The sequence below is a fragment of the Curvibacter sp. Hmag1.1 genome (assembly GCF_059769165.1).
Genome location: NZ_JBMBGX010000002.1, coordinates 1,060,405 through 1,116,161, shown reverse-complemented (window position 1 = coordinate 1,116,161; position 55,757 = coordinate 1,060,405). Strand labels below are relative to the sequence as shown.

The 55,757-nt window shown below is 61.3% G+C and carries 55 protein-coding genes and 1 riboswitch (2 of these 56 only partly in view); of the genes, 19 read left to right on the top strand and 36 right to left on the bottom strand.

The features are described from left to right. Positions 1-226, bottom strand: partial view of an SPFH domain-containing protein gene (locus tag ACOAP0_RS05830; RefSeq protein WP_498375206.1) — the beginning only. It extends 581 nt beyond the left edge of the window; 226 of the gene's 807 nt are visible here — the first part of the coding sequence; its start codon is at positions 224-226; its stop codon lies off the left edge, out of view. A gap of 11 nt (positions 227-237) precedes the next feature. Continuing rightward, positions 238-1,461, bottom strand: a complete 1,224-nt coding sequence (gene gspF, locus ACOAP0_RS05825) for a type II secretion system inner membrane protein GspF (RefSeq protein WP_087497257.1) — start codon at positions 1,459-1,461, stop codon at positions 238-240. A gap of 237 nt (positions 1,462-1,698) precedes the next feature. Here gspF and ACOAP0_RS05820 point away from each other — a divergent pair, with 237 nt between their 5' ends. Continuing rightward, positions 1,699-2,631 (top strand): lipase family alpha/beta hydrolase, encoded by a 933-nt coding sequence (locus tag ACOAP0_RS05820; protein ID WP_498375207.1) that lies wholly within the window; start codon positions 1,699-1,701, stop codon positions 2,629-2,631. Beyond that, on the top strand, positions 2,631-3,620 hold the full coding sequence (locus tag ACOAP0_RS05815; RefSeq protein ID WP_498376089.1) for a lipase secretion chaperone: 990 nt from the start codon (positions 2,631-2,633) through the stop codon (positions 3,618-3,620). Before ACOAP0_RS05820 ends, ACOAP0_RS05815 begins: the two co-directional genes overlap by 1 nt. Positions 3,621-3,678: 58 nt before the next feature. Here the strand turns inward: ACOAP0_RS05815 and ACOAP0_RS05810 are convergent, their stop codons facing one another. Continuing rightward, a complete protein-coding gene (locus ACOAP0_RS05810; RefSeq protein WP_498375208.1) occupies positions 3,679-4,182 on the bottom strand; it encodes a DUF4148 domain-containing protein in 504 nt (167 codons plus the stop codon). 214 nt (positions 4,183-4,396) lie between these two features. Here ACOAP0_RS05810 and ACOAP0_RS05805 point away from each other — a divergent pair, with 214 nt between their 5' ends. Then, a complete protein-coding gene (locus ACOAP0_RS05805) occupies positions 4,397-5,317 on the top strand; it encodes a LysR family transcriptional regulator (protein WP_498391340.1) in 921 nt (306 codons plus the stop codon). 15 nt (positions 5,318-5,332) lie between these two features. On the opposite strand, the gene ACOAP0_RS05800 is transcribed toward ACOAP0_RS05805, so the two are convergent. Genes ACOAP0_RS05800 through gspG form a run of 10 tightly spaced genes read right to left on the bottom strand, consistent with a single transcriptional unit; the run spans position 5,333 to position 14,427 of the window. Further along, positions 5,333-6,721: a GspE/PulE family protein gene (locus tag ACOAP0_RS05800; protein WP_498375210.1), complete on the bottom strand. Its 1,389-nt coding sequence runs from the start codon at positions 6,719-6,721 to the stop codon at positions 5,333-5,335. Positions 6,722-6,730: 9 nt separating this feature from the next. Beyond that, positions 6,731-8,866 carry a type II secretion system secretin GspD gene (gspD, locus tag ACOAP0_RS05795; protein WP_498375211.1) on the bottom strand — a complete coding sequence of 712 codons (2,136 nt, stop codon included), beginning with the start codon at positions 8,864-8,866 and terminating at the stop codon, positions 6,731-6,733. Positions 8,867-8,869: 3 nt separating this feature from the next. Then, positions 8,870-9,730, bottom strand: a complete 861-nt coding sequence (gspN, locus tag ACOAP0_RS05790) for a type II secretion system protein N (protein WP_498391339.1) — start codon at positions 9,728-9,730, stop codon at positions 8,870-8,872. Between the two features lie 4 nt (positions 9,731-9,734). Next, complete coding sequence (locus ACOAP0_RS05785) at positions 9,735-10,223, bottom strand: type II secretion system protein M (protein ID WP_498375213.1); 489 nt, start codon at positions 10,221-10,223, stop codon at positions 9,735-9,737. Beyond that, entirely contained in the window at positions 10,220-11,431 is a 1,212-nt protein-coding gene (gene gspL, locus ACOAP0_RS05780) for a type II secretion system protein GspL (protein ID WP_498375214.1), read from the bottom strand. Before gspL ends, ACOAP0_RS05785 begins: the two co-directional genes overlap by 4 nt. A 7-nt stretch (positions 11,432-11,438) precedes the next feature. After that, on the bottom strand, positions 11,439-12,470 hold the full coding sequence (gene gspK / locus ACOAP0_RS05775; protein ID WP_498375215.1) for a type II secretion system minor pseudopilin GspK: 1,032 nt from the start codon (positions 12,468-12,470) through the stop codon (positions 11,439-11,441). Next, positions 12,467-13,177 (bottom strand): prepilin-type N-terminal cleavage/methylation domain-containing protein, encoded by a 711-nt coding sequence (locus ACOAP0_RS05770; RefSeq protein ID WP_498375216.1) that lies wholly within the window; start codon positions 13,175-13,177, stop codon positions 12,467-12,469. Before ACOAP0_RS05770 ends, gspK begins: the two co-directional genes overlap by 4 nt. Further along, on the bottom strand, positions 13,177-13,551 hold the full coding sequence (gene gspI / locus ACOAP0_RS05765) for a type II secretion system minor pseudopilin GspI (protein ID WP_498375217.1): 375 nt from the start codon (positions 13,549-13,551) through the stop codon (positions 13,177-13,179). Before gspI ends, ACOAP0_RS05770 begins: the two co-directional genes overlap by 1 nt. After that, complete coding sequence (locus tag ACOAP0_RS05760; protein WP_087495043.1) at positions 13,548-14,015, bottom strand: pilus assembly FimT family protein; 468 nt, start codon at positions 14,013-14,015, stop codon at positions 13,548-13,550. Before ACOAP0_RS05760 ends, gspI begins: the two co-directional genes overlap by 4 nt. Further along, positions 13,993-14,427 carry a type II secretion system major pseudopilin GspG gene (gene gspG, locus ACOAP0_RS05755; protein ID WP_313867559.1) on the bottom strand — a complete coding sequence of 145 codons (435 nt, stop codon included), beginning with the start codon at positions 14,425-14,427 and terminating at the stop codon, positions 13,993-13,995. Before gspG ends, ACOAP0_RS05760 begins: the two co-directional genes overlap by 23 nt. Before the next feature lie 57 nt (positions 14,428-14,484). Here gspG and ACOAP0_RS05750 point away from each other — a divergent pair, with 57 nt between their 5' ends. Then, positions 14,485-14,955, top strand: a complete 471-nt coding sequence (locus tag ACOAP0_RS05750; RefSeq protein ID WP_498375218.1) for a type II secretion system protein N — start codon at positions 14,485-14,487, stop codon at positions 14,953-14,955. Between the two features lie 27 nt (positions 14,956-14,982). On the opposite strand, the gene ilvA is transcribed toward ACOAP0_RS05750, so the two are convergent. Continuing rightward, a complete protein-coding gene (gene ilvA / locus ACOAP0_RS05745; protein ID WP_498375219.1) occupies positions 14,983-16,617 on the bottom strand; it encodes a threonine ammonia-lyase, biosynthetic in 1,635 nt (544 codons plus the stop codon). 115 nt (positions 16,618-16,732) lie between these two features. Here ilvA and ACOAP0_RS05740 point away from each other — a divergent pair, with 115 nt between their 5' ends. Then, positions 16,733-17,182, top strand: a complete 450-nt coding sequence (locus tag ACOAP0_RS05740) for an OsmC family protein (protein ID WP_498375220.1) — start codon at positions 16,733-16,735, stop codon at positions 17,180-17,182. Positions 17,183-17,257: 75 nt separating this feature from the next. Continuing rightward, positions 17,258-18,820, top strand: a complete 1,563-nt coding sequence (pelA, locus tag ACOAP0_RS05735; RefSeq protein ID WP_498375221.1) for a pectate lyase — start codon at positions 17,258-17,260, stop codon at positions 18,818-18,820. A 9-nt stretch (positions 18,821-18,829) separates the two neighbouring features. Here the strand turns inward: pelA and coq7 are convergent, their stop codons facing one another. Next, a complete protein-coding gene (gene coq7, locus ACOAP0_RS05730) occupies positions 18,830-19,447 on the bottom strand; it encodes a 2-polyprenyl-3-methyl-6-methoxy-1,4-benzoquinone monooxygenase (protein ID WP_498375222.1) in 618 nt (205 codons plus the stop codon). A gap of 253 nt (positions 19,448-19,700) precedes the next feature. Here coq7 and ACOAP0_RS05725 point away from each other — a divergent pair, with 253 nt between their 5' ends. Both ACOAP0_RS05725 and ACOAP0_RS05720 read left to right on the top strand, forming a co-directional pair. Next, positions 19,701-20,705: a porin gene (locus ACOAP0_RS05725; RefSeq protein ID WP_498375223.1), complete on the top strand. Its 1,005-nt coding sequence runs from the start codon at positions 19,701-19,703 to the stop codon at positions 20,703-20,705. A gap of 284 nt (positions 20,706-20,989) precedes the next feature. Next, positions 20,990-22,141, top strand: a complete 1,152-nt coding sequence (locus ACOAP0_RS05720) for a porin (protein WP_498375224.1) — start codon at positions 20,990-20,992, stop codon at positions 22,139-22,141. A gap of 118 nt (positions 22,142-22,259) precedes the next feature. Here the strand turns inward: ACOAP0_RS05720 and ACOAP0_RS05715 are convergent, their stop codons facing one another. Together ACOAP0_RS05715 and zwf are read right to left on the bottom strand one after the other, a co-directional pair. After that, positions 22,260-23,108 carry a MurR/RpiR family transcriptional regulator gene (locus ACOAP0_RS05715; protein WP_498375225.1) on the bottom strand — a complete coding sequence of 283 codons (849 nt, stop codon included), beginning with the start codon at positions 23,106-23,108 and terminating at the stop codon, positions 22,260-22,262. A 60-nt stretch (positions 23,109-23,168) separates the two neighbouring features. Further along, positions 23,169-24,635 (bottom strand): glucose-6-phosphate dehydrogenase, encoded by a 1,467-nt coding sequence (zwf, locus tag ACOAP0_RS05710; protein WP_498375226.1) that lies wholly within the window; start codon positions 24,633-24,635, stop codon positions 23,169-23,171. Between the two features lie 141 nt (positions 24,636-24,776). On the opposite strand from zwf, the gene tal reads away from it, so the two are divergent. The 5 genes from tal to ACOAP0_RS05685 all read left to right on the top strand — a co-directional run bounded on the left by tal (position 24,777) and on the right by ACOAP0_RS05685 (position 30,506). After that, positions 24,777-25,724 (top strand): transaldolase, encoded by a 948-nt coding sequence (gene tal / locus ACOAP0_RS05705; protein WP_087495033.1) that lies wholly within the window; start codon positions 24,777-24,779, stop codon positions 25,722-25,724. 21 nt (positions 25,725-25,745) lie between these two features. Further along, a complete protein-coding gene (gene pgi / locus ACOAP0_RS05700) occupies positions 25,746-27,314 on the top strand; it encodes a glucose-6-phosphate isomerase (RefSeq protein WP_498375227.1) in 1,569 nt (522 codons plus the stop codon). 147 nt (positions 27,315-27,461) lie between these two features. After that, positions 27,462-28,700, top strand: coding sequence for a winged helix-turn-helix domain-containing protein (locus tag ACOAP0_RS05695; RefSeq protein WP_498375228.1), 1,239 nt, complete (start codon positions 27,462-27,464; stop codon positions 28,698-28,700). Positions 28,701-28,814: 114 nt separating this feature from the next. After that, positions 28,815-29,786, top strand: a complete 972-nt coding sequence (locus ACOAP0_RS05690) for an MBL fold metallo-hydrolase (RefSeq protein ID WP_498375229.1) — start codon at positions 28,815-28,817, stop codon at positions 29,784-29,786. 36 nt (positions 29,787-29,822) lie between these two features. Beyond that, positions 29,823-30,506: an HAD family hydrolase gene (locus ACOAP0_RS05685; protein ID WP_498375230.1), complete on the top strand. Its 684-nt coding sequence runs from the start codon at positions 29,823-29,825 to the stop codon at positions 30,504-30,506. Between the two features lie 226 nt (positions 30,507-30,732). On the opposite strand, the gene groL is transcribed toward ACOAP0_RS05685, so the two are convergent. Further along, positions 30,733-32,379 carry a chaperonin GroEL gene (groL, locus tag ACOAP0_RS05680; RefSeq protein WP_087495028.1) on the bottom strand — a complete coding sequence of 549 codons (1,647 nt, stop codon included), beginning with the start codon at positions 32,377-32,379 and terminating at the stop codon, positions 30,733-30,735. Positions 32,380-32,464: 85 nt separating this feature from the next. Next, positions 32,465-32,755: a co-chaperone GroES gene (locus ACOAP0_RS05675; RefSeq protein WP_087495027.1), complete on the bottom strand. Its 291-nt coding sequence runs from the start codon at positions 32,753-32,755 to the stop codon at positions 32,465-32,467. Positions 32,756-33,007: 252 nt separating this feature from the next. After that, positions 33,008-33,093: riboswitch (cyclic di-GMP riboswitch) on the top strand. 62 nt (positions 33,094-33,155) lie between these two features. Here ACOAP0_RS05675 and ACOAP0_RS05670 point away from each other — a divergent pair. Next, a complete protein-coding gene (locus ACOAP0_RS05670) occupies positions 33,156-33,611 on the top strand; it encodes a hypothetical protein (protein WP_498375231.1) in 456 nt (151 codons plus the stop codon). Between the two features lie 18 nt (positions 33,612-33,629). Here ACOAP0_RS05670 and ACOAP0_RS05665 read toward each other — a convergent pair whose 3' ends face one another. From ACOAP0_RS05665 to ACOAP0_RS05600, 14 genes are all read right to left on the bottom strand, one after another. Next, entirely contained in the window at positions 33,630-35,561 is a 1,932-nt protein-coding gene (locus ACOAP0_RS05665; RefSeq protein ID WP_498375232.1) for a YhgE/Pip family protein, read from the bottom strand. Beyond that, positions 35,558-37,219 (bottom strand): mechanosensitive ion channel family protein, encoded by a 1,662-nt coding sequence (locus ACOAP0_RS05660; RefSeq protein ID WP_498375233.1) that lies wholly within the window; start codon positions 37,217-37,219, stop codon positions 35,558-35,560. Before ACOAP0_RS05660 ends, ACOAP0_RS05665 begins: the two co-directional genes overlap by 4 nt. Before the next feature lie 70 nt (positions 37,220-37,289). Then, positions 37,290-38,417, bottom strand: coding sequence for an FAD-dependent oxidoreductase (locus tag ACOAP0_RS05655; protein ID WP_498375234.1), 1,128 nt, complete (start codon positions 38,415-38,417; stop codon positions 37,290-37,292). 121 nt (positions 38,418-38,538) lie between these two features. Further along, positions 38,539-39,279 (bottom strand): DUF3047 domain-containing protein, encoded by a 741-nt coding sequence (locus ACOAP0_RS05650; protein WP_498375235.1) that lies wholly within the window; start codon positions 39,277-39,279, stop codon positions 38,539-38,541. A gap of 26 nt (positions 39,280-39,305) precedes the next feature. Next, positions 39,306-41,621, bottom strand: coding sequence for a selenide, water dikinase SelD (selD, locus tag ACOAP0_RS05645; RefSeq protein WP_498375236.1), 2,316 nt, complete (start codon positions 41,619-41,621; stop codon positions 39,306-39,308). Between the two features lie 116 nt (positions 41,622-41,737). After that, on the bottom strand, positions 41,738-43,921 hold the full coding sequence (locus tag ACOAP0_RS05640) for a dihydrolipoyl dehydrogenase family protein (RefSeq protein ID WP_498375237.1): 2,184 nt from the start codon (positions 43,919-43,921) through the stop codon (positions 41,738-41,740). Between the two features lie 10 nt (positions 43,922-43,931). Beyond that, on the bottom strand, positions 43,932-44,537 hold the full coding sequence (locus tag ACOAP0_RS05635; protein ID WP_498375238.1) for a CDP-alcohol phosphatidyltransferase family protein: 606 nt from the start codon (positions 44,535-44,537) through the stop codon (positions 43,932-43,934). A gap of 57 nt (positions 44,538-44,594) precedes the next feature. After that, positions 44,595-45,224, bottom strand: coding sequence for an ATP-binding cassette domain-containing protein (locus ACOAP0_RS05630; protein ID WP_498375239.1), 630 nt, complete (start codon positions 45,222-45,224; stop codon positions 44,595-44,597). Continuing rightward, the gene (locus ACOAP0_RS05625; RefSeq protein ID WP_498375240.1) at positions 45,221-45,640 is read right to left on the bottom strand and encodes a Rieske (2Fe-2S) protein; all 420 of its coding nucleotides are present in this window, start codon (positions 45,638-45,640) and stop codon (positions 45,221-45,223) included. The genes ACOAP0_RS05630 and ACOAP0_RS05625 overlap by 4 nt, the downstream gene beginning before the upstream one ends. Then, complete coding sequence (locus tag ACOAP0_RS05620) at positions 45,637-46,632, bottom strand: ABC transporter permease family protein (protein WP_498375241.1); 996 nt, start codon at positions 46,630-46,632, stop codon at positions 45,637-45,639. The genes ACOAP0_RS05625 and ACOAP0_RS05620 overlap by 4 nt, the downstream gene beginning before the upstream one ends. Then, on the bottom strand, positions 46,538-47,356 hold the full coding sequence (locus ACOAP0_RS05615; RefSeq protein WP_498375242.1) for a hypothetical protein: 819 nt from the start codon (positions 47,354-47,356) through the stop codon (positions 46,538-46,540). The genes ACOAP0_RS05620 and ACOAP0_RS05615 overlap by 95 nt, the downstream gene beginning before the upstream one ends. An 86-nt stretch (positions 47,357-47,442) precedes the next feature. Continuing rightward, positions 47,443-47,805, bottom strand: a complete 363-nt coding sequence (locus tag ACOAP0_RS05610; RefSeq protein WP_498375243.1) for an NADH-quinone oxidoreductase subunit A — start codon at positions 47,803-47,805, stop codon at positions 47,443-47,445. Next, a complete protein-coding gene (locus ACOAP0_RS05605) occupies positions 47,802-48,728 on the bottom strand; it encodes a Tim44 domain-containing protein (protein ID WP_498375244.1) in 927 nt (308 codons plus the stop codon). Before ACOAP0_RS05605 ends, ACOAP0_RS05610 begins: the two co-directional genes overlap by 4 nt. Before the next feature lie 124 nt (positions 48,729-48,852). Further along, positions 48,853-49,737: a LysR family transcriptional regulator gene (locus tag ACOAP0_RS05600; protein WP_498375245.1), complete on the bottom strand. Its 885-nt coding sequence runs from the start codon at positions 49,735-49,737 to the stop codon at positions 48,853-48,855. A 98-nt stretch (positions 49,738-49,835) separates the two neighbouring features. Between ACOAP0_RS05600 and ACOAP0_RS05595 the strand changes: the two genes are divergently transcribed. Genes ACOAP0_RS05595 through ACOAP0_RS05585 form a run of 3 tightly spaced genes read left to right on the top strand, consistent with a single transcriptional unit; the run spans position 49,836 to position 50,639 of the window. Beyond that, positions 49,836-50,180, top strand: coding sequence for an HPF/RaiA family ribosome-associated protein (locus ACOAP0_RS05595; protein ID WP_313877242.1), 345 nt, complete (start codon positions 49,836-49,838; stop codon positions 50,178-50,180). Next, complete coding sequence (locus tag ACOAP0_RS05590; protein WP_313867515.1) at positions 50,180-50,347, top strand: hypothetical protein; 168 nt, start codon at positions 50,180-50,182, stop codon at positions 50,345-50,347. The genes ACOAP0_RS05595 and ACOAP0_RS05590 overlap by 1 nt, the downstream gene beginning before the upstream one ends. Positions 50,348-50,363: 16 nt before the next feature. Beyond that, complete coding sequence (locus ACOAP0_RS05585) at positions 50,364-50,639, top strand: TFIIB-type zinc ribbon-containing protein (protein WP_498375246.1); 276 nt, start codon at positions 50,364-50,366, stop codon at positions 50,637-50,639. Positions 50,640-50,680: 41 nt separating this feature from the next. On the opposite strand, the gene ACOAP0_RS05580 is transcribed toward ACOAP0_RS05585, so the two are convergent. Continuing rightward, entirely contained in the window at positions 50,681-50,926 is a 246-nt protein-coding gene (locus tag ACOAP0_RS05580; RefSeq protein WP_087495010.1) for a hypothetical protein, read from the bottom strand. A 21-nt stretch (positions 50,927-50,947) separates the two neighbouring features. Further along, a complete protein-coding gene (locus ACOAP0_RS05575; protein WP_498375247.1) occupies positions 50,948-51,889 on the bottom strand; it encodes a class I SAM-dependent methyltransferase in 942 nt (313 codons plus the stop codon). 159 nt (positions 51,890-52,048) lie between these two features. Here ACOAP0_RS05575 and katG point away from each other — a divergent pair, with 159 nt between their 5' ends. Next, positions 52,049-54,256 (top strand): catalase/peroxidase HPI, encoded by a 2,208-nt coding sequence (gene katG, locus ACOAP0_RS05570; protein ID WP_498375248.1) that lies wholly within the window; start codon positions 52,049-52,051, stop codon positions 54,254-54,256. Positions 54,257-54,348: 92 nt separating this feature from the next. On the opposite strand, the gene ACOAP0_RS05565 is transcribed toward katG, so the two are convergent. Then, positions 54,349-55,467: a patatin-like phospholipase family protein gene (locus tag ACOAP0_RS05565; RefSeq protein WP_498375249.1), complete on the bottom strand. Its 1,119-nt coding sequence runs from the start codon at positions 55,465-55,467 to the stop codon at positions 54,349-54,351. A 146-nt stretch (positions 55,468-55,613) separates the two neighbouring features. On the opposite strand from ACOAP0_RS05565, the gene ACOAP0_RS05560 reads away from it, so the two are divergent. Next, on the top strand, positions 55,614-55,757 hold the start of the coding sequence (locus ACOAP0_RS05560; protein ID WP_498375250.1) for a substrate-binding periplasmic protein. Its footprint extends 648 nt past the window's final position; 144 of the gene's 792 nt are visible here — the first part of the coding sequence; its start codon is at positions 55,614-55,616; its stop codon lies beyond the right edge, outside the window.

The following is a 55,757-nucleotide window of genomic DNA, read 5'->3' as shown; positions in this document are numbered from 1 at the left end:
GCGGCGTCATGTTGTCTACGCCGACTGCAACATCCTGAATCTTGAAGGTCAGGATTTCGCCGATGACGGTCTGGTTGAACGAGCCCGGTAGCCGCTCGGTCGGGTCCACGGTTTTGTCGAAGTTGATACGCAAACCCACTTCGCCGGATTCAATGCGGGTACAGCCGCTGAGGGTGATCAGACCGGCGACGAGCGCCAGAGAGAGAGTCAGAGAACGCAGTTGCACGAGACCTCCTTTTATTTGACGAGCTGATTGAGTTGGATGATGGGCATCAGCACTGCGAGCACGATCAGCATGACTACCAGACCCATGGCGACGATAAGCAATGGCTCCAGTAGCGTCGCCAGTTGCAGGGCACGGCGCTGCACCTCAGTGCGTAACTGCAGCGCTGCGCGGTCCAGCATATGGGGCAGGCGACCGGTTTGCTCACCCAGGCGGGCGAACATGCTCAACAGCGCCGGGAAGCGCTGGTTGCGCGCCAGGGCACTGGCCAGTGGCGCACCTTCACGTACCAGCGTCAGGGCCTCGAGAGCATCGTCGCGCATCGCTCGGTTGCTCAGGGTTTCGGCGGCAGCTTGCAGGGCTTTGAGGATGGGCACGCCCGCGGCTGCCAACATGGCAAGGGTGCTGGCAAAGCGCGCTGCGTTGTAGCTGCGGGACATGCGGCCCAATACCGGCAGGCGCAACCAAGCGGCATCCACTTTGGATCGGAAAGCGGCTCCCGCCCAAGCGATACGTGCGCAAGCAGCTCCTGAAATAATAGCAATCAGCGCGAGCAGTCCATAGCTGCGCACCGCGTCACTGATGGCCAGCATCACCCGCGTCAACCACGGCAAAGCTTGTTTGGAGCCGGCGAACACATTGGCGATTTGCGGCACCACATAGGCCAGCAAAAACAGCACGATGACCAGCGCCACCACGCTGACAATGGCCGGGTAGAGCGCCGCGCCCATGAGTTTGGAAGACAAGTTTTGCTGCTCTTCCAGATCGTCGGCCAGCCGCTCCAGCACCAGACCCAATTGGCCGCTTTGCTCACCGGCGCTGACCACGGCCACATAAATGTCAGAAAACTCTTTGGGGTGCTGGGCCAATGCCGTGCCCAATGGCTTGCCGCCATTCACCTCGGAGCGGATGGTGGCCACCACGTCGCGTTGAGCCGGAGTTTCGGCTTCCTCAGCCAGCGAGCTCAGGGCGCGTTCAAGGGGCAGGCCGGCAGATACCAGTCCTGCCAATTGGCGGGTCCATACGGTCCGTTGGTTGTTGCTGAAGGCGCGTTGGCCCCAGCTACTGCGGCTGGAAGTGCTGCCATCCAGCTTGTCGCCACTGAGTGCCTGCACCTGCAAAGGCACCAGCTGTTGGGCCCGCAACAGCGAGCGCGCTGACTTGGCGGCGTCAGCCTCCACCACGCCGGTGCGGGTCTTGCCATCGGCATCAAGGGCTTGGTAGGAGAAGGCGGGCATGGCGCAATGGTAGCGGGGTGCCGCATGCCACGGGTTTTCCACCATGACAAAAACATATCTTGCGCACATACTCCAATAAAAGCACGACCGTGCTATTTTGATGGTCGCCCTACGACACAAGCAGCAGGCAATCCATCACCCGCGACAGCGCCCCCACCCCAGAGGTCGCAACGGTTCTTCTATTCCATTGACATCCCTTCAACACCATCGACCCACAGAGGTCCCGAGGAGACAAACATGAAGCGAATCGTGATGGGCTGGCTTGCCGCATGCGCGCTGGCTATCGGCCTACTTCCATCGGCAGCGCAGGCGGCCGGCTATACCCAGACCAAGTACCCCATCGTGCTGGTGCACGGCTTGTTCGGATTTGACAACATCGGTCCCGTTGAATACTTCTACGGCATTCCCTCTGCACTGCGCGCCGACGGGGCGAAGGTGTATGTGGTGCAAGTGGCTGCAGCCAACAGCACGGAGGTGCGTGGCGAACAGTTGTTGAGCCAAGTGCGCCAGATTCTGGCTGCCACAGGTGCCGCCAAGGTCAACCTGATGGGCCACAGCCATGGCGGCCCGACCGCGCGCTATGTGGCTTCGGTGCGCCCTGATCTGGTGGCGTCTGTCACCAGCATCGGTGGGGTCAACAAAGGGTCTGCAGTGGCAGACGTGTTGTTGGGCGTGGCACCTCCCGGAAGTTTGCAAAACACCGCTTTGGTATCCGTCACCAACGGCTTGGCTTCCATTATCAACTTCTTGTCGGGCGGAAGCGGTTTGTCCCAGAACGCATTGGCCGCAGCACAATCCCTGAGTACTGCGGGCACTTTGAAATTCAATGCCAAGCATCCGCAAGGTGTGCCTACATCCGCGTGTGGTGAAGGTGCCTACAGCGTCAATGGCGTCGCCTATTACTCCTGGAGCGGAGCCCAGCCGTATTCCAACCTGCTGGATCCCGTGGACCCTGCGCTGGCGCTGACCTCCCTGGCTTTTTTGGGCGCAAAAAATGATGGACTGGTGAGCAGCTGCTCCTCCCGCCTGGGGCGCGTTATCCGTGATGACTATGCCTTCAATCACCTCGATGAGGTCAACCAGACCGTGGGCTTGACCAACTTGTTTGAAACCAATCCGGTCACCATCTTCCGCCAGCAGGCCAACCGCCTGCGCAACGCCGGTTTGTGATGACACTGCGCTGGAACAAGCGCACAGGCCTGGCAACCTTGGGGTTGCTGGGCTTGTTGGGTTTTGCCCTGTGGATAGGGTGGGGGCCAAGCGGAGCCGACGCCTCAAACCCGCCCTCCGTGGAATACAGGCAACCGGCGCTTTCTTTGGCGGGTACTGCACCGGATGGTTTGATGGCATTGCAAGCGAGCGCGTTGAATCCCCTGCCGGGTCAGTGCCGCGAGGCCGGCTGCAGCACACTGGCGTATGGGGAGCTCAAGCGATTGTTTGACTACTACCTCAGCACTGTCGGCGAGCAAACCATTCCAGAAATCACGCGCCAGATACAGCAGGTTCTGGCCGAGAACCTCAGACCCGTCCAGTTGCCTCAGGCCCAGCGCTTGTTGGACCGGTATATCACCTTCAAAGCTGCATTGCTCCGGCTGGAGCAGGATTACGCGAAAAAGCCTGAAGCCGAGCGCAGTTTGCGCGCCCGGTTCCTGGCCATGCAGAGGTTGCGTGACAACTACTTCAGTGCGGAAGAGACACAGGCCATGTTCGGCCTGGAAGACGCCAACGACATGGACGCGCTGGCCCGGCTGGAGATCGCCAATGATGCGACATTGAGCGCGTCAGACAAGCGTTCCCGGCTGGCAACGCTGGATCAGCAAATGCCGCGCATGCTGCGTGAAGACCGGGAAGCGCCTCGTGCAGTGATCCGGCTCGAAGCGCAAATTGCCGCTTTGCGTGCGCAGGGGGCGGGGGATGACGAGGTGTTTCGCGCCCGGGCCAAGACCTTGGACAATGCTGCCGCTGGCCGTTTGGCAGAGCTGGACCAGGAGGAGCGCCAATGGCGCCAAAGGATCGACAGCTATTTGAGTGATCGGGCTCGCGCTTTGCAGCGACTGGCTGATGCGCCGGACTCAGAAAAGCAAGCAGCCTTGACAGACTTGCAGCAGGCCCGGTTCAGTGAGCTGGAGCGCAAGCGCTTGGCGGCGTACGAGCCTTGAACGAAAAAGCCCTCCGGCCTTGTGGGCCGGAGGGCTTGAGGTTTCCCTATCGCGATGCTTAGTTCACGCGAGTGGTGGGATAAAAGGTCGGGAACTGTTCGTTCAGTTTGCTGACTTGTCCAGAGCCGTAAGACACGGCGATGTCACCCGTGCGCTGGGCTTCTGCCAATTCGGCGACCACTTGAGCGCGTGTTTTGCCTGCAGCATCGGACACCTTGGTGGCATAGAACGTAGGGAACTGTTCGTTCAGTTTGTTCACCTGTCCTGAGCCGTTGTTTACCAAGATGTCGCCGGTGCGTTGGGCCGCAGCAAGCTCAGACAGGACTTGTGCACGTGTCTTGCTGGTCTCGACGTTGGCTACGGGGTAGAAGCTTGCAAACTGCTCATTGAGCTTGAAAACCTGGCCGGAGCCGTTGTTCACGACGATGTTACCGGTGCGTTGGGCTTCAGCCAATTCAGCACGGACTTGCTCGCGGGTTTTGCCTGTGTTGTCAGCAGCTTGTGCATGGCCGGTCAGCAAGGCAGCAACGGCGATAGCGATAGAAGCGGTAGCGTATTTCATGATTCACATCCTTCATTCAAAGTTGATTCCGATCGACAGACACAGCGTCTGTCGTTACCGGTATCGAGGGGGCGTATCCAGTGCGTCTCATCGATGGGTTGAACTTTAGAGATCGAAGGCCATCTGAAAAATACCTCTGCAGACAGTGGACCATTACGCAGTTTGAAATAATCGTGTCCTTGAATAGTTTGAAAAGAGACCCATGGACCGATTGATGTCAATGCGGGTTTTCCAGAAAGTGGTGGATGAAGGCGGCTTCGCTGCCGCCGCCCGCGCGCTGGACATGTCTTCAGCCGCCGTGACCCGCCAGATTGCTGACTTGGAAGACTTTTTGGGAGCCCGTCTCCTGCACCGCACCACGCGAAAGGTCTCTCTGAGTCCGGCGGGTGAGACCTATCTGGGCCGGGTGCGCACTATCCTGCAAGACATTGACGAGGCGCACGACCTCACCAGTTCACAAACGCAGGAGCTTTCAGGCGAACTTCGCCTTTTGTCCCCTCCTGCACTGGCTTCCCATGTGATTGGGCCCATCATCGCGGGGTTTACGGCCAAGTATCCCGAGATTTCCTTGCACATGGATGTGGATACCTACACGGTGCCGCCCGTGGAGGACTACGACATCACCATGCTGCCAACGGATGGCAATTACGACGGTAACGTGATCGCGCGCCGCGTTTCGTCCACCCAGTCGATTCTGGTCGCATCGCCCGCGTATCTGAAGCGCATGGGGACGCCCACCACACCGGACGAACTGATTGGCCACCACGTACTGAGGCTCAAGACGCCCCATGTCAGCTTCGACCAATGGCGGCTCTTGAACACAGAGCGCAATGACGAGGCGGGGGTGTTCCCCGTCAAACCCAAGCTTTGGGTCAACCATGGCGACACCTTGCTGCGGGCCGCGGTGGATGGCGCAGGCATTACTTCGGCGGCAGTGACTTTGGTGGCCCCACTATTGACCGATGGCACGCTGGTGAGGGTGTTGTCGCCTTGGATAGGCGGTCATTTGGCCTTGTATGCGGCACTACCCAGTCGCAAATTCATGCCGGAACGCACGAGGGTGTTTTTGGAGTATTTGACGGAGCAAAGCCGCGCCCGCGCGGACGCCATGGTGAAGGCCTGTACCCGCTGCTGAAGACTCGCACCCTTGTCAGTCGCGCACCACGCGCATCAGCTCCTCGCGACTGGTCAGGCCGCTGCTGACCAGTCGTTCCCCATCGTCACGCAGCGGCACCATGCCTTGCTGGAGGGCGGCATGGCGGATGTCTGCCTCTGAAGCGTTATGATGAATCAGCTCGGCAATCGCGTCGTCTGCCACCAGTAGCTCAAACACCCCGGTGCGGCCCAGGTAGCCCGTTTGGCCGCACTGCTCGCAACCCTTGCCCGCGCAGGATTTGCAGAGTTTGCGTACCAGCCGCTGGGCCAGCACGCCGCGCAACGATGAACTCAGCAGGAATGGCTCCACCCCCATGTCGATCAAGCGCGTCACCGCGCTGGCGGAGTCGTTGGTGTGCAGAGTCGCCAGCACCAAGTGACCGGTGAGCGATGCCTGAATGGCGATTTGCGCCGTCTCGAAATCGCGGATTTCTCCGATCATGATCACGTCCGGGTCCTGGCGCAGGATGGCGCGCAAGGCTTTGGCAAACGTCAGATCGATTTTGGGGTTCACCTGCGTTTGGCCCACGCCGGGCAGCTCGTATTCGATAGGGTCTTCCACCGTCATGATGTTCTGGCGAGCGGCGTCCAACCGGCCCAGAGAGGCATACAGCGTGGTGGACTTGCCCGAACCTGTGGGGCCCGTTACGAGAATGATGCCGTGCGGCTGGGCAATCAGGCCCTCAAAGCGGCGCAGCACATCGCCCTGCATGCCCACGGCTTCCAGGCTGCGCTGGTCCTGACTTTTATCCAAGAGGCGCAGCACCGCGCGTTCGCCGTGGGCGCTGGGCAGGGTGCTAACACGCACATCCACGGCACGGGTCCCGATCCGCAAGGAAATGCGCCCGTCTTGCGGCAGGCGCTTTTCCGAGATATCCAGATCAGCCATGATTTTGAGACGCGAGATCAGGGCCGCATGCAGCGCTCGGTGGGCTTGCACCACTTCACGCAAGCTGCCATCCACCCGGAAGCGGACGGACGAATTGCGTTCGTAGGGCTCAATGTGGATGTCGCTCGCACCGTCACGGGCTGCTTGCGTCAGCAGCGCATTTAGCATGCGGATGATGGGCGCGTCATCCGCGGTTTCCAACAAGTCTTCGACGGCGGGCAACTCCTGCATCATGCGGCTCAGGTCCGCTTCGCCCTGCACCTCATTCATCACCGTGGCCGCGCTCGATTCGCCCTGGGCGTAGGCCACGCTAATGCGCTGGATCAGTTCCGCCGCATCCTGGGTTTGCAGGCTGTCGATACGGTATTTGCGCATCACCTCCGAGATGGCCGACGGCGGTGTCGCGCCATGGACCCACAAGCTCAGACGCTCGTTATCGTCTTCCAGCAGCAACTGCTGGGTGCGCGCAAAGGCGTAGGGCAGCGGGTAGCGCATGGGCCGGGCTTATTGCGCAGGCGCTACCGGCGGCACAGGCGCCGCAGCGACCGGCTTGGCGGGCAGCCCCGGCAACACTGGCGCTTCATTGACTGGCATCGTATTGCTGGGCTCCGGTTGGGCGCCCTGCTGAGAGCTGCGCATCTGCTCATAACGTTCGTTAGATAGTGCCTGAGTGGCCGTGGCATCTCGCACCACCACCGGGCGCAGAAACACCATCAGGTTGGTTTTCTTGCGGCTGCGGGATTCGCTCTTGAACAGGTTGCCGAACCACGGCACATCGGCAAGACCCGGCACTTTTTCCTGGTTGCCGGCGTACTCGTCTTGCAGCAGTCCACCCAGCACCACCACCGCGCCGTCTTCCACCAGCACGTTGGATTCGATGGTGCGTTTGTTGGTCGTCGGGCCATTGGCAGCGCCGGCGGTGGAGGCCAAGACACTGGAGACCTCCTGGTAAATCGCCAGCTTGATGGTGCCGTTCTCACTGATTTGCGGTTTGACCTTGAGCGTCAGGCCTACGTCCTTGCGTTCAATCGTCTGGAAGGGGTTCACGCTGCCACCGTTGCTGCCGGTGTTGGTGAACTGGCCAGTCACAAAGGGCACGTTCTGCCCGATGACGATCTTGGCCTCTTCGTTGTCCAGGGTCAGCAAATTGGGGGTGGAGAGCACATTGCCGCTACCTGTCGATTCCAGGAATCGGGCCAGAAATCCCAGCACATACACCCCATTCGTCCGGTTCGCCGCGCCTATGTTCAGCCCCTTGGCGGGTGACACGGTGCCGGATGCACCCGCGGCGGCCAGGCTGATGATGTTGCTGCCCGCGCTGCCGAAGTTGGTGCCCAGCACACCGATGGCGCTGTCGCCTGCATTGCCCAGCGCGCCTTGCCACTGAATGCCGAATTCCGCCGCCTTGTCGGCGCTCACCTCGGCAATCAGGCTTTCCACAAACACCTGCGCGCGGCGGGCATCGAGCTTGTCGATGACGGCGCGTAACTGCCGGTACTGCGGTTCGCTGGCAGTGATGATGAGGGAGTTGGTGGCCGGGTCGGCCTGGATCTGCCCGCCGGTGCTGGGTGCTGCGGCTGCGCCCAGGTTGGCGCCGCCAGCTCCCGGCGTGGCGGCAGCCGTTGGGGTAGCCGGTGAAGGCGAACTGCTGCTTGTCGAACCTGTCGCACTGATGGCCGCGCGCAGGGTGGTAGCCAGTTGGGTGGCGTTCGCGTTCTTCAGGTAGACCACATAAATATTGCCTGCAGCGCCATTGGCCCCCGCCATCGGCTGGTCTAGCTTGTCGATCAGGTTGCGTGCCAAAGCCAGGCGGGCTTGGTTGGCTGCACGCACGATCAAGGTGTTGCTACGGGGTTCAGCGACCACAGTCGTCTTGAAGCTCGCATCCGCGGTTCCACCAGCGGCGCCCGCACCGGAGCTTTCCATCAGCCGCAACACCAAGGGTGCGAGGTCCGTGGCACTGGCATTCTTAAGCGTTATGACTTCCACATCCGTGGCATTGGGCACATCCAGCGCTGCCACGATGCGGGCTAGGCGCCTCAGGTTGTCGGCGTAGTCGGTGATCACCAGCGAATTGGTCGCCGGGTTCACATTGATCGGGTTGTTGGGGTTGATCAGCGGGCGCAGCACCGCCACCAGGTTGTTCGCGTTTTCGAACTGCAGCTTGATGATTTGCGTCACCAGCTGGTTGCCCGGCGCGTTGGCCATGCCGCTGTCGGTGGAGGCTACGCTGCCGCCCAACAATTTGGCGTCTGCCTCAGGCACCACTTTGTCGAGACCGTCGGCCTGCACCACGGTGTAGCCCATGGTGCGCAACACGGCCAGAAAGTGGTTGTATGCGCGGGCGGGGGACATGGGGCTGTCCGACACCAGTGTCATGGTGCCTTTGACGCGGGGATCCACCACCACATTGCGCCCAGTGAGGGTGGCCATGGTGCGGGCCACGGCTTCGATCTCGGCGTTGCTGAAGTTCAGAGTAATCGGTTCGCCGCGCTTGGCTGCCGGAGTCCCTGCATTTGTCTGCGCCCAAGATTGGGTGCTAAATAGGCCACTGGCGCCCGTGCACAGTGCGCCAGCAGCTATCAATTGAATAGCAATGGTGGTGATGCGCCGTTGCGGGGGCTGATGTTGTTGTGGCATTCCTTAACCCAGGTGAATCAGAGACCTTGCGCCTTGGCGCTGCCCGATGATATTCAGCAAATTGGAAAGCGCATCTTCCCGGCCATCAGCGGCGGTCGCTTCTCCGTCAAAAACAACACGCCGGTTCTGGATGACACCGCTTCCACGCAACTGCAAAGCCCCTTCCAACGTGCTCAAGGTCAGATCCGGATGGGTGGCCCCGTGCAAGGCAAATCGGTAGCTCCCTATGGGCTTCAGGGTGGACAGGCTGGTGCTCACGCCCAGCGCATCGAGCTGCAGGGCGCCTTGTAGTTGCAAGCCCTCGGTACCTCCCCGAATGTCCAGTGCGCGTGTGCTGAGTTCCAGCCGGCCTTGGGGTTGCATGGTGTTCCAGGGCGTGCCGAGCCCGGTCAGCATAGATGCTGGCATCCGCAGAGGCTGGCTGGAAGGCAGGTCGTCGGTCTGGAGCTGTACGGTGTGCAGGTCGGTGCTGATACGCCAGATCCACGGCTGGCTCAGGCAGCAGTCGGCACGCCATTGCACCCGCAGGCCGGGTTGCTGGTGAATCCATGCCGGGCGCAAGGTCCATTCCAGCTGGCCCGGCAGGGCGGTACTGCCTTGGGCGTCGCTTTGGAATGTCAGCTGGCCGCTCCCATTCCAGAGCGTGCCTTGGGCGTTGTGCAGTTGCAAAGGCGAGCCCGCCCAATCCAGTCCCGCGGCTAGCCAACGCGCAGGTGCAAACACCAATGTTCCGGCCAGCAGGCCTAGGGTGATACCGCTGACGGCCCAGGCCCACGGTGCGCGATAGCGCGAGGTGCGCACGCTGCTCGCCCGCTCGGTGAGCACGGGCAGGGGGGTGCGGAGCAATAGCGGGTTTGCGGCCATGGTCTCAGCCTCCCGGCAAGTTGAATTGCACGGTGCCGCTCCAACTGCTGCCTTCGCGGCTCAGCTTGGCTTGTGCGGGTACCAGACGCGCCTCGCTGCGGGCGCGGGCCAGCCACTGTGCCAGCACGGCAGCGTCCAGGCCTCTGAAGGTGACGGTCGCTTGCTGCCCGATGACCAACAGGTTGGCCTTGGTGCCCAGGCTTGCCACAGTGCTTTGCAAGGCGGCTTGCGCGGCACGGCCATCGACGGCGGGCTGGCCTTTGAGGTTCTGCGCGCGCATCTGCAAGGCTTGCATGGACTGCAGCTGTGCATCCAGCGTGCCACGCTGGGCAGGGTAGGCTTTGACGGTGCGCAGGGCCGGTGCGATGCCCACGGTCCAGAGCAATGTACCCAGCACCAACACGGCGGCCAGGGTCAGCAAGCGCTGCTCACGGGCCGGGCGTTGTGCCCACCAGAATGCGGCGGCCGAGGGGGATGTGTCGCTGCGGCTCATGGGCTGACCACCAAGGCGTTGCCGTCCAGGCGGGTGCGGTAGCCGCGGGATTGCAGTCCGTCGCGCAGGCGCTGTGTGTCCTCGGCGTCTGCATTGAAAGCGCTCAAGCGCAGCTCTCCCGCTACAAATTCAATAGCTGCTGGCGCACCATTGGCGGGCGCCAGCGCGCCAAAAGCCTCCAAAATGCGCTCCAGGTCGCGCGATTGGGCCTGGCCACTGCTTTGGCCTAATGCGTCTACGGCGCGTTGCATTTGCAGCGGCGCATCCACCACTACCGTCGTGTTGGGAAAAGTGGTGAGCAGCACGTTCTGGATGGCGCTGCGCTGGCTGCTCAGGGCTTGGCGGGCTTGCCATGCTTGTGCGTTCAGGCCTGCGACCTGAACGGCACAGAGCAGCGCAAATGCCCAGCGGGCGGGCCGCCATGCGGGCGCCTGCCACAGCATCAGCGCAGCGTCACCCGCACGGCGTAGTGCGGCGTTGCGGGTGGCGAATTCCCCTTGGGCGAGGTTCCAGTCCGTATCGGTGCAGCTTTGCAGTCTTTGGGCGCGGTGCTGCACGGTGACTTCGCGGTGCAGCAGCTGCTCGGCCAAAGCAGCGCAGGCCGGCTCCGCATACACGGCAGCGTCTGTGGGCAAAGCGGCCGGCGCTGTACCGGAGCTTGTATTGCTGGGAGGCACGATGCGGCGATACACACCAGCGTGGTCTGCCCACACCAGCTCGGCGCCCTCGGCCTCTCCGGTGAGCCAGAGCGTGGTTGGGGAGTCCGAGAGGGTCGATGGCGCCCATTCTGGGGCTATGCGGCGTACGGTGTGCCCGGCACCCGTCAGCGCGCTTAACGTGTTCTTGAGCCACACCCTTTGGCAGGCGGCCACCCAGAGGGCGCCAGATTCGCCGGCGTTCGCTTGAACTGCCAGATGCAGCTGCGCGGGTTCATCGAGCAACTGGTCTTCCAGCAAGCCTTCCAAAACGGCACGCAGTTTGGCCGGGTTGCGGGCCTGTCCGTTACGCACCAACAAGCCGGGCGGCAGGCTCACCCGGTGCCAGGACAGGGCGGCTGCCGGGACGATCAGTATGGTCTCTGCGTTGCCGCTTGCGGCTGGGGTCGCGGCGCTTTGCTGTGTGGACTGTAGGATGTCGCTGCGCACGCAATCCCACATCGCACCATCTGGTGCGTGGGGGGCTGGGGGCATGACAAGGAGCGGGCGCATGGATCTTTCATTGTACGGAGGCATCCAGGGGCGCCTCGCGTTCTTTCCAGAGGGCTTTCGCCAGCAAACCTTCACGTTGCACTACGGTGCGCTCTTGGGTTGTCAAGGTACCCATGCGAAGCCGCACACGCACTTCGAAAAAGCGCGAGTTCACGCTGTGCAGGTTCTCACTGAAGGTACTTTCGGCTTGCCCGATGGCGCTGGCCGCATCGGCCAGATTGCGAAAAGGGGTCTTGGCCCGGGTGTCTATCAGTCGCTGGGCATTTCCGGCATCCAGTCCCTGCGTAATGGCTTGCAGCACCAGCGAGGGAGCGGTGTTGATGTTGACAGTCGTCCGGTCCGGGAGGACCACGACATAGGGTCGCAGCAGGGCGACGGAGCGTGCAGACAGCCCCAGCCATCGCATCTGATCCAGGCTTCGCGGAATGAGGGGAATCCCGTTGGCCAGGCGCGTCGCGGCAGTACTGGAGTTGCGGGTGGTGTTGGCTGCCGCGGCACTGCCTTCGGGGGGCTCCAGTCCAGCCCGCAAATTTGTTACCAGTAGTTGCAATTCCGCTGGGGGAATCTGTAGCGCTTCAAACAAGCGGCCGAATGCGCGCAGGGTCGGTCCGTGAGTCTGCTGGTCCAGCACGAGATTGGTCACATTCAGTCGCGACTGCAGGTCGGTGATGCTGCCGGAGAGGTAGGCGTTTTGCAGCGCATCGCTCGCCAGTGGCTCATCGCCCACGGCGCCATTGGCGAGGAATGTGCTGAGCTTGGCCTCCTGCAAGGTGATGGCCCAGGGCTCGCCGAGGTGGTCCACCGCGCCGGAGCGGGCGTCCTCCCGCAAGATGAGGCGGGCCCAGTCGGTGGTGCCGTGCAGTATCCAGTTGGCTTGCACCCGCGCACGCTCGGAGGCTTCGAGGTCGTAAGCACGCGCCTGCTGCCACAAGGCGGCGGTGCTGAGCGTGGCTACCAGCGCCATCAGCAGCAGGGCTGTCAGGATGGCTGCACCTTGAAGCCCCGCTTTGCGGAGTAGTTTGCGACCGGTACCCGTCATTGAGCGGCTCCGGTCAAGGTGCTGCGGGCCCAGTCGCGCACCACCGTGCCCGCCAGCGGATGGCGGGGGGGCAAGGTGAGTACCAAGCGTACGCCATCAGGGATGACGGAGCTGTCTTGCGCGTCAGTGCTGGAGAGCGGGTTGCTCCAAGCGCTTCCCCGGTAAAAGAACAGCTGCCAGCCATCGAGCGCCACCACCGACACCTCACGCTGACGCAAGCCGGGCTCGTTCCCAGAGGAGTTGTTGGCGCCCCTGATGCTGCCTTCCGCACCCTGGGCCCATGCAGCTGCGGCGGCCCACGCGGCTTGCCAAGCCTCGCGGGTCTGCACCGGGCCTGATTGCCAGCGCAGCCAGAGGGCTTGGCCCTCGCGCTCGGCGCGTGTCCATGCCACGACGATGGCGCCGTCCCCGTCCTGCACACTGCGGCGTGTGAGTCGCAGGGCGCGGCCATCCCATTCCAGGCTGCGGGTTTGGGGGAGTTCCAGCACGGCGTCCAGATCGGCGGTCCATTGGTTGAGGCCGGCTTCGGTGGTGAGCACCGCGTCGTTGTGGCTGCGGTTGACTTCCATGGCCTGTTGCATGCCGCCGAGCGCCTGCCAGCCCATGGTGGCCATCAAGGCCATGACGGCCAGCGCAACCAGCAGTTCGATGAGCGTGAAGCCCCGCATTCCGGAGCTGCGGTTACGGCGGAGGGCAGATGGGCGCATCAGTACCGGCCCACCACGGTGCTCAGTTGCAGCAGGGCGATGCCTGACTGGGCCACGCGCGCCTCCACCCGCCGGAAATTCGGGTTGGGCGTGGCCTGCACCAACAGGCGCAGCTCCAGGGTCTGTCCGCCTTGGGTGCACTCCTGGGTGTTGTCGCTCACGTCAGGCAATTGGCGGCTGAGGCGGATTTGCACCAGGGCGTTCTCGGCGCAGAGCTGGGCCAGCACCCGGCTGCTTTGGCGTTCGGTGCTGCGCGTCATGGTGGCGCTGGCTCGCAATCCGGCGATCAGGGTCACTGCCACGATGGCAAGCGCCACCAGCACTTCAATCAGGGTGAAGCCGCGACGGCGGTTTAAGGGTTTGCCCGTGTTCATGGCGGCGCGTTGCGGACCTCAAAAGCGCGCAGGCCGTCGGTGCTGATCCAGCGGCTGCGGTCCGGCGCCTCCCGGCTCCACAGGCGCAGGCTTTGCGGACCGATCACCGGCTCCGGGCCCAGTTGCAGCGGCGTGTCGCTTTGCGCTTGCATACCGGCTTGCTCCCAGCGCTGGGGTCGGGCGGTGAGACCGTTGGTGAACTCAAAACCCTCCGCCGTGGCGCGCCACTGCAGTGCGACGCCGCTGGCCCGGGATTCGGCTCGGGCGGATTCGAGCAAGGCGACCAGGCGCTGGGCTTCGCGGTCCAATTGGTTCTGGGCGCTGTCACGCAGTGCAAAGGCCACCATGGCCGATGCCATGCCCACGATGGCGACGACGATCATCAGCTCCAGCAGCGTGAAACCGTGCTGGCCTGCATTGCGCCAGAAAGATGCGGGCGATTTACCAGTTGCCGATATCGGCATCTTTGCCTTCGCCTCCGGCCTGACCGTCTGCGCCGAAGGACATCACATCCACCTCGCCTTTGAGGCCGGGGTTGATATAGAGGTAGGCACGGTTCCACGGGTCAGCCGGCAGCTTGTCGAGGTAGGGTCGCCAGTTGGCAGGCACGGGGCCCGCGGTGGGCTTGGCTACCAGTGCTTGCAGGCCTTGCTCGGCGGTGGGGAAGCGTTGGTTGTCCAGCTTGTAGAGCTTGAGCGCCTGACTCAGGTTGGCGATGTCGGTTTTGGCTGCAGTGACGCGGGCGTCGTCGGCACGGTCCAGCACATTGGGCACGATCAGGGCTGCCAGCACGCCGATGATGACCAGCACCACCATCAGTTCGATCAGGGTGAAGCCGTGCTGGGCAGCGCGCTGGAGACGGTGAAGCGGGTTCATGGGGTGTGCCGTTGGATCGGTCGGGTGGAGAAAAGTGCCTTCAATGATAATGCGGCCATGGTATCTGTTGCGTCTGTCTGGCCCCCGCGCATTGCTGCTCTGGTTGTATCCACCGCGGCTGCACTGAGCGTCGCGTATTGGGGCTTGCATTGGAAATTGCCGTCCAGCCCGGTGTTGGCCGCGACCTCTTCGAGTGCGGGCGACCAGCCGGTGGACAGCAGCGCGGTCGCCAAAGCCTTGGGCGCGACAGCCACCGCCAAGGACGTCACGCCCTTGGCGCCTCAGGCCACGGAGGCATCGCGCTTTGTGTTGCAGGGGGTGGTGGGTAATGCCAGCTCCGGCAGCGCGCTGATTGCGATTGACGGTAAACCGCCCAAGCCGGTGCGGGTGGGGGATGCAGTGATAGAGGGGTGGACTCTGCGTCTGGTTGAGGGCCGCCGCGCAGTGCTCAGCCGCGATGGTGCGGAATTGGAGCTTACCCTGCCCGCATTGTCCAAGCCCGCGACTTTAAGTAAAAAGGCGCCCTAGCGCCCGTCCGCTCTGCGCGGGCAGCTATCATTTTTGAAGAAACATCCGGTACACCGGGTTGTGGGTTTCTTCCACATACGGGTAGTTCAGGGTCTGCAAAAACTTCTCAAAGGCTTTGTCATCCGCAGCCGGCACTTGCAGGCCCACCAGAATGCGGCCGTAGTCGGCACCCTGGTTGCGGTAGTGGAAGAGGCTGATGTTCCAGCCCGGGCGCATGAGGCTCAGGAACTTCATCAGCGCGCCCGGCCGCTCGGGGAATACAAACCGCAGCAGCCGCTCGTCTTGCGCCAAACTGGATATGCCGCCCACCATGTGACGGATATGCTCTTTGGCCAGTTCGTCGTGCGTCAGGTCCAGGGTGTTGAATCCGTTTTTCTCAAAGTTCTTGGCCACCTTGGCAGACTCGCCCTTGCTTTGGGTGGTAAGGCCCACAAACACATGGGCGTTGGCCGCATCGCTGATGCGGTAGTTGAATTCGGTCACATTGCGGGTGCCACCAGGCAGCTCGCCGATCAGCTCGCAAAAGCGCTTGAAGCTACCGCGCTCTTCAGGGATGGTGACCGCGAACAGGGCTTCACGTTCTTCACCCACTTCGGCCCGCTCGGCCACGAAGCGCAGGCGGTCGAAGTTCATGTTGGCGCCGCACAAGATTGCAGCGTAGGTTTCACCCTTGGTTTTGTGTTCGGCCACGTACTGCTTGATCGCCGCTACCGCCAGTGCGCCAGCGGGCTCCACGATGCTGCGGGTGTCTACAAAGATGTCCTTGATGGCAGCGCACACAGCGTCCGTGTCCACCGTCACGTAGCCGTCGACCAGGTCGTGGGCGATGCGGAAGGTTTCTTCACCGACCAGCTTCACGGCGGTGCCGTCGGAGAACAGGCCCACGTCGGGCAGGGTGACGCGCTCGTGCGCGCCCACCGACTGGATCATGGCGTTGGAGTCGTTCATCTGCACCCCGATAACCTTGACGCCGGGCGCCACCGCCTTGATGTAGTTCGCCACCCCCGAGATCAGGCCGCCACCGCCAATGGCCACAAACACTGCATCAATGCCGGGACCGGTTTTGCTGCCGGTTTTGTGGCCGGACTTGGCGGCCTTGTCAGCACCCAGGGTCTGCACCTGCCGCATGATTTCCATGGCCACCGTGCCCTGGCCGGCGATGACGTCCGGGTCGTCAAAGGGGTGCACAAAGGTGAGTCCCTCTTTCTTTTGCAGAGCCAGTGCGTGGTCGTAGGCATCGGAATAGCTTTCGCCGAACAGCACCACTTCGCCGCCGAAGCCGCGTACGGCATCGACCTTGAGTTGGGGCGTGGTGGTGGGCATCACGATGATGGCACGCACGCCCATGCGGCTGGCGGACAAGGCCACGCCCTGGGCGTGGTTGCCGGCGGAGGCGCAAATGACGCCTTTGGCAATCTGCTCGGCAGGCATTTGGGCCATCTTGTTGTAGGCGCCACGCAGCTTGAAGCTGCGCACGGGCTGCTGGTCTTCGCGCTTGAACAACACCGTGTTGTGCAGGCGCCGGCTGAGCGCGCGGGCGGGCTCCAGCGCAGTTTCCACCGCCACGTCGTACACACGGGCGGTGAGAATCTTCTTCAGGTAGTCGGCCGGGGTGAGCGGGGCTGGGGTTTTCGGGGCGGGGGACGGGGTCTTGGTGCTCACAGGGCTACACTCCGGTGGGTGAGAAAAGCAGTCGTGGCGCTCCGCGCGGAGCGATTTACGGCATTGTAACGATGTATAGAGTTGCCCCGCGCGGGGCTTAGACAGGAAACACACCATGGAATGCACCGTAAGTTGGACCGGCGGCCTCAATACCCGCTCTGGCATGGGCTTTGTGGCCGAGACCGGCAGCGGCCATACGCTGATGATGGATGGCGCCCCTGACGCTGCCAAACCTGAAAACGGTGGCCAGAACCTTGCGCCCCGCCCGCTGGAAACCGTGCTGGCAGGCACGGGGGGGTGCACTGCCTATGACGTGGTGCTTATCCTCAAGCGCGGCCGCCATGACGTGCAGGGCTGCACCGTGAAGCTGACCGCTGAGCGTGCCGAAACAGACCCCAAGGTGTTCACCAAAATCCACATGCAGTTCACCGTGACAGGCAAAGGAATTCCGGCCACCGCGGTGGAGCGCGCCATTGCCATGAGCCACGACAAGTACTGCTCTGCCAGCATCATGTTGGGCAAGACAGCGGACATCACTACAGGGTTTGACCTTATAGAGGTCTGATGACTTTTGCAAAAAAGCGCTAGATAATCGGATTTTCTCAATAGTCGTCAGACGACTAAATGTGGAGTCCGGGATATGTCTAGAGGTATTTGGCTGGTTTCTTTGGTGTCTGCGGTCATGGGCTTGGCTGGGTTGACTGGATGTAGCTCTTTCGCATCCAACACCATGGCGGCTGCACCCGCTCGTTCACCGCAGGTTCTGAAAACGGTTGCCCTGATCATGGGCGAGCCCAACTTCTCGGTGGATGGCGCCTACCAGGAGCTCGAAGAGGGTCAATACACCCAGCCCGAACTGCGCAACGGCAGTCTGGTGATGGCCCCGCTGGGCGATATCGTTCCCTACCTTGGAGGGCAGTACAGCTTTACTGTTTCGGACGGACGCCTCCGACTTTCGCTCGGTGACAAGACGCTTGTGGCGAGCGTGGGGCAGCGCAAGGCCACAGTCAACGACGAACCGGTGGTTCTGGATGCGCTAGTCGAAGAACGCGGCGGGAGCGCCTGGGTGCCGGTGAGCTCCGTGTGGGAAGCCTTGGGCGGTTTTGTGAAATGGGACAAAGCCCGTCAGCGCCTCACAGGCGCGTTTGTCCTGCCCGCTGGTGCGAAACTGGCCGATTTTGCGCGTGGTGGGCCGGTGACGGAAGAGACTTTGTTGTCCCAAAATGCGGCGTTTTATGGATCTGCGGACGGAGTGCGCATGGCTGACGTCATCGTGGGATACCAGAATGCGGACGGTGGTTGGCCCAAACTGGAGAAAACCGTCAGTCTCTTGACCCCGGTGAATAAGGAAGCAATGACCGGGTTCCGCAGCAAGTCCACCATTGACAATGACTCCACGACCAAGCAGTTGGTCGCGTTGGCCAAAGTGCATGCGGTCAGCGGCAAGTCCAGCCACAAAGCATCTTTTTTGCGCGGCCTGGACTACCTGTTGGCGGCCCAGCACGCGAGTGGTGGTTGGCAACAATTCTGGCCCCAGCCACAGGGTTACAAGGCGCGCATCACTTTCAATGATGACGCGATCGCAAACGTATTGGAAATACTGCGTGACGTTGCCAACAGAGAGCCAGAGATGGCATTTGTGGATGCTGCAAGGGTCGAAAAAGCCCGCAATGCCTATGAAAAAGGACTGAAGCTGATCCTGGCAAGTCAAATACGGATCGATGGTAAAAAAGCCGGATGGGCCGCCCAATACGATGAGGTCACCCTGAAACCAGCGATGGGGCGTGCTTTTGAGCTGCCGTCGGTGAGCGGAGATGAAAGCGTCAATGTGCTTCGCTTCCTGATGTCTGTACCGAGTCCGCAGCCCGAGGTCGTGGACGCTATCCAAAGCGGTGTCGCTTGGTTTGAGGCTGCAAAAATTTCCGGCATGCGCTTGGTCCAGGTGAACGACAAGACACTGGAGTTTGGCTTTGATCGGCGGGTGCTTGCAGACGCCAGTGCGCCACCTGTGTGGGCCAGGTTTTATGACCTGGAGACCGGCCGCCCGCTATTCACCTCCAGGGATGGGGTCAAAAAAACGAGCTATGCCGATGTGAGTTACGAGAGGCGTGTGAAATACAACTGGTACACCAGCGCGGCTCTGGAACTGCTGACCAAAGACTATCCGGCATGGTTGGCTCGGAACAAGGTAGGTGGCCGTTAGGGCGCGGTATCAAATCCGCTCCGCCACGGTGGTCATGACCTTGGCAGCAGCGCGCATCAGTTCTTTGACGGGCTGGGGGAGTTCGGTGGCGCCCGCAGCCGCTGCGTCATCTGCATGACGCAGCTCATCGCTTTGCATTTGTGCGACGATGGCTCGCGACTCATGATCGCCCTCCGGAAGCATGGAGAGGTGACTCTCCAAGTGGGCTCCGACTTGGCGCTCTGTTTCCACTACAAAGCCCAAACTCAGGGCATCGCCCATGCGGCCTGCGAGCAGGCCAAGCCCAAAAGCTCCGGCATACCAAAGCGGATTGAATATGGAAGGGCGGGAGCCCAAGGCGTCGAGTCTTTGCGCTGTCCACGCCAGGTGGTCTGTTTCTTCGGTGCAAGCTTTGGTGAAGTGTTCACGCAGCGCCTTGTTGGGGGTGGCCAAAGCTTGCGCTGTATATAAAGCCTGTGCACAGACTTCCCCCACATGATTTACACGCATCAGGCCAGCTGCCTTCCTTTTGTCTGCATCACTCAGCTTGGTTTCTCCTTCCGGCAATGTGGGGCAAGCCTGAGAGGGGCGCGGGGTGGCAAACAAGGTCCGCAAAGCGGTATCGGCAGCGTTTAAAAGGGAATCCATACAAATGCTCTGGTTTTCGCGTCAAATCAGGTAAGAAGTCTATCGAGAGTGTGAAAAACTGCACTTGACGTGGGTTAAAGGCCTTGTTGCACGTCCACAACGGTAACCCGTAGGAACCCTGATTTTTCATCCGTTTTCTTTGCCAAAGCTTCACCGCTCTGTTGCAATAGCTCCAACTTCCTGAACAAGGAGGTTGGCCCGGAGTTCCGAACAATCGGTCCGGAGCTCTATGTTTAACCTTGGAGTATTTCTAATGAAAAAGACTTTGATCGCTTTGGCCGTTCTGGCTGCTTCCGGCGCTTCTTTCGCACAAGTGTCCATCACTGGTGGCGTTGCTTACGGTTACCGCGTTTCTACTGGTGTTGACGCTTCGACAACTTCCACTGGTACCGACCAAGGCGGCTTGGGTAACGACACCAGCGTTGTTACATTCACTGCCTCCGAAGACCTCGGCGGTGGCTTGACTGCCAAGGCAGTGATGACTATCGACGGTCTGACACGCGCTGGCGTGGGCTCTGGCGATTCCAGCTTGGACTTGGCTGGTTCTTTCGGTAAGGTTTCTTTGGCTACCGGCCGTGGCTCTGACTACCTCTCCGGCGGTACCGCTGGCGTGGGTGGCGTTGGCTTGGACGGTAAAGTGTTCTCCGACCTGACCGCGGCTGACAGCATTTCTTACACTTCCCCTTCTTTCGGTGGCTTCACAGTGGGTCTGAGCCACTCTGAAAGCGCTATCGACCAAGCTGGCGAAAAAGCATCTCCCATCGGTTTGGGTGTTGGCGCTGCAGGCACACCCGCAGGTGCTAAGTACCAGCGTTCTTCCGGTCTGACTTTGGGCTACGCTGCTGGCCCATTGGCTGTGAACGGTAACTACACAGTGTGGGACCAGCAAGGTACTGCCGCTACTACTAACGGCAAGAGCCGTGTGAGCATCCGCGGTGCTTACGACTTCGGCGTTGCCAAGCTGGGTGCAGGCGTTCGCAACACTCAATTCGTGACCGGTACACGTACTGACACTTTCTTGGCTGTTGGAGCTCCTTTGGGTGCATTGACTCTGGGTGCTGACTGGGGTTCCCGCGTTCAAAACGACACAGCCGCTGGCGGCAGCGCTGAAGGTACACGTACAGGTTACGGCCTGAAGGCTGAATATGCTCTGTCTAAGCGTACTTCCATCGTTGCTTCCTACGCTCGTTGGGACAAAGTGGTTAACGCTGCTGGCGCATCTACAGAAACCAACCTGTTGTTGTCCCACTCCTTCTAATTCACAGCTGGCCTAAGCCAGTTGGATTTAAAAGTTAAAGCCGCCTTCGGGCGGCTTTTTTATTCCGAAACGAATTCGTATTGTGAAAAAAATGGCGTAGTTGGTGCTATTACAACAAAAAGCGAAAAACGAACGGTCGCTCTATATTTTGAGCCTCAACTTACATGACGGCAGTGTGAATTTTTGTTTCAATAGCATTTACTTCTTTAATTGGGAAGTAAGTAGCTCACTGGTTTGCCTCTGGTGACCCATGAGACCTCTAACTTTTTTGAGTGAGACAAACGATGAAAAAATCTCTTATTGCGTTGGCCGTCGTGGCTATCAGCGGTGCAGCAAGCGCCCAAGTCACAATCACTGGCACGCTTGCGTCCGGATATAAGCAATCTTCGGTTTCAGGTGCAGCCGGAACTGGAAATGAGTTGACAAAAAACAAGCTTTTGGCCGGAGTCGCAGATTCTTTTGTTGGTGGTAGCGGTGGCAATGCAACCGGGGACAGCTCTGGTCTTGGATTGGACACTTCAACTATCACATTCGCAGCCACCGAAGATTTGGGTGGCGGCATGAAGATCGTCGCCTCGATGAATATCGATGCTTTGAACCGTAAAGAAGTCGCGGGTGGAGATTCCTCATTGAAATTGACTACCGGTATTGGTCGTTTCACTTTGCAAACATACCGCCCCGTAGACTATCTTTCGGGTGGTATCTCTGGAGTAGGTGGTGCGGGTTTGGACGACCGCGTGTTTTCCGCGCGGGTGAATCGTGATGCCTTTGGTTTTGACACGAAGCTGGGTCCAGTATTTGTCGGCGTGTCTTTTTTGGAGGCAGGTAAGAGCAAGACAAGCACAACAACCGATGTCGGTTTGGGTGTGGGTGCTGCAGGTGCTGCAGGAACTACCGGTCAACGCATCAATTCTTACTCGGTCACCTATGTTGGTGGACCGTTGATCGCCAACCTGAATTACCTGACATATGACAGCATGGGTACTACTGATGCTGGCTACAAAGATGTCATCCGTACAGCAGGTTCTTACGACCTTGGATTCATGAAGATGGGAGCAGGGTATTCATTAACCACAACAGCTGCAGGGGGCAAAGTCGCAGATGCTTTGGTAGCTGCATCTGTACCCGCTGGCAATTGGACCTTCGGTGCTAACTACGGTGTAGGTACTGTAGACGGCACGACAATCGCTCGTAGTGCGGCCGGCCAAGCTCTAATAGCAAACGGTACGGCAGAAGCCGCTGTGCCAGCGACCTTGAATGCTTTGGGTATCAATGCAGACTCTTTGAATGGAACGCGATCTGGCTACAGCTTGACCGCAGGTTATGCTCTGTCCAAGCGCACATCCTTGACTGCTTCTTATGTGAACTGGCTGTCTAGCCCCTTCGCTGCAACTCGCAATACAGAAGCAAGCCTTTTGTTGTCCCACTCTTTCTAATCTGACGCTGGCCTAGGCCAGTGGCTGACGAAGAAAAAAGCCCCGCTGCAGCAATGCAGTGGGGCTTTTTACTGGGTGACGAGGAGAGTGAGCGCTGGGAGGCGTGTCAGCTTTCAAATCAAGCGTAGCGCTTGTTTCGCAAATTGTGCTTCATCTCACTCAGCAAAGGTTGCAGCTTCCCACCGCCGATGCGCAAGGCTACGCAGGTAGCCAGAATGTCGATGATCATCAGGTGCAAGAGTCGGGAGACCATGGGGCTGTATTTGTCAAAGCCTTCCGGGTGGTCCGCACTCAGGTGAATGTGCCCTGCACTGGCCAAGGGAGAGCCACTGGCGGTAATGACGATAGCGGTAGCACCGTTCTTGCGCGCAATGTCGCAGGCATCCATCAGGTCGCGGGTACGGCCTGAGTTGCTGATCACCACCACGCAATCGCCTGGCCCCAAGATGGAGGCGCTCATCACCTGCATATGGCCATCGCTGTAGGCGGTGGTGTTGATGCCCAACCGGAAGAACTTGTGTTGCGCATCCTGCGCGACGATGCCTGAGTTACCCACGCCAAAGAACTGGATCTGGCGACCCGCGCCGTAGGCTTCGACCAAGGCGACCACCGCCTTTTCAATGGCCATGGTGGAAGCATCATTCCGGTAGCGCAAAAAGGCGGCTACGGTGTTGTCGATCACCTTGACCATCACGTCACCGGTCTTGTCATCGGCGTCCACACTTCGGTGAATGAAGGGAACACCTTCATTCACAGTGCCAGCCAGTTTGAGCTTGAAGTCGGACAGGCCGTCGTAGCCCACGCTTCGACAAAACCGTACAACCGTGGGTTTGCTGACGTGGGCACGGTCGGCCAACTCACTGACGGGCAGCTTTGCGAAAGCGCGAGGATCTGCCAAACAGAGCTTGCCGACGCGCTGCTCGGCTGGAGCCAAAGATGGCAGGGATGCTTTGATTCGATCCAACATGGTCGGTACTTCCAGGTGGACGTAGCGGTCGCCTCAGGCGGCCCCTACGTCATCAGCACATCAAGACTCTTCTGACCAGCAGAAGCCGTCGCGGGCGATCATGGCGCTGGAGGCACTGGGGCCCCAGGTGCCGGCGGCGTAGAGTCGCGGGCCGGAGGTGTCTGCCGCCCAGTGCTCCAGCATCGGCTCGACCCAGCGCCATGCCTCTTCCTGCTCGTCGCTGCGGACAAACAGGTTCAAGCGACCGTCGATCACGTCCAGCAGCAAGCGTTCATACGCGCCCACACGCTCAGAACCGAAGCGTTTGTCGAAGTCCAGGTCCAACTGCACTGGTGCGAGGCTCTGGGATGCAGAGGCACGGCTCTGGCGATTGTCCTGGCCTTGGGCCAGCAAGTGCAGCTCCAAGCCGTCTTTGGGCTGGAGGTTGATCACCAAGCGGTTGCCCACACCTTCGTTGGAATTGAAGATCGCGTGCGGCGTGGGACGGAAGTTGATCACGATGCGTGCATCGCGACCGGACAAGCGCTTGCCGGTACGGATGTAGAAGGGCACGCCGGCCCAACGCCAGTTCGCAATCTCGGTGCGCAAGGCCACAAAGGTTTCGGTGTTGCTTTGTGGGTTGACGCCGGTTTCTTCCCGGTAGCCGGGAACCTTGGCGCCACCTCTAGTTCCGGCAGAGTACTGGCCGCGCACCACGTCCTGCTTCAAAGTCTCTTGTGTCCAGGGCTTCAGGGAGCGCAGCACTTTGAGCTTCTCATCACGAATGGCGTCGGCACCCGCGTTGATGGGCGGTTCCATGGCAATGGCACACAGCAATTGCAGCGCGTGGTTCTGAACCATGTCACGCAAGGCGCCAGTGGTTTCGTAAAACGCGCCACGGCTTTCCACGCCCAGATCCTCGGCGATCGTGATCTGGATGTTGGCAATGTGCTCGCGGCGCCAGAGTGGCTCAAACAGAGCGTTGCCGAAGCGCATGGCAAACAGGTTTTGCACCGAAGGCTTGCCCAGATAGTGGTCGATGCGGTACACCTGCTCTTCTGCAAAGAAGCGGCTCACCGTCTGGTTGATGGCGCGGTTGGATGCCAGATCGTGACCCAGGGGCTTTTCCAACACGATGCGCACCTTGGGGCTGTTCAGCCCCGAGGCGGCCAACTGCTCGCACACATTCGTAAACAGGCTGGGCGCAGTGGCTACGTACATGACGATGCCGTCGGCGTTGCGGGCGTTCAGGGTTTCTGCCAGACGGGCGTAGTCTTCGGACTTGGACAAGTCCATGCGCACGAATTCGAGGATCGCGGCAAAACGGGCAAACTCTTCTGCGCTGGGGCGCTTGGCAAGTTCGACTTTTTCAAAGCGGGACTGGATCAGCGCGCGGTACTGGTCATGGCTCAGGTCATCGCGGCCCACGCCGATGATGCGGCCGCCCTCAGGCAAAGTGCCATGGCGGAAGGCCTGAAACAGGGCGGGCATGAGTTTGCGCCAGGCCAAATCGCCGGTGCCGCCGAACATGACTAAATCAAAGCTCATAAGACTGGGTGTACGTTTAAGAGTTACATGAAAGCTGACGTTGTAATGTAACTTTGTTTCATTGATAATTCAAGGGGACAAATCGCAACTCTTTGCGCGTTTTCCCCTAGTTTTAAACCCCGGCCTCGCGGCCCGTGCCCCATGAACCAACTCGACGCACTCAAACAATTCACCACCGTGGTTGCCGACACCGGCGACTTCAAACAGCTGGACGCATTCAAGCCTCAGGACGCGACCACCAACCCGTCGCTGATATTGAAAGCAGTGCAAAAGGCCGACTACGCGCCTTTGGTGAAAGACACCGTGAACCAATTCCGTGGCCGCGCCATGGACGAAATCGTGGATCGTTTGTTGGTGCGTTTCGGCTGCGAAATCCTGTCCATCATTCCAGGCCGCGTGTCGACTGAAGTGGACGCCCGCCTGAGCTTTGACACCGCTGCTACTGTGGCCCGCGGTGAGCGTCTGATTGAGCTGTACCAAGCCCAAGGCATTCACTCCGATCGCGTCTTGATCAAGGTAGCCTCTACCTGGGAAGGCATCAAGGCTGCCGAGCAGTTGGAGCGCAAGGGCATCCACACCAACCTGACCTTGTTGTTCGCGTTCTGCCAAGCCGTTGCCTGTGGACAGGCCAAGGTGCAGCTGATTTCTCCCTTCGTCGGCCGCATTTACGACTGGTACAAAAAGAACGCTGGCGCTGCGTGGGTGGAAGCCGATAACGCTGAACTGAACGACCCCGGCGTGAAGTCCGTGGCGCAGATCTACAACTACTACAAGAAGTTCGGCATCGCCACCGAGGTAATGGGTGCGAGTTTCCGCAACGTGGGTCAAATCACTGCGCTCGCCGGCTGCGACCTGCTGACCATCAGCCCCGACCTATTGGCGCAGATGGCCGCCACAGACACGCCCGTTACCCAACATCTGAAAGCTGACGCCGCCAAGGCTGCCGACATCGAACACGTCAGTTACGACGAAGCCGGTTTCCGTTTGGCGCTGAACAATGACGCCATGGCGACCGAAAAGCTGGCCGAGGGTATCCGCGCGTTTTGCGTGGACGCCGTCAAGCTCGAACAGCTGCTGCTAGCAGCCTGATCCAAGGAGAAAGCTGCGACCATGGCACGTACCCGATGTGACCGCACGCCCGCCTGGGCCCAACTGCAAGCCGCGTATCAGGCCACCGGCCAGGCGCTCGACATTCGAGATGCCTTCAAGGCCGATGCGCAGCGCTTCAGCCGCTTCAGCCAGGAGGCGCCCTATGTGTTTGCGGACTTGTCCAAAAACCGTATTGACGCTGCGACCGAAGCCCTACTGATGGACTTGGCGCGCCAGAGCGGCGTGTTGGAACACCGCGACGCCATGTTCGCCGGCCAGAAGATCAACAACACCGAGCAGCGCGAGGTGTGGCACGTTTTGTTGCGCAATCCGCCTTTAGCGCCCGTAGAATATGCGGGAGCAGCTCCTGAATTCATAGCGAGTGAGCAGGCCAAAGTGCACATCACGCTGGACGCCATGCTGGCCTACGCCGAGCAACTGCGTGCAGATGCAGCCATCACCGATGTGGTGAACATCGGCATAGGCGGTTCGGACCTCGGCCCGCAGATGGCGGTGCTTGCGCTGGACGCATTCGCAAACAGTGGCAAGCGCCTTCACTTTGTGAGCAATGTGGACGGCCACGAACTGGCCGCCAAGCTGCCGCATTTGAAGCCGGAAAGCACGGTCTTCCTGATTGCCAGCAAGACCTTCACCACGATTGAGACCATGACCAACGCGGCCTCCGCCAAGGCCTGGTTTCTGGCAGAAGGCGGCACTGACATTGCGCGCCACTTCGCGGCATTGACCACCAACGTGGCTGCGGCAAACGCGTTCGGCATCACCACCACCTTCGGGTTTTGGGACTGGGTGGGCGGGCGCTACTCCATGTGGTCGGCCATCGGCCTACCCATTGCCATTGCCATCGGCGCCCAAGGCTTCCGCGAATTCCTCGCAGGTGCCCACGCTATGGACGAGCACTTCCGCACCGCGCCGCTGGAAAGCAATTTGCCGGTGCGCCTGGGCCTGTTGGACGTGTGGTACCGCAACTTCCATGGCTTCACCAGCCGCAGCATTGCGCCATATCACAGCGCCCTGCGCCGGGTGCCCGCCTATTTGCAACAGCTCGAGATGGAAAGCAATGGCAAGCGCGTAGATGCGGCCGGCGAAGCTTTGCCTTTTGACACGTGTCCGGTGCTATGGGGCGAGCCAGGCACCAATGGCCAGCATGCATATTTCCAGATGTTGCACCAGGGTACCGACGTGGTGCCGGTGGAGTTCATCGCCGTCAAGAAAGCGCGACATCACCTGAAGGGCCACCACCCCATGTTGCTGGCCAACGTGCTGGCGCAGGCGCAGGCACTCATGCAGGGCAAAGTGGATGCGGGCGGCCACAAGCATTTCACTGGCAATCGCCCCAGCACCTTCTTGTTGCTGGACGACTTGACGCCAGCTTCGCTGGGCGCGCTGATTGCGCTGCAGGAGCATCGCGTGTTTGTGAGCGGCAGTCTGTGGGGCATCAACAGCTTTGACCAGTGGGGCGTGGAGCTGGGCAAGGTTTTGGCCAAGGACATTGAGCCGCGCTTGGCGTCGGGGGATGTCTCCGGGTTGGATGGCTCTACGGCGGGGCTGTTGGCGCGGTTGCGGGCTTAAGTTGCGTGCCTGTGCGATGGCGATGCCTGGCGCTCGCGCAGCACACCGGGGTACAGCGGCGGGCTCATGCTGCCAAACGCGCAGAAATCGCCCGCCACTGCACCCCGGCATGCTGCGGGGGCTGGGTGGCATGGGGCGCAGACGACTATGAGTACTTCCCTCCAGCTTGTACAAGCCCGCAATCTGCACCTCGCAGCGCAGGGCTTGCTGCAAGCGCCCACGCGCACGGCCAAGCCCGCAGACATAGCCGTCTGCATTCAGCGCATGGCGCTGTTGCAGATCGACACCATCCACGTTGTCTCGCGCAGCCCGTATCTGGTGCTGCATTCCCGCTTGGGCGACTACCCACGCGAATGGCTGGAGGAAACACTGGCCTCAGGCCGGATATTTGAGACCTGGGCGCATGAGGCCTGCTTTGCGTCCATGGCTGATTTGCATTTGCACCGTGCCTACAACCGCCTCACCCGCCGCCACTGGGGGCTGGCCAAAGCCGACAAGACTCACGTGGCGCAGCGCCCCCATCTCGACAAGCTGCTGGAGCACATACGCACCCATGGACCTGTGAAGTCGTCGGACTTTGAAAGGCCCGAGGGCAAGGGCGGCGCCTGGTGGGGCTGGAAGGACGAGAAGCGCTGGCTGGAGGCACTGTTCGGGTTGGGTGAGCTGATGATTGCGCGGCGCGAGAACTTTCACCGTGTCTATGACCTCAGCGAGCGCGTCGCACCACAGTTGTTGCAACCCGCGCCGGAATTGGCCCCTGCGGAACTCGACACTGCGCTGACTGAAAAAGCGATTGCGGCGTTGGGCATCACCCAGGCGCGCTGGGTGCACGACTACTTCCGCACCAAGCCCCGCCTCAAGGACACAGACCTCGACACCCTGGTGGAGCAGGGCAGGGTAATGCGTGTGGAAGTACAAGGCTGGGATGCGGCGGGCTATGTGCATGCCAGCCACGCCGCACTGCTTAAAAAGGCCATTGCCGGCCGGCTGGAAGCCACGCACACCACTGTGTTGTCGCCCTTTGACCCGGTGGTGTGGGACCGTGAGCGAGCCTCTGTCTTTTTTGATTTCGATTATCGGCTGGAGTGCTACACGCCCGAAGAAAAGCGTGTCTATGGCTATTTTGTGTTGCCCATCCTGAGTCGCGGAGAACTTATAGGCCGGCTGGATGCCAAGGCGCACCGCGCAGAAGGCGTATTCGAGGTGCGGGCGCTCCATGTGCAACCCGGCACGGTGTGGACCGCTGCACAGGTGGCCGATGTGGCGCAGGCTCTCCAGCGCAGTGCCGATTGGCACGGCACCCCCAAAGTGCGCATTACCCGCACACAACCGGCCAATGTCGCGGCTGCACTTCGACGTGCGCTCAAAGAGGCAGTTGCAAGCTGATCCAAGCGGGCGACTGCGATAACCCCGAAAGTTTTCCGGATTTTCCTTGCCGCTCTGCACGATGTAGTTGTGTTTGAGACTATCCAGTCTTTATTCAAACTCAGGAGATTGCACATGGTGACTCGGCGCGACTTTTTTGTGGGCGGTGGAGCCGCATTGGCTGCGTATGCTGCGGGTTCGTTCATGCCCTTGGGCGCCCAATCGGCGCCGAACTTCGGGGCGCCCAGCGTGGTGCAGGTGGGATTTCGCAAGCAAAAAATCGGCGATTTCGAGGTTATCGCCCTGAACGACGGCGTGACACGCCGCCCGCTGGCTGCCGAGTTTGTGCGCAATGCCCCCTTGGGCGAAGTGCAGGAACTGCTGCGTTCGCAAAACCTGCCGACCGAGTACCTGGATGTGCCCTACACCGCCTTCCTCGTGGTTTCGGGCAACCGCAAGGTCCTGATGGACACCGGCTTTTCGGACAACGGTGGCCCCACCACCGGGCGCTTGCTGGCTAACCTGAATGCAGCAGGCTACAAGGCCGAGGACATCGATACCGTGATCCTGAGCCACTTCCATGGCGACCACATTTTGGGTGTGCGCAACAAGGCAGGCCAATTGGTGTACCCCAACGCCAAGATCATGGTCCCGTCCGTTGAGCACGCGTTCTGGATGGACGATGCCCGTATGGCCGCAGCACCTGACGCCATGAAAGGCGCCTTCCAGACCGTGCGCCGCATGCTGGGCGGATTGAATGACAGCCAACTGGTCAAATTTGAAGCAGGTACCGAGATTGTTCCCGGCATCAAGAGCATCGCGGCCTACGGCCACACACCGGGCCACACACTGTTCATGGTGGAAAGCAAGGGCGAAAAGTTTGCCTACTTGGCTGACATCACCAACGTGCCGCAACTCTTTGCCCGCAACCCGGATTGGGCGGTGCAGTTTGACATGAACGCCGAAGACGCGCGCGTGGCCCGTCGCAAGGTATTTGACATGATCGTGGCGGACAAGGTCATGGCGGGCGGCTTCCACTTCCCCTTCCCGGCATTCGGCCGCGTGGAAAAGCTGGGTAACGGCTTCGAGTTCAAGCCTGTCGCCTGATTCCCCGGTAACCCGAAGTCGAGCCCTGCTGGCGCTATGCTGGCGGGGCTTTTTTACGGGGATAACAAGATGAATGTGGTGTTTGATTTCGGCGCGGTGTTGTTCACCTGGCGCCCGGTGGATTTGATGATGGAGTGCTTTCCACAGCGTGCAGCTACCCGCGCTGAGGCAGGCCACCTCGCCCATGAGGTGTTCGGCCACGCCGAATGGCAGGCCTTTGACCGGGGCACCGTCTCCATGCCCGACGTCATTGCGCAGGTTGGCCGGCGCGTGGGCCTGGACGCCACAGTGTTGGGCACGCTGGTAGAAAGCATTGGCGACCGTCTTTCGCCCATGCCCGAGTCGGTGGCGCTGTTCCATCAGTTGGTGGCCTTGCGTGCGCAGCGCGCAGCAACCGGAGGCGAGCCCTTGCGCCTGTATTACCTCTCCAACATGCCTGTGCCCTATGCCCGAACACTGGAGCGCATGAACCCGTTCCTGAAAGAATTCGACGGCGGCATTTTTTCAGGCGACGAGCTGCTCATCAAACCCGAGCCGGCGATCTACCAGTGCCTGCAAACGCGCTACGCCCTGGAGCCCGCCAAGACGGTTTTTCTGGACGACCTGCTCCCCAACATCCAGGCGGCGCAGGCCGAGGGCTGGCACGGCATCCACTTCCACAACGCGCAGCAAGCCACCCAAGAGCTGCAAGCCCTGGGTTTAAGCGAAATCAGCCTCTAGCGCCTATGGAGTAAGCGCGAGCAGCTATCAAAAGCATAGTAAGAAAGATGTAAAAAAGCCCCGCAAGGCAAAACCGAGCGGGGCTTTTTTATTGGGTTTGCAGTCGAAAGCAATAACGCCACATCGACGCAGCATGAGGTGCCAGGCCAAGGAGCAAGGGCGCAGACAGTACCTAAGGTACGGCAAGCCCTTGCAACGCCGGCATGGCGCCTCAGGCAAGGAGCAATTACATGCCCATGCCGCCCATGCCGCCCATGCCACCCATATCAGGCATACCGCCGCCAGCAGCTTCTTCCTTAGGAGCTTCAGACACCATGCACTCGGTAGTCAGCATCAGGGAAGCCACGGAAGCAGCGTTCTGCAGAGCAGTACGTGTCACCTTGGTGGGGTCCAGAATACCCATTTCGATCATGTCGCCGTAGGTGTCGTTGGCAGCGTTGAAGCCGTAGTTGCCCTTGCCGGCCAACACAGCGTTCACCACCACAGAGGCTTCGCCACCTGCGTTGAACACGATCTCGCGCAGAGGCGCTTCGATGGCCTTCAACACCAGCTTGATACCGGCGTCCTGGTCGGCGTTGTCACCGGTGATGGTGCCGGCAGCTTGTTTGGCGCGCAGCAGAGCCACGCCACCACCAGCCACAATGCCTTCTTCCACAGCAGCGCGGGTAGCGTGCAGGGCGTCTTCCACGCGGGCCTTCTTTTCCTTCATTTCGACTTCGGTAGCAGCGCCCACCTTGATCACGGCCACACCGCCAGCCAACTTGGCCACGCGCTCTTGCAGCTTTTCACGGTCGTAGTCGGAAGTGGCTTCTTCGATCTGGATGCGCACTTGCTTCACGCGGGCTTCGATGTCAGCAGCAGCGCCAGCACCGTCAATGATGATGGTGTTTTCCTTGCCCACTTCGATGCGCTTGGCAGAACCCAGGTCAGCCAAAGTCACTTTTTCCAGGGACAGGCCGATTTCTTCTGCAATCACCTTGCCGCCGGTCAGGATGGCGATGTCTTCCAACATGGCCTTGCGACGGTCGCCGAAGCCGGGAGCCTTCACAGCCACCACCTTCAGGATGCCGCGGATAGTGTTCACCACCAAAGTTGCCAGGGCTTCGCCATCGACATCTTCAGCAATGATCAACAAAGGACGGCCAGCCTTGGCGACTTGTTCCAGGGTGGGAAGGAGGTCACGGATGTTGCTGATCTTCTTGTCGAACAACAGCACGAAGGGGTTGTCCAGCAAGGCAGCTTGCTTTTCGGGGTTGTTGATGAAGTAGGGGGACAGGTAGCCGCGGTCGAACTGCATGCCTTCAACGACATCGAGTTCGTTCTGCAGGGACTTGCCGTCTTCCACAGTGATCACGCCTTCTTTGCCCACTTTGTCCATCGCGTTGGCGATGATTTCGCCGATGCTGTGGTCGCTGTTGGCAGAGATGGAGCCGACTTGGGCGATTTCTTTGGAAGTGGTGGTGGCCTTGGAAGCCTTCTTCAGCTCGGCGATCAAAGCAGTCACTGCCTTGTCGATACCGCGCTTCAGGTCCATGGGGTTCATGCCGGCGGCAACGTACTTCATGCCTTCGCGCACGATAGCTTGAGCCAGCACGGTAGCGGTAGTCGTACCGTCACCCGCATTGTCAGAAGTCTTGGAAGCGACTTCCTTGACCATCTGCGCACCCATGTTTTGCAGCTTGTCTTTGAGTTCGATTTCCTTGGCCACGGACACACCGTCCTTGGTCACGGTAGGGGCGCCGAAAGAACGCTCCAACACCACGTTACGGCCCTTGGGGCCCAAAGTCACTTTGACCGCGTTGGCCAAAATGTTCACGCCTTCAACCATGCGTGCGCGGGCTTCGCCGCCGAAAATTACGTCTTTTGCTGCCATGTTTGGCTCCTAAGATTTAAGTAAAAAGGACTGCCAGCGCGCATCAGATATGCGCAACCAGCTATGAATTCAGTAGCGGATCAGCTTAGGCTTCGACGACTGCGAACAGGTCGTCTTCCTTCATGACCAGCAGCTCGTCGCCGTCGACCTTGACGGTTTGGCCGGAGTACTTGCCGAACAACACGCGGTCGCCGACTTTCACGGTCAGGGCCTTGGTTTCGCCCTTGTCATTGGTCTTGCCGGGGCCGACAGCCAACACTTCACCTTGATCTGGCTTTTCAGCAGCGGCATCAGGAATGTAGATACCGGAAGCGGTGCGGGTTTCGTTTTCAACGCGCTTCACAATCACGCGGTCTGCCAAAGGGCGCAGTTTCATGAAAAATCTCCTAAATAGGGAAACAAGGAACACCAGGCGCTGCCAAAAAGCAGCAGCGTCCTGAGAACTAACCCGGCGGTGCTGTTAGCACTCGATGCCAGTGAGTGCTAATGATAAGGGGTTTTCCGCCCGTTTCAAGAGCAGCCGGTGGTTCTCAAGGGCTATTTCTCCCGATGTTTGCCTGACGTGAGCGACTTGAAATCCCGGTTTGTTGGATTCCTTGGCTTCCTCTATAGTCTGGTTTTCGCGCGTTGAGCGCATGGGCAAACCTGCCGAGAGGCAGGGACGCAAAGCCTCCGGTCCTCCCTGCAAAGCAGGCGGATAGCGGGGTTGCTTTCAACAGCCTTGGCTGTGGAAACGGCGTCATGCCCTCCGGATGCAAAGTACTGGAGTCCACACCATGAAGCAAACCAAGCCCTTTGGACGGGCTTACATCCCCGCAACAGAAGCCACGGCGGCCCGGAATGCCGAGACGCAAGCGCCCGAGCCCCCGGCGGATCGAGAGGATGGTGGAGCAGCACCCACCGGCAGTGCCGATTTGTTCAGTCTGAGCGGCGGCGCCCTTCCCATGGACTCGCCCGAAGTCGCAAGCCCTTGGCAACAAAAAATCCGGGAGTGGTGTTCCTTGGCGGCCACCGTCATCGCATTGCTCACGGTGTATGTGCTGCTGCGGGACAGCATGGCCTTGGCCAACTTGCTGCAGCAGGTCACGACCGAAGAAACGGTGATGATCTGCAAGGACGGCAAGATGGTCTACCCCGACTACAGCATCCTTGACCGGCTGATGAACAACGGACGCTTCTTGTGCACCGAGTGGAGCGTGCAACGCGGCTTTCTCACGCTGCCGCGTCACTGATCGCAGTTCAACGCCAGTTCACAAGCCGACAGCGGGCTGCATCTGGGCCGGGTGCAGATAGCGCCAGCGCCCTATCCAGCAGGCCAGCAGCATGGAGATCAATCCGCAAGCGGTGACCAGCAGCATGGGCGATTGCCAGGCGCCCCCATAGGCTCCGAACATGGCCGCCTTTACCGCCCGCACCACCCAGGTCATGGGCAGCCAGGGGCTGATGATTTCATACAAGCCACCACTCAGTTCCACCGGCAAAACGCCACCCGATGCCGACAGCTGCACCGCCAGAAACACCATGGCGAATACCTTGCCCGCATCGCCCAATGCGCGCGTGAGCAGCATCACGATCATCAAGAAAGACAGCCCTGCCACTGTCAGGCACAAGGCAAAGGCAGCGGGATCAAAAATACGCACCTTCAAGCCCCACAGCACTGTCAGCCCCAGCACCAGCGCCTGTAACAGCACTACCGTGGCCGGCATGGCAATCTTGCCGATGAACTTGGCCGGCGGTGAAAAGCGCTTGGCATGCCGCGGCATCACGCGGATGTGGATCAGGAAAGCCGCCACACCGGCACCCAGCCAGAGTGCCGCGGGAATCACGTTGGGCGCAAAGCCGCTGCCGCTGTTGCCGACCACGGCATCGACTTCAATAATGGGTTTGACCGAGTTGGCCAGACCTTCCGGGCTGCCTTCCGGTGTCTCAATGGAAGCCGGCAGCGAATGGGCCAGCAAATCCAATCCACCTGAAAGTGCTTGCGTGCCTGTTTTGAGTTTTTGCAAGCCTTCAGACAAGGCACCGGCACCATTGCTGAGCTGATTGCTCCCGGCATCCAGCTCGTCGAGCTGGCTGTCTTCGGGCAGCTTGGTCACGGCTTGGCGAATGGCGCCGGTCATGGAGCGCATGCCGTTGGTCAAGGTGCCTACTCCGGCGGCCACCCGGTTGGCCCCGTCAGCCAGTTTCTTTTGTCCTTCGGAGGCATCGCGGATGCCATCGTCCAGCTGATTCATGCCGCCCGCGAGTTGCCCCACGCCTTCCTTGACACGGGTGGACACCAGCAGGCTGTCGTCCGCCTCTGTCTTGAAGGCCATCACGCCTTCCAGCAACTTGTGGCTACCACCCTGCAGCTCGTCCATGCCTTTGCCAAGGTCCACATGGCCCGCCGCCAGCGCGTCGGCGCCGGATTTCAGTGCATTGAGGTCAGAGTTGCGTGGGCGTTTGGAATCCAAGGTGCGCAGTCCCCCGCTCAGTTGTTTGAACCCATCGGTGAACTGCCCGACACCGCTGTGCAGTTTGACGGAGCCATTGGACAAGGCACGCCCGGCATTGGCGGCTTGCAGCGCGCCGGTGTTGAGTTCCATGGCACCTTCGCGCAGGCTGTTCACGCCGGCTCTGAGCTGGTCCACGCTGCGCTGCGAACCGGCCGCATTCGTGAGCACCATGGCCCAGCGTCGCTCGTTCAGGCTCTCGTTCACCTCATGGCCCAGCTCATTGGCAAACTGTTTGGCAATAACGGCGGTCTGGTAGTTGTTGCCCTCAGAGGCGTAAATCACCAACTTGCCACCGCCCGGCATGGCCCCGGGAATGGCGTTGGAGCTGAAGTCCTTGGGAACTATCAATGCGAACGCCACTTTGCCCATGCGCACGTCCTGGCGGGCATCCTCCGCGTGCTCGTACGTGACGTAGCCAAATCGTGCGCTGCGCTCCAGGCGCGTGATCACCTGGGAGCCGATGTTGAACATGTGGTCTTTGTATTCCACGCCATCGTCCAGGTTCACCACCGCCACGCGCAAGGCATTGGTGTGGGAGGTCGGGTCCCAGACGCTGGTGAGGTAGATCGATGCGTAGACCGATGGCAATATGGCTACCACCAACACCGCCAAAAGCATCTTGGGGTGCCGCAGGATGACCTTCAGCTCCTGCCGGGCTACGTACGCAATTTCGTTGAAAAAGGTCATGGCGTTGGCGTGTTGTCCGGGGCTGCCGGCGTGTCAGGTCTGGCCGGCGCCGGTGTCCACGCATGCGGCGGTACCGTTTTGGGGTGCGCAGGGTCCGCAATGTACTGTGGCGACATGATTTGCACCCCGAAGGTGTTGAACACATCCTGAATATTGGCGTGCAGGGCGCTGAGCACCATGGCGCGCGGGCGGGGTTCTTCCGGCACGGCCTGACACACCAGCCGATAAACGGGATACCAGTCCGACAGGGCGGTCTGGAAGACTTGCGGCGGCGGGTCCACCAGAATGCCTTCTGTGCGTACCGCCGCGTCGATCAGCATCGCGTGCACCTGGCGCCACGGCGTGTCATAGCCTATGGTGACGGTGGTGTCCACCACATAGCCAGCACCTTGGACCGCGCGCGAGTAGTTTTTGGTGGTGCCGGCCAGGATGCTGGTGTTGGATATCGTGAGTTCCTCACCCAAGCCGGTGCGAATGCGGGTGGCAAACATGCCCATCTCTGTCACGGTGCCCTCTTGCTCCGCCAGCCGCACGTACTCGCCCTTGCGATACACCCGGCCGTAGGTCAGTATCAGACCGCTTGCAGCCTGACCGACCAGGTTGGACGCACCGAGTGAAATCATCAGGCCCACCAACACCGACAGGCCCTTGAAGGCTTCGGTACCGGCTCCCGGCAGATAGGGGTAGGCCATTGCGAGTGCGAACAGCCACACCAGCACTTTGGCGATGCGGCGTGTGGGCACGGCGACATCGGCATCCAGCCAAGCGAGTGTGTGCTCGCCTTCGAGCACGCGCTCGAAAAAGTTGTCCAGCCCACGTGTCAGCATGCGCGCCAGGTAGAAGATCACCACCGCCGTGAAGAGGCCGGGCACCGCACCCACCATGGCATTGCCCGCTGTGGCTGCAAAGTCCATCAGATAACCGTTGAGTGCTTCGCCCCATGCGCGGGTGAAGGGAAAGCGCCTCAGCACAAAGCTCAGCCATTCGTACACCACGAGGAACAGCATGATCCGCAGCACCAGGGTGATGGCCCCCCGCACCACAGCGACCACCCAGTTGCGGTTCACCAGGGTGATGCCGCCCACTTGCAGCTTGGTGGCGTGCTCAGCAGACAGCTGCATCAGCTTGCGGCTGATGGCAGTGCCCAACTGGCGCAGGGCCAGCCATACGGCCGCAGCAATGGCAGACGCGGCCACTGACCATGCCACCGCTTTCAGCACCGCATCCAGATTCCGGCTTTCCTTGCTTTGGGAGATCACGGTTTCCAACGCAATTTGGGCCTTGGCGGCCGTCGTCTCCAAGGTGTCCTGTTGGCTCTGGTCGACCTCCGCTTCGGTGACCACAAAGGTCGTGGCACCGTCAATCTGCACCAGCACTCCCATGGCATCCGCTTTGCGCGAGACGCGGTGCGGCCCGTCTTTGTCCAGCTGGTCTTTGAGCCGGGCGTGTGCGCGCTGGGCGCGGTCAGGGGCGGAGACGCCGCCCAGCTCTCCGCGGAAAGTGATCAGGGGGCGGTTGAAAAAGCTCAACGTCGCTGATGTGGCGCCGGCGTTGGCTACCTGGTTGGCCGTGGGGTTTGCCGGCAATGCGCTGGGTGCCTGCGCCGTCGCGGACAGGCAGTGCATCAAGGCAAAACAAAAAGCCAGGAAAAATTTCATGGGGAGATGTGAACAAAGTCACACCCACTATACCCATTAGATCGTCCGAAAAGCGCCGGAAGCTGTGGCTTTAGGATGTAACTTGCAGGTAACGCGCCACATGCCGGCGGTCGGTCCAGTCTTTGAGCCAGTTCAGGGTGCGGCCGGTGGCGCTGTAGCTGCCCCAGCTGGCTACCGCTTGCTGGCTGCCACCGAACAAAAAGTGCAGCGCGTGGGACGTATCCCGCACCGCATGCAGGCTGGCACCGGTGGTGGCGGCCGGCAGGTTGTGCACCAGGGCCTCGCTCTCATCTTGGACGGAGAACACTTGGCTGTGGCTGGTACTGCGCTGGTAGGCATCGATGGCGACTTGACCCTGGCCATCCAAGGCCAAGCCGCTGTCGGCCAACCACGCGGGAGACTGGGATTCGAGCGCGATCAGGGGCACATCGCAGGCCAGGTGAGCGCCGCAGCCCAGGTGCACGGACTCTGCGCTCATGCCCACTGCCACATCCTGCAGCACCGTGATGCGCTGGGCCTTCATGGCGGCCACCAGCCGGGCGTGCACCGGGCTGTCCAAATCCACGCCGCCGTCACCGGGCTTGATCACCAGGGTCACGGCGCTGGAGGGCAGGCGCTGGCGCACGGCCAAGGCAAGTTCCAGGGCGGCTGTGTGGTCGCCGATCACAGTCACCCGCAGCGCCTTGCTGTTGGCGAGCTCACACACCCGCGGCCATAGCAGGGCAAATGTCTCCAGCGGATGGGCAAACAGGCCGAACTCGCGGGCGCCGGGAATGTCGCGCTCGATCTGCTCGCGGTTTTGCACCGGCCCGGTGTTGATGGACAACCAGTCGTAATGCTGGCTGCTGCCGTCATCGAGTTGCAGCGTCTGGCTGCCGGCATCCAGCGATTTGACGCTGCGCTGCAGCCAGCGGATGCCGGCGCGCCGCACCAGCGGCTCCAGCGGAATGGCGCATTCGTCCTGGCTGTAGCGGCCGGCCACAAAGCCGGGCAGCATGCCGGGATAAATGGTGCGGGGGAAGGGGGCGACCAGAATGATGCGCATCTCCGGCAGCGGCTTTGCCGCCAGTGCCGAGAGCACCTGCAGGTTGGCCATGCCGCCACCCAGTAACACCAGCTGGCGGGGCTGGTAGCCACGCGCGTCTGCCGCGTGGGCGGAGTCCACATCCTGCTTGATATGCGCAGCCAGAGCTTTCATGCCGCTATTGTTCCACGATTGGGGCGGGTTTGACAAATAAATCAGCCTCCAGCGCCCACCGAATATGCGCGAGCAGCTATGGAAAGCATAGCGTTTTCCCTGCTTGTGCCTGCAACTGTGGCTAGGGTTTCACAAGGGCAAGCCCTTTGACAAAGGCCAGACTGCTCCCACCGGTGTTGTCACTGTCCGCCCCGACGACCACGGCCAACAAGGGCGGTACGGTCGCGCTTTCATCTCCGAAGGCGCGCACAAAGTCGGCGTTCAAGTCCCGTGCATGGCTGACCCAGGTTCCGGGCCGCGCCGGGCCCTGGTCCAGCACGATAAAGCGCAGGCGTTTGCTGTACACATTGTTCACCACTGTGCCCGGCGGCTGCAGGCGGTCCCAGACGTAGCACAGCGTGGCACCCGGCAGGTTTTCGCCGCTAAGCGTACGTGCTAGGCGAAGCAGGTTGCGCTCCACGAAAGGAATGTTGGCAAGAGGCAGGTCGAACATGGCGCAGACCTTGAGCGCCACGTCGTCCCCTTCCTTGCGCTGCAGGTCCGCCTGGGCCAGACCTTCGTCCAGCCGCCACTGCCATTGCAAACGGTTCTCGCGGGTGCCGGCAGGCAGCGCGTGGCTCAGTGTGCTGTAGCTCTTGTCGCTGCGCAGGCGCAGCACAGGCTCTGCGCCTTGCAGCACGATGTCGGGCGCCATCAGCGGCACCTTGCCTCCGGGCAAGCCCACCGCCCGCCATGGCGCGGGTGGCGTGCCGGGGCCTGTCGCCTCCAGCGGTGAGAGCGGTGTTGCGCCTAGGGCCTGCGCCCACACCATGGACAAGCTGCACCACGCCGATACAGCAAGAAAAGTGACTCTGGCGCTCATGGAACTTGCGCGAGCAGCTACTCTTTTCATAGCGGTCGCAGGTCGATGGTGATAGGCAGTTCGCGGGCAGGTAATGCACGCACACGGCCTATGGCGCAAGCTTCTGGGTAGCCCTGCGCTCGCAGTGCTCGCAAGCAGCCATCTACCGCCGGGGCGGGCACGGACGCCAAGAGTCCACCGGCGGTTTGGGGGTCCACCAGCAACGGCCACAGCGGGTGGCCCATGGCCTGTGCGGTGTTTTGCACCACATGCTGCTGGCGGGCATTGGCGCCGTGCAGGGAGCTCAGCAGGCCCTGCTGCACACACTCCAGCGCGCCATCCAGCAGGGGCAGGGCGGCGGCATCCAGCACGACTTGCACGCCACTGGGGCGGGCCATTTCCACGGTGTGGCCGATGAGGCCGAAGCCGGTCAGGTCGGTGCAAGCGGTGGCGCCAAAGGTGTGCAGGGTCTGCGCGGCAGTCTTGTTGCTCTGCGCCATGCTCTGCAGCGCAGCTTGTACCCAGCGGCCTTTGGCGGCTGCATGGCCATGCGCGGCAAACAAGGCACCAGTGCCTATCGGCTTGGTCAGCAGCACCACATCGCCGACTTGCATGCCGCCTTTGCGCAGCACGCCGGTCATTTGGCCATGGCTATCGACGTCCACCAGGCCGTTCACTGCAAAGCCCAGTGCCAGCTCGGCACCCTCGCCGCTATGACCGCCGATCAGCGTGCATCCCGCCGCATTGAGCACCTCGACCGCGCCCTGCATCATCTGGCGCAGGGTGGCTTCAACCTGCCGGTCCACGCCCGGCGGCACGGTGGCGATCGCTGTGGCAGTGTGGGGCTGGGCGCCCATGGCAAACAAGTCGCCCAGTGCATGGTTGGCGGCGATGCGGCCGAACACATAGGGGTCGTCTACAAAGGCGCGGAAGAAGTCCACGCTGTGCACCAGCGCTTTGCCGGGCGGCACGCGCACCACGGCAGCGTCGTCCGGGCTGTCCAGGCCCAGCAACACATCGGGGTTGGGTTGCACCCACAGGTTTTGCAGTGCACGGGAGAGCACGCTGGCCCCCACCTTGGCGCCACAGCCTCCGCAGCGCATGGCGACTGCAGCTTGCGCCTGTTGGGCTTCATCAGCGCTGAGTTGAATGGATGAGTTGGCGGAAGTCTTGGCCGGAGTCATGTTTGAGAGGCCGGCGAGTCCATCCACGCCTTGCACGCTGAAGCGCTGCATGAAACGGCGGTCTATCCAGTCTTTCCAACGCCAGACCCAGGCACCCGCAAAGCCGAGCGCGCCGCGTGAGGCCACGGCAAATTTGTCACCGGTGCTGATTAGCGCCAGCCAGTGGCGCTGCGGGCGGTAGAGCTGCAGGGGCAGGCCCTGGACCGCACGCTGCAGGTTGATGGCCAGCGGCATGCCCATGCGCACGGCAAACACACCGGCCTTTTCCAACGCAAAGTTCTCCATCGCTGCCAAGTCGCCCGCCGCAAATACGCGCGGGTCGGTGATGCTTTGCAAAGTGTCGTACAAGCGAATGCAGCGGTTGTCAGTCAGGGCCAAGCCGGTGCCTTGCAGCCAGGCGCCACCGCCGGCTTGGGTAACCCAGAGTACCTCGTCGGCGTCAAACCATTCGTCTTGCGCGCTGCGCAAGCGGCCCGCCTGCACTTCCGCCACGGGTGTTTGCAAGTGCACCTGCACGCCGCGCTCGGCTAGCACTTTGGCAAAGCGCCTCTGTATACCCGCGTTGTGGGTGGGCAGCAAGCCATCCGAAGTAAACAAGTGGAACTGCGGTGCCAAGTCTGCCCGCCCTGCGGCTTGTGTCTCGGCACTCAGCCGGTACTGCATGGCCAGGCACAGCTCCACGCCGCCTGCGCCACCGCCCACGATGGCGATCGTTGGCGGCCGCACGGCCTGCGCCACCTTGTCGAGCAACTGCAGCCAGCGCTGATTGAAACCGGTAATGGGTTTGACTGGCACTGCATATTCAGTGGCGCCCAATGCGCGCATCTGTGGCGTAGAGCCGGTGTTAATGGAGACCACGTCGTAGGCTATGTCGGGCCGGCCGCGCAGTTGCACTGTGCGCGCCTCGCGATCCAGACCAATGACTTCAGCTTGGATGAAGCGTGCGCCGGTGGCGGCGCACAGGCGGCACAGGTCGATGTGCACATCGTCATAAGCGTAGTGCCCCGCCACATAGCCGGGCAGCATGCCGGAATAGGGCGTGTGCGCGTCGGTACAAATCAGGGTGATGCGCACGCCGGGCAGCGGGTGCATGGCGAAGTAGCGCAGCGCCACCACATGGCTGTGGCCGCCACCCACCAACACGATGTCTCTGACGATGGGTGTGGCGGGTGTTTGCATATCTTTGAATTGTGCAGCGTCAGGGCAGAGGTTTCAGCGCCGGGCCGCCCCAAGCTGAAACGCGCCCCCTCGGGGGGGCAGCGACCCGCAAAGCGGCGGAGTGTGGGGGCACTGCCTTAGCTGCGCTTCCAGTCGTGGAACTTGCGCACCCATTCCAGGAGCTTGTGGGGTTGGTGCGCGCGCTTCCATTCGCCGGCGGCGTATTTGTTGGCTTCGGCCAGTGTGGGGTAGGTGTGGATCGTGCCCAGAATCTTGTTGAGGCCCAGCCCGTGTTTCATGGCCAGCACGTACTCGGCCAGCAAGTCGCCGGCGTGGGTGCCGACGATGGTCACGCCCAAAATCTTGTCTTTGCCCGGTACGGTCAGCACCTTCACAAAGCCATGGGCCTCGCTGTCCGCAATCGCGCGGTCCAGGTCGTCAATGCCGTACTTCGTCACCTCGTAGGCAATGCCTTGCTCTTTGGCGTCCTGTTCGTTCAAGCCTACGCGTGCCACTTCGGGGTCGATAAACGTGGCCCAAGGGATGACCGAGTAGTCTGCCTTGAATTTCTTGAAGTCGCCGAACAGCGCGTTGACTGCCGCATACCAGGCCTGGTGCGCCGCGGTGTGCGTGAACTGGTAGGGCCCTGCCACATCGCCCGCCGCAAAGATGTTGGGGTAGATGGTCTGCAGGTACTCGTTGGTTTGCACCGTCTTGTGGGTGGGGATCCCCAGCTCTTCCAGGCCGTAGCCGCTAAGGCGCGCTGTGCGCCCCACGGCGCACAGCAGTTGGTCGAACGCTATGCGCTTTTCCACACCGGCGTGTTCCACCACCAGCACTTTCTCGCCATCGACCATCTCGCAGCGCAAGGCCTTGTGGCTGGTCAGCAGGTCCACGCCATCGGCGCGCAGGGCCTTGGAGGCTAGTTCCGACACTTCCGCATCTTCCCGCGCCATGATGCGCGGCGCCATTTCCACCTGGGTCACGGCAGAGCCCAGGCGCGCAAAGCTTTGCGCCAATTCACAGCCAATCGGCCCGCCGCCCAGCACCACCAGGCGCTTTGGCACTTCGTCCAGCTTGGCGAACTCGTCCCACAGCGTGTCGCTGGTCACATAGCCCACCTCGTCCAGACCCGGTAGCGGTGGCACAAACGGCCGTGCGCCGGCTGCAATGACGATGCTGCGGGTAGTCAATGTTTGTTTGCCGCCATCATTGAGCGCAATTTCCACCGTCCAGGGGTTGATGATCTTGGCGTAGCCCTGCAGCACTTCCACGCCCAGTGCGGTGTAGCGTTCCACGCTGTCGTGCGGCTCAATGGCGACAATCACGTCATGGATGCGCTGCATCACCGCCTTGAATGAAAACAGGTTCTGGCGCCCGTCGGATGTGCGCAGGGCGCTATGCAAACCATAGCGCTCTGCATGCTGCATCTGGTGCGCCAGCTTGGCGCTTTTGATCAGGGCTTTGCTGGGCACGCAGCCGTAGTTGAGGCAGTCGCCGCCCATCTTGTGGGCTTCCACCAGTGTGACCTTGGCTTTGACTGCCGCTGCAATATAGGCAGACACCAGCCCGCCCGCACCCCCGCCGATGACGATGAGGTTGCGGTCAAAGGTTTGCGGACGCACCGCGTTCCAGCGGGCGTAGACCTTGCGTTGTTGAATGAAGTTCATAAGCGCCTTAGCAACGAGAGGAAACACACCGAGCAGCACAAACGCGCCCAGCAGCTGGGGGCTGGCAATGTCCTTGAGCGACTGCAGCTCTGCCAGCCGCGTGCCTGCGTTCACGTACACCGCCGTGCCGGCCAGCATACCGAGCTGACTCACCCAGTAAAAGGTGCGGGTGCGCATGGTGGTCAGGCCCATGGCGAGGTTGATCACAAAAAACGGCACCACCGGAATCAGCCGCAGGCTGAACAGGTAAAGCGCGCCGTCCCGCGCCACACCCTGATTGATATCTGCCAATCGTGCGCCAAAGCGCGCCTGCACCATGTCCCGCAACACAAAGCGCGCTGCCAGGAAGGACACCGTGGCGCCCAGGCTGGACGCAAACGACACCAGCAACAGCCCCCAACCAAGGCCGAACACACCACCACCTGCCAGCGTGAGGATGACTGCACCCGGCAGGGAGAGCGACGCCACCAGCACATAAAGGGCGAAGTAGGCAGCCCGCAAGCCCCAGGGGTTGGCGGCGTATTGCGCAGCCAGCGCGTCCTGGCTCTGGCGCAGAGCCTCCAGGCTCAAAAAACGGCCTAGATCGAAGACTACAAAGGCTGCAATGGCTGACGCTGCGACCGCCAGCACCAGGATTTTGGAAGCTTTCATGCGGGGCCTTTCAGGAGAAAGCGCGCCAACCCCACCAGATGCGGGTGGCAGTGGTCACAGCGCACAAGGCGGCAAAGGTGTAAGCCAGCACATCAAAATGCGCAGGCCAAATGCACATGGCCACAAAGAAGGCCAGCGTCTCGGTGGCCTCGGTCAGCCCGCCCAGAAAGTAGAACGACTTGTCGGGGTAGGCCAGGTTGTCCATGCCGCGCTTGGCGGCGAGGGCGGCAAAAGCCAGAAAGCTGCTGCCGGTGCCGATGAAGGCCGCCAGCAGGGCGGCAGCGGGCAGGGCGTGAGTGGCGGGGTTGGCGACGGCAAAGGCCAGCGGAATGCTGGCGTAGAACACAAAGTCCAGCGAAATGTCGAGAAAGCCACCGGCATCGGTAGGCTGCGTCTCCCGCGCAACCGCACCGTCCAAACCATCCAGCAATCTGGAGGCCAACAAGGCGATAGCGCCCATGGAATATGCGCCAACAGCTATCAAAATCGCAGCAAGCATGCCGACAGCAAAACCGGCGAGCGTCACCATGTTGGCACCCACACCGGCACGCACCAGCACACGTGCGATAGCCTGCAGCGGGGGGCGTAGCAGCGTGGTTGCGAAGCGGTCTAGCATGGGTGGTGAGTCTACGTGTCGGTGGCTTACCCGTCAGTCGCGCAAGGGAAGCGCTTCTTACAGTTCGCCCAGGCGGACCAACAGGTCCCGGTCCGCAACGTCTGCCGCGTCGTGGGTCACCAGCAGAGCGGGGATGCCACGGCTGCGCACCAGCCCGAACACCAGTGCGCGCATGCGTTCGCGCAAGGCGGCGTCGAGTTTGGAGAAGGGTTCGTCCAGCAGCAGCGCTTGGGGGCGTGCCACCAGTGCGCGCGCCAGGGCCACCCGTGCCCGTTGGCCGCCCGACAAGCGTGCCGGGTCAGCGTGGGCAAACTCTTGCATTTCCACATCCTGCAGCGCCTGCTGCACCGCTGATTCCCTCGTGGTAGCGGGGCCTGCGGGCACGGCGAAGAGCAGGTTCTCCCGTACAGTCATGTGCGCGAAGAGTAAATCGTCCTGAAACAGGATGCCCACCTGCCGCGCCTGCACCGGCAGGTGGTCAATCCGCTGCCCATGCAAGTGCACCGTGCCGCTCCAAGACATGCCGGGTTCCAGGGTGCCGCACACTGCCGCGAGCACGCTGCTTTTGCCACAGCCACTGGGCCCCATGAGCGTGTGGATAGCGCTGGGGGCGATCTCCACCTGCAGGTCGCGAACCAAAACGCCCGCGGGGCTGGTGAGGGTGGCGATGTGAATCTGCAGGCTCATGGCGCGATGCGGATGGTGCCGTCGGCATCGACGGTCAGTGGAATAGACAACAGCGACTCGCCTTCGCAGTCACCCGCGGTGCACACGCCGTCACTCCACCGGTAATGGGCATAGTGCACATTGCACGTGATTTGCACATGGGGCTGGAACTTCAACAGGCCTTGCTGTGCGGCCAGCGGCACGCCGAAGTGGGCGCAGCGGTTCACATAGGCCCGCACTTCCGATCCACTGCGCAGCAAAAGGTAGCGGAACACGCCCGAGCCGTCACTGTCGGCCGCATCTTTGGTCTCCGCCATCGTCGCACTGCCATCCGCCAGCTTGCCCGTGTGGCCCAGCACTGTGCCGGGCCTAGGCGCGCAAGGTACCTCATGCCAATGCCGGGGTTCAGCGGGGTGGTGCGTGGGCGTAGTCGTCATGCTTGCCATTGTGACTTTGCCGGCACGTGAGCCGGCCAGCACCGCGCACGACCCATCCAGGCAGCCAGCCCGAAGGCCAGCACCGGCAGCATCCATTGCAGCCAGGCGAATGCCGACGTCAGGGAGCGCTGGCCGCCAGCGGCCAGCGTCACCGCTTCAGTGGTGACAGTTTGGAACCGGCCTGCCCCCACGTACAGGGTGGGCAGATACTGGGCCACGCTGACCGCAAAGCCTATCGCCCATGCAGCTGCGAGTGCGCTACGCAGCAGCGGCCACTTGACCCGCCACAAAAACACTGCATAAGGGTGGCCCAGGGTAGCGCTCACCATCTGCAGGCGGCGGTCAAACCCGAGGTAGGGGCCCTGCAGCGCCATCAGCACATAAGGCATGCCAGCCAGCGTGTGGGCCAGCCATAGCCCAACGCCCGTGGTGTCCAGACCCCAGGCCAAACTGAAGCGGTGCACGCCCAGCACCCACAACAGGGCGGGCAGCACCAGTGGAACCATCCACAGCGGCATCAGGCGTTGTTGCCAGCGCGCCGGTGCCCACTCCAGCCACGCCACGGTCCACACCAGCGCTGCGGTGCTGCTGGCCAGGGCCAGCCACACACTGGTCCACAGGCTGCTGTGGCTGCCGACGACCTGCTGCCAGGCGGACCACGTCAGGTTCTGCGGCCACAACGCCGGGAATTGCCAGGCCCCCGTGATGCTGCCCACTAGCAGTGCAAACATGACAGCGGCATACACCAGCAGCAAGCCAACGAGGGAACCGGGAAGCGATGCCGCGAGGAGATTTCGTTTCTCGGAGCTAGGGGTTCGCATATCGTGACCCAGCGGTCCCCGGGTCCATCGCTTCCGCCAGAAACTCAGTTGCCACATGCCCCAGAGCACCACTGCACTAACCGCCAATACCAACGCCAGACACCAGGCCGCAGCGGCACCTTGCGCGTTGACAGTGGGGTCTGCATCCTGCAGCCATTGCCAGGCCAGCATGGCCAGTGTGGGGGGGCGTGGTCGGCCCAATGACCAGCGCTACATCCACCACCGTGAGGCCATACGCCCATACTCCCAGCAGAGGCACCGCCAGGCGCGGCAGTAACTGCGGCCAACCCACCCGCCACCAGGCTTCTCGCTCGCTGTAGCCCAGCGTGTGGGCGAGAGTGAGCTCCTGCCGCAGGCGGCGCGCCACATCTGGGCGTTGCAGGTGCGCCAGGGCGGCCCACAACAAAAACGGGACCTCCTTGAGCACCAGTACGAATATCAGGCCCAGTCCCCACGGATCCTGGGTGGTGGGCCAAGGCGGCGGATCCGTCAGACCGGTGCCCCAGGGCGAAAAGAGTCGCAACAGCCAGCCGCTGGGCGCCAGCAGCGCCACACAGCCAATAGCAAACGCCGCATGGGGAACCGACAGCAGGGGTGCCAGCCAGCGCGCCAGTCGGTTACTTCCCTCCAGCGATCGCAAGCGGCCCACGGTTGCGGCCAGTATCCAAGCGGTCATTCCCAGCGCGAGCAGGGTGGATGCCAACCCGGTCCAGATACTCTGGTACAGCGCCCGCCACACCAAGGGTTCTTGCCATAAGGCCCGCCAGGCTTCGAGCTGAGCGGCAGACGCCCCTGCAGCAGCCAAGCTCCAGAGCATGGGCAATGCCACCACAGCTGCGAGCGCAGCGGCCGTGACATGGCGGGCGGATGAAAGGCCGGAGGTGGCGGGGTGCAAGAAAATCCCTCTTCGGAGCGCAGAAATCGGTGCGTTCTATCCTACACACTGGGGGTTCACCTCCCGGTGTGAGCGCCACAGGTTCGTCAAGCCTCCCAATCCATCGCGCCTTTGGCCCATTCGTAGGCAAAGCCTATGCACAAAATGCCGAGGAAGACCATGCCCGCGATAAAGCCGGGCAGCCCTATCTCTTTGAGTGCCAGAGCCCATGGAAACAGGAAGGCGATCTCCAGATCAAAGATGATGAACAGGATCGCGACCAGATAGAAGCGCACGTTGAACTGCATGCGCGCATCGCCAAAGGGCTCGAACCCACATTCGTAGGCCGAGCCCTTTGCCGGATCGGGCCGGCTGGGCCCCAAAATGTAGCCCGCCAGCTGAGGGAGCACTCCCACTGCAAGTCCTACTGCAATGAACAGCAGGACCGGTAGGTACTGCTCCAGGTTCATTCGACCTGCTGAATGCCGGCCAATACCCAACCGCCGTTACCTTGGCGAGCCTTGGTCAGGTGCCAGATTTCGTCGAACGTTTCGTCGTCGCAACCTGCACCGAAGCGGATAAAGCCTGTGAACTTCACGCTCACCAGATAGCGGTTTGCTTCTTCCACCACCTCCAGCACGGTGGTGTCGATACGGACCACCTCGCTGGTCTGGGTAACCGCTTCGCGCTCCGCAAAGTCCAGCTTGATTTCAGCAAACATTTCAGGCGTGGTGAACTCACGGATATCGTCCAAATTGCCAGCGTCATAAGCAGCTTGCAAGCGGATGAAGTTCACCTTGGCATTGCGCTCGAAACCTGCACGGTCAAAGTCGGCGGGAATGGCAGCGCTTGCGGTTTGCGCGCCGATGCCGGAACCGATCAATGAGCCAGAGGACGAACCACCGAGGCCGGAGGGTGCGGGAGTAGCGACCTTGAATGCTTGGTTGGATGTGCCTGTGCCGGCGCCTGAAGCAGCACCAGCCGGCATCATGCCGCCTGCACCGGCCATGCCACCTTGGCGGGCCATGGCCCGCTTGCGCATGATGAATCCGATGATTGCCATCACAGCGAAGCCTACCAGGGCCATGGTCATCATGGAGGCGAGCTCGTCACCGAAACCGAAGTGAGAAGCCAGCGCGGCAATACCCAAACCAGCGGCCAAGCCGGCAACAGGACCCATCCAGGAAGGCTTGGAAGCGGCCGCTGCACCTGCGCCGGCAGCAGGCGCTGCATTTTGTGCGGTAGGCGCGGAAGGCGCCTTGTCTTGCACAGCCTGGCGTTGCGTGCCCATGGATTTGCCGGAACCCAGACGCTTGGCGGCCTCGGCATCCATGGAAACACTCGCGATGCCCAGTGAGAACACCACGGCCAATACAGATAAAAGCTTTTTCATCGTCATCTCCTAAAAACAAAGGACAGGTTGGAGATTACGGATGATGAGTTTCAAGAAAAACCAGTGTTTAGTGGAAATTCATTCCTATAAAAACTGAATGAAAGGGCGCTTCCCGCGTGGCGACTTACACGACACCCTGCAGCACCCTCAGCACCAGCGGATGTTGGACCTTGCGTTCAGTGCCCACCGCATAGAAGTGCTCCACCACGTCTTCACAGGGCCCAAGGCGCTTGACGCCATAGTGCGCCAGCAGGTCGTCTTGAACCCATTCGGCCGCCGGAAAGGCACCCATGCCGCTGCCGCCAAAGGTCTTGAGAAGGGCGCTGTCTTCAAATTCCCCCACGATGCGGGGCCGGATGCCGATTTGCTCGAACCAATGGTCCAGCCTCGCACGCACGGCGGTGTGGGCTGTGGGCATGAGTACCGGCATGTCGGCCAGGCTGTGGGGAAACTTGCGACCTCCGGCGCGCACCATGGCCGGGGTGGCATACCAGGCCATGGGCGAACTTCCCATGGCGTGGCTGTAAAGCTTGATGTTGGGGTTGGCCGGCGCGGGGCGATCGGAAAACACCACATCCAGTCGGTGCAAGGCCAGGTCGCCCAGCAGGTCTTCCAGCTCCCCCTCGTGGCAAATCAGGCGAAGGTTCGGTTCGGCGATCACCGGCTGCAACAGTCGTCGCACCACCAGCTTGGGCAAGCCATCAGAAATTCCGACTGCCAGGCGCGTGGCCGGTGTACTGGCCGCATCGCGTACCAGAGTGGGCAGGTTTTCGCCGATCTGGAAGATCTGGTCGGCCAGCTGCATGGCCGTGACGCCGGCATCCGTGAGGACAAGCCCACGCCCTGCTGGTTTGAGAAGGGCGTAGCCCAGCGAGCGCTCCAACTCCCGCACTTGTGCGCTGACGGTTTGCACTGCCATGTCCAGCTTGTCGGCGGCCCGGGACATGCCCCCTTCCTTGGCCACCACCCAGAAGTAGTACAGGTGCTTGTAGTTGAACGAGGTGCTCATATTCAGTTTTATAGGGAATTTAACTAAGTAATTATCTGCTTTTTACGCAATGAAGCGCGGGCTAAGGTCGGGTCTTGTTCATCGCTTGGAGAGGTTTTATGCAAGTCATTTTCGAATCCCGACACCCTCAAGGCGGTGCCTTGCGGGAAGAGGCCCTGCAACGTGTGCGCTTTGTATTGCGCCGCTTGGGCGCTGTAGTTCCACGCGCCAAGGTCATGTTTACCGACATCAACGGCCCGCGCGGTGGCGTTGACAAACACTGCCTGTTGGAAGTGAAAACCGAGAAGTCCGGTGTGCTGGTCATTTCTTCCCTGGCGAGTGACTGGCGTACCGCATTGGACGAAGGTCTGGACCGTTTGGTGCGTGCTCTGACCCGCACCCTGCACCGTCAGCAAAAGCCCGTTCGCGGACGCTTGGTCAAGCAGGACGCGGAGACACTGTGATGGATATCGATTTTTTTACCCCGCAGTGGATCGGCCTGGCCCTGTCGCTGCCGGTGATGTATGCCGCTTGGCATGAGTACTCCGCCCGCAATACGCGCGATGCCAAGTTGCTGGCGGGCTTTGGCGTAGGTGGTTTGCTGTTGTCTGCCGCCGGATTTGCTTTGTGACCCCAAGGAGCCTGATATGAAATGCCCCCATTGCACCGATAGCACCCTGGTGATGACCGAACGCCAGGGCGTGGAGATTGATTACTGCCCGTCTTGCCGCGGTGTCTGGCTGGACCGTGGCGAGCTCGACAAACTGCTGGAAAAGGCCTCCGGCCCTGCGGTGGCTGCGGTGCCCCCGGCGCGCGTAGCCCGTGCACCGCAACACCGCGACTTTGAGGATTCTGATTTCCAGGAATACAAGCGCTACCCGCAGAGCCGCAAGAAGTCGTGGTTGCACGAAATATTTGATTAGTCCTGAGAGAAGGTGGCCGGCGTCTGCGGGGGCTCAGTACCTCAGGTGATCTTGAAAACCGTGATCACTTTCTTGCCGCCAACTTTCTCTTCATAAGCCGTCCATTGCTTGATACCTTTGACCAGCACCGTGTTGCTGATGTCCTTCACCGGCTGTTTGGCTTTGAGCTTGGCGGTCACCCAGTCTTGCATGTGAGGCAACAGGGGACCTTCCACCCCGGTGGGGATGAACAGGAGCTTGCCGGCGACGGTACCGGCGGGTTTGCATTGCAATTCTGTGGCGGGCATGGTGTTGGTGCTGTGAAATGATTATTGCGCTGCGTTTTCAGCTTTGTACACCAGCACCTTGAGCGCGCGCTCCGGCTCGACATCCGCGAAAACTGCGGGATTCGGCAGGCGCTGCACGAATACAAGGGAAGGCGCTTGTTCCTGCACATGACATTTCAGGAAGGCTGTGTCCAGCTCAGGCGCATTCAGGCACACCAGCGCATGGCCGCCCGGGGCAAGCAACTCGGGCAGGCGGCGAACCAGGCGCGCGTAGTCTTTGGTGGCAACAAAGCTGCCTTTCTGGTAACTGGGCGGGTCCAGCACCACGAGGTCGTAGGGGCCACTGCGGGTGATCTTGCCCCAGGTTTTGAAGATGTCGTGCCCCAGAAAACTCACACCGCTCTCGATGCCATTGAGCCGGTGGTTCTGTTGGCCGGTGGCCAGCGCGCCTTGGCTCATGTCCACATTCACCACATGCCGCGCACCGGCCTGCAAGGCCACCACAGAGAACGAACAGGTGTAGGCAAACAGATTCAGCACCCGGAAGGCATAGGTCTTGGGGTGGGCCGCCACATAGTCGCGTACCCAGCGCCTGCCCTCCGCCATGTCCAGAAACAGGCCGTGGTTCTGCCCCCGCAGCACATGCACCTTGTACCGGGTGCCTGACTCCGTCACCACATGGGGCTCAGGCACCGCCCCCGACATCAGTCGGGTGTCCGCCAGCCCTTCGGCGCGGCACTGGAAGACCCAGTTCAGCGCCTGCCCGGGGCTGAGTGTGTGCCAGCGCGCGGACAACGCGGCACCGATGGTGGCTAACTCATCCTCGCTCACCGGTTTGAAGCTGGTGAGCACCAGCACCGGCGGGTACCAATCCAGCGACCATTGCTCGCATCCGGGGTACAGACCGCCGCGGCCATGAAAAAGGCGGCAGGCGTCGGGGGAGGAAATGTCCATCGAGGCGATGGCGTGGAGCAGAGCTTGCAAAGTGAAGGGCCTTCAATGGATGACTAGGCTGGGAGTGTATGCATCGCAGCTCCCACAAAAATGCCTATGGCGGGTATTGGGCAATCCAATTGGTGATTTCGATAGCTAAAACCTAAACTGCAAGGCATACCGATTTACCAACCGCAACAGGAGATTCGCATGACCACAGAAGCCAAGTGCCCCTTTCCCCACGCAGCCCGCAGCCACACGCAAGCCGCTGCGCCATCGAACGCCGATTGGTGGCCCAACCAATTGAAGTTGGGCATCCTGCACCAGCACGCACCGGCCTCGAACCCCATGGGCGAAGACTTCAACTACGCCGAAGAATTCAAAACGCTTGATCTCGACGCCGTGGTGCAAGACCTGACCGCGCTGATGACCGATTCACAAGACTGGTGGCCCGCCGACTGGGGCCACTACGGCGGCCTGATGGTGCGCATGGCTTGGCACTCGGCCGGCACCTACCGCACGGCAGACGGCCGTGGTGGCGCCGGGTCCGGCAGCCAACGCTTCGCCCCGCTCAACAGCTGGCCGGACAACGGCAACCTCGACAAAGCCCGCCGCCTGCTCTGGCCCATCAAGCAAAAGTACGGCCGCAAGCTCTCCTGGGCGGATTTGATGATTCTGGCCGGCAACGTGGCACTCGAATCCATGGGCTTCAAGACCTTCGGTTTCGCCGGCGGCCGTGAAGACATCTGGGAACCCGAGCAAGACATTTACTGGGGTGCCGAAAAAGCGTGGCTGGCCACCAGTGACAAGGAAAACAGCCGCTACAGCGGTGACCGCAAACTCGAGAGCCCTCTGGCTGCCGTGCAGATGGGCCTGATCTACGTGAACCCCGAAGGTCCGGACGGCAAGCCCGACCCCGTGGCCAGCGGCCGCGATGTACGCGAAACCTTTGCCCGCATGGCCATGAACGACGAAGAAACCGTAGCTTTGGTAGCCGGCGGCCATACCTTCGGCAAAGCGCACGGCGCTGGCGACCCCACCCTGGTGGGCCCCGAGCCGGAAGCTGCTGGCATTGAAGAACAAGGCTTCGGCTGGATCAACAAGTTGGGCAGCGGCAAAGGTGTGGATACCACCACCAGCGGCATCGAAGGCGCCTGGAAGCCCAACCCCACCACCTGGGACAACGGCTACTTCGACATGTTGTTCGGCTACGAGTGGGCGTTGACCAAGAGCCCTGCCGGCGCGCACCAGTGGGTCGCCCAGAACGTGAAACCCGAGCACATGATTCCGGACGCGCATGACGCTTCCAGGAAGCACCCGCCCATGATGACCACGGCCGACATGTCGCTGCGCATGGACCCCGCGTACGAGAAGATTTCGCGCCGATTCCACCAGAACCCGGCCGAGTTTGCCGACGCGTTTGCGCGTGCCTGGTTCAAGCTCACCCACCGCGACATGGGCCCCCGTGCCCGCTACCTGGGCAAGCTGGTTCCCGCTGAAGTGCTGAGCTGGCAGGACCCGATTCCCGGCGTGGACCATGCCTTGGTGGATGCCGCCGATGTAGCTGCGCTCAAAGCCCAAGTGCTGGCCTCCGGCCTGAGCATCTCTGAGCTGGTGAGCACTGCGTGGGCCTCTGCCTCTACCTTCCGCGGCAGCGACAAGCGCGGCGGTGCCAACGGTGCCCGCATCCGCTTGGCCCCGGCCAATGACTGGGCGGCCAACCAGCCTGCGCAGCTGGCCAAGGTGCTTGGCAAGTTAGAGGCGATTCAGCAAGCCTTCAACTCCGCGCAAACCGGTGGCAAGAAGATCTCGCTGGCCGACTTGATTGTCTTGGCAGGCAGCGCTGCGGTGGAAGCGGCCGCTCAGAAAGCGGGTCAAACCGTGACCGTGCCTTTTGCCCCCGGCCGCATGGATGCCTCGCAAGCGCAAACCGATGTGGAGTCCTACCAGGTGTTGGAGCCGGTGGCAGATGGCTTTCGCAACTACACACACAAGGGGCTCGAAGGCGTGGCTGCCGAGTTGCTGCTCGACAAGGCCCAGTTGCTCACCCTGAGCGCACCGGAGATGACAGTGCTGGTCGGTGGTCTGCGTGCCCTGAATGCCAATGTGGGCCAAGCCCAGCATGGTGTGTTTACCACCCGTCCTGAAACGCTGAGCAACGACTTCTTTGTGAATCTGCTCGACATGCGTACGAAGTGGACTAAGGCGACGGAGGCCGGCGTACTCGAAGGCCGTGATCGCCAAACCGGTGCCCTGAAGTGGACAGGCACCGTGGTGGACCTGGTGTTCGGCTCCAACTCACAGTTGCGTGCCCTAGCAGAGGTGTACGCCACCAATGACGCGCAAGCCAAGTTTGTGCGCGACTTTGTGGCCGCATGGACCAAGGTAATGAACCTGGACCGTTTCGACCTCGTCTGAGCTAAGTGATGGTGACTGCCGCCGCCTTCGGGTGGCGGCCTACAACCCCGCTGTGTTGCCGGTACGTCGGTCATGCAGCGGGGTTTTTTGCGTCAGCCGGTGGTCGGGACCCGCAGGTCGTCGAGGTAATCGGTAGCGATGTTGATGCTGCATTCCACTCCGATGGAAGCCACATGTTTTTTGAGCCACTGCTGGGCTGACGCGCGGCCCAAGTCCCGCAGGGCGTGGATGAGCTTGGCATCAGTGTCGGACTTGGTGGAAGCGGGGTAGGCCTCCAGCGCGCCACCCCCATCAATGCGGTGCATCAGCACGTTCTTGTAGCGGCTTGGGTCCAGCTTGCCCTCGGCCAGCAGGCGCTTCACAAAGTCGATAGCGCGCATTTCGGCAATCAGCGCTGAGTTGAACGTAATTTCATTGAGTCGGTCCAGAATGCCGGCGGCCGTGGTGGGCAGCTTGTGGCGCTCTATGGGGTTGATCTGCACCAGCATCACGTCCGGACTTTTGCACTCGTAAATGAGGGGGTGGATGGCGGGGTTGCCGGCGTAGCCGCCATCCCAGTAGTGCTCGCCCTCAATCTCCACTGCCCGGAACACCGTGGGCAGGCAGGCGGAGGCCATCACTGCATCGGCGGTGAGCCGCTTACCCGAAAAAATCTCGGCCTTGCCGGTGCGCACCTTGGTCGCCACCACAAACACCTTGAGCGGCTGGTAGGCGGCTAGGCGCTCAAAGTCCATTTGTCGCTCCAGGAAGGTGCGAAGGGGGTTGATGTCCAGCGGGTTACTTTGATAAGGCGATACGGCCTGCGTCCAGAGGCTGGTTACTGCGTCCGAGAGCATTTGACTGGGAGACGCCGAGCCGGTGAGGGCGGAGAGCCCGCCGAACAGCAAATCAAACGGCACCTTGTGGGCGCCGGCCAATGTGCTGCTGAGCGCGCCCATGTTGACCACACCTTCCCAAAAATCTGCCAGCGACTGTCGGGCGCTGTCTCTGGCCACTTTGCGCGACTTGCCCTCAGCTTGTGCAAAGCCGTGGGCCAGCGCCACCGCATTCATGGCGCCGGCACTGGTGCCGCTAATGCCCTCAAAGTCCAGTCGACCATCTTCGAGCAGTGTGTCCAGAACGCCCCATGTAAACGCCCCGTGTGAGCCTCCGCCCTGGAGGGCGAGGTTAACGATCGGGTGGGCAGTGAGGGGGTGGGCAGTGTCAGTCATGCGGTTAGCTTAGGGCTAGCAGCCATTCAGCCGCCTGACAGTGCAGTAATGCCCCTCGATTCCTCGCTTGACTGCGTTATCCAAATGAAAAAAATAGGCATGCCATCCCTCTGAAAAACAGGCTGCCGCCGGAACGGAACTTTGCCATGCACCTTCGTTGGACCCGCCCCGTAAAAACGCTCACTGTCTTCGCTCTTTTGTGGGGGGCTGCAAGCGCCTACGCCGAGTGCAGCAGAACGCTTCGTTACCCCGTGTCGGACTGGCAGCCCTATGCCTTCAAGACGCCCATC

Bases quoted from the DNA above. Each gene is read 5' to 3' on its own strand.
- ACOAP0_RS05670 (WP_498375231.1), top strand. From the start codon at position 33,156: ATGAAGCAAACCAAGCCCTTTGGACGGGCTTACATCCCCGCAACAGAA.
- ACOAP0_RS05635 (WP_498375238.1), bottom strand. From the start codon at position 44,537: ATGCTAGACCGCTTCGCAACCACGCTGCTACGCCCCCCGCTGCAGGCT.
- ACOAP0_RS05810 (WP_498375208.1), bottom strand. From the start codon at position 4,182: ATGAAATACGCTACCGCTTCTATCGCTATCGCCGTTGCTGCCTTGCTG.
- ACOAP0_RS05805 (WP_498391340.1), top strand. From the start codon at position 4,397: ATGTCAATGCGGGTTTTCCAGAAAGTGGTGGATGAAGGCGGCTTCGCT.
- ACOAP0_RS05595 (WP_313877242.1), top strand. From the start codon at position 49,836: ATGCAAGTCATTTTCGAATCCCGACACCCTCAAGGCGGTGCCTTGCGG.
- gspG (WP_313867559.1), bottom strand. From the start codon at position 14,427: ATGAACCCGCTTCACCGTCTCCAGCGCGCTGCCCAGCACGGCTTCACC.
- pelA (WP_498375221.1), top strand. From the start codon at position 17,258: ATGTCTAGAGGTATTTGGCTGGTTTCTTTGGTGTCTGCGGTCATGGGC.
- pgi (WP_498375227.1), top strand. From the start codon at position 25,746: ATGGCACGTACCCGATGTGACCGCACGCCCGCCTGGGCCCAACTGCAA.
- groL (WP_087495028.1), bottom strand. From the start codon at position 32,379: ATGGCAGCAAAAGACGTAATTTTCGGCGGCGAAGCCCGCGCACGCATG.
- ACOAP0_RS05720 (WP_498375224.1), top strand. From the start codon at position 20,990: ATGAAAAAATCTCTTATTGCGTTGGCCGTCGTGGCTATCAGCGGTGCA.
- ACOAP0_RS05760 (WP_087495043.1), bottom strand. From the start codon at position 14,015: ATGCCGATATCGGCAACTGGTAAATCGCCCGCATCTTTCTGGCGCAAT.
- ACOAP0_RS05770 (WP_498375216.1), bottom strand. From the start codon at position 13,177: ATGCGCCCATCTGCCCTCCGCCGTAACCGCAGCTCCGGAATGCGGGGC.
- gspK (WP_498375215.1), bottom strand. From the start codon at position 12,470: ATGACGGGTACCGGTCGCAAACTACTCCGCAAAGCGGGGCTTCAAGGT.
- gspF (WP_087497257.1), bottom strand. From the start codon at position 1,461: ATGCCCGCCTTCTCCTACCAAGCCCTTGATGCCGATGGCAAGACCCGC.
- ACOAP0_RS05600 (WP_498375245.1), bottom strand. From the start codon at position 49,737: ATGAGCACCTCGTTCAACTACAAGCACCTGTACTACTTCTGGGTGGTG.
- gspL (WP_498375214.1), bottom strand. From the start codon at position 11,431: ATGCGCCCGCTCCTTGTCATGCCCCCAGCCCCCCACGCACCAGATGGT.
- ACOAP0_RS05640 (WP_498375237.1), bottom strand. From the start codon at position 43,921: ATGAAAGCTTCCAAAATCCTGGTGCTGGCGGTCGCAGCGTCAGCCATT.
- ACOAP0_RS05565 (WP_498375249.1), bottom strand. From the start codon at position 55,467: ATGACTGACACTGCCCACCCCCTCACTGCCCACCCGATCGTTAACCTC.
- ACOAP0_RS05690 (WP_498375229.1), top strand. From the start codon at position 28,815: ATGGTGACTCGGCGCGACTTTTTTGTGGGCGGTGGAGCCGCATTGGCT.
- zwf (WP_498375226.1), bottom strand. From the start codon at position 24,635: ATGAGCTTTGATTTAGTCATGTTCGGCGGCACCGGCGATTTGGCCTGG.
- ACOAP0_RS05785 (WP_498375213.1), bottom strand. From the start codon at position 10,223: ATGAGCCGCAGCGACACATCCCCCTCGGCCGCCGCATTCTGGTGGGCA.
- ACOAP0_RS05685 (WP_498375230.1), top strand. From the start codon at position 29,823: ATGCTGGCGGGGCTTTTTTACGGGGATAACAAGATGAATGTGGTGTTT.
- gspD (WP_498375211.1), bottom strand. From the start codon at position 8,866: ATGCCACAACAACATCAGCCCCCGCAACGGCGCATCACCACCATTGCT.
- ACOAP0_RS05585 (WP_498375246.1), top strand. From the start codon at position 50,364: ATGAAATGCCCCCATTGCACCGATAGCACCCTGGTGATGACCGAACGC.
- coq7 (WP_498375222.1), bottom strand. From the start codon at position 19,447: ATGGATTCCCTTTTAAACGCTGCCGATACCGCTTTGCGGACCTTGTTT.
- ACOAP0_RS05655 (WP_498375234.1), bottom strand. From the start codon at position 38,417: ATGAAAGCTCTGGCTGCGCATATCAAGCAGGATGTGGACTCCGCCCAC.
- ACOAP0_RS05580 (WP_087495010.1), bottom strand. From the start codon at position 50,926: ATGCCCGCCACAGAATTGCAATGCAAACCCGCCGGTACCGTCGCCGGC.
- ACOAP0_RS05715 (WP_498375225.1), bottom strand. From the start codon at position 23,108: ATGTTGGATCGAATCAAAGCATCCCTGCCATCTTTGGCTCCAGCCGAG.
- ACOAP0_RS05620 (WP_498375241.1), bottom strand. From the start codon at position 46,632: ATGCTGGCCTGGCAATGGCTGCAGGATGCAGACCCCACTGTCAACGCG.
- ACOAP0_RS05590 (WP_313867515.1), top strand. From the start codon at position 50,180: ATGGATATCGATTTTTTTACCCCGCAGTGGATCGGCCTGGCCCTGTCG.
- ACOAP0_RS05605 (WP_498375244.1), bottom strand. From the start codon at position 48,728: ATGAAAAAGCTTTTATCTGTATTGGCCGTGGTGTTCTCACTGGGCATC.
- ACOAP0_RS05610 (WP_498375243.1), bottom strand. From the start codon at position 47,805: ATGAACCTGGAGCAGTACCTACCGGTCCTGCTGTTCATTGCAGTAGGA.
- ACOAP0_RS05800 (WP_498375210.1), bottom strand. From the start codon at position 6,721: ATGCGCTACCCGCTGCCCTACGCCTTTGCGCGCACCCAGCAGTTGCTG.
- selD (WP_498375236.1), bottom strand. From the start codon at position 41,621: ATGCAAACACCCGCCACACCCATCGTCAGAGACATCGTGTTGGTGGGT.
- ACOAP0_RS05815 (WP_498376089.1), top strand. From the start codon at position 2,631: ATGACACTGCGCTGGAACAAGCGCACAGGCCTGGCAACCTTGGGGTTG.
- ACOAP0_RS05630 (WP_498375239.1), bottom strand. From the start codon at position 45,224: ATGAGCCTGCAGATTCACATCGCCACCCTCACCAGCCCCGCGGGCGTT.
- tal (WP_087495033.1), top strand. From the start codon at position 24,777: ATGAACCAACTCGACGCACTCAAACAATTCACCACCGTGGTTGCCGAC.
- gspI (WP_498375217.1), bottom strand. From the start codon at position 13,551: ATGAACACGGGCAAACCCTTAAACCGCCGTCGCGGCTTCACCCTGATT.
- ACOAP0_RS05665 (WP_498375232.1), bottom strand. From the start codon at position 35,561: ATGACCTTTTTCAACGAAATTGCGTACGTAGCCCGGCAGGAGCTGAAG.
- gspN (WP_498391339.1), bottom strand. From the start codon at position 9,730: ATGGCCGCAAACCCGCTATTGCTCCGCACCCCCCTGCCCGTGCTCACC.
- ACOAP0_RS05750 (WP_498375218.1), top strand. From the start codon at position 14,485: ATGGTATCTGTTGCGTCTGTCTGGCCCCCGCGCATTGCTGCTCTGGTT.
- ACOAP0_RS05695 (WP_498375228.1), top strand. From the start codon at position 27,462: ATGAGTACTTCCCTCCAGCTTGTACAAGCCCGCAATCTGCACCTCGCA.
- ACOAP0_RS05650 (WP_498375235.1), bottom strand. From the start codon at position 39,279: ATGAGCGCCAGAGTCACTTTTCTTGCTGTATCGGCGTGGTGCAGCTTG.
- ACOAP0_RS05625 (WP_498375240.1), bottom strand. From the start codon at position 45,640: ATGACGACTACGCCCACGCACCACCCCGCTGAACCCCGGCATTGGCAT.
- ACOAP0_RS05820 (WP_498375207.1), top strand. From the start codon at position 1,699: ATGAAGCGAATCGTGATGGGCTGGCTTGCCGCATGCGCGCTGGCTATC.
- ACOAP0_RS05660 (WP_498375233.1), bottom strand. From the start codon at position 37,219: ATGAAATTTTTCCTGGCTTTTTGTTTTGCCTTGATGCACTGCCTGTCC.
- ACOAP0_RS05675 (WP_087495027.1), bottom strand. From the start codon at position 32,755: ATGAAACTGCGCCCTTTGGCAGACCGCGTGATTGTGAAGCGCGTTGAA.
- katG (WP_498375248.1), top strand. From the start codon at position 52,049: ATGACCACAGAAGCCAAGTGCCCCTTTCCCCACGCAGCCCGCAGCCAC.
- ACOAP0_RS05740 (WP_498375220.1), top strand. From the start codon at position 16,733: ATGGAATGCACCGTAAGTTGGACCGGCGGCCTCAATACCCGCTCTGGC.
- ACOAP0_RS05725 (WP_498375223.1), top strand. From the start codon at position 19,701: ATGAAAAAGACTTTGATCGCTTTGGCCGTTCTGGCTGCTTCCGGCGCT.